The sequence below is a fragment of the Stenotrophomonas sp. Steno-Z10-HUANG genome (assembly GCF_056393075.1).
In genome coordinates this window covers 280619-335798 of the sequence record NZ_JBWJPA010000002.1, presented here as the reverse complement: position 1 = coordinate 335798, position 55180 = coordinate 280619, and the positions used below count along the sequence as shown (strand labels likewise).

The 55180-nt window shown below is 70.3% G+C and carries 52 protein-coding genes and 2 tRNA genes (1 of these 54 only partly in view); 32 read left to right on the top strand and 22 right to left on the bottom strand.

The window, feature by feature from the left end:
- Positions 1 to 494: 494 nt before the first annotated feature.
- Together xseA and queG are read right to left on the bottom strand one after the other, a co-directional pair.
- Positions 495 to 1832: an exodeoxyribonuclease VII large subunit gene (gene xseA / locus AC06E6_RS04545; protein WP_478060425.1), complete on the bottom strand. Its 1338-nt coding sequence runs from the start codon at positions 1830 to 1832 to the stop codon at positions 495 to 497.
- A gap of 81 nt (positions 1833 to 1913) precedes the next feature.
- Complete coding sequence (gene queG, locus AC06E6_RS04540) at positions 1914 to 2996, bottom strand: tRNA epoxyqueuosine(34) reductase QueG (protein ID WP_478060423.1); 1083 nt, start codon at positions 2994 to 2996, stop codon at positions 1914 to 1916.
- A gap of 23 nt (positions 2997 to 3019) precedes the next feature.
- Between queG and AC06E6_RS04535 the strand changes: the two genes are divergently transcribed.
- The 6 genes from AC06E6_RS04535 (at position 3020) to AC06E6_RS04510 (ending at position 10633) form a co-directional block, all read left to right on the top strand.
- Complete coding sequence (locus tag AC06E6_RS04535; RefSeq protein ID WP_226050314.1) at positions 3020 to 4492, top strand: NAD(P)H-hydrate dehydratase; 1473 nt, start codon at positions 3020 to 3022, stop codon at positions 4490 to 4492.
- Between the two features lie 8 nt (positions 4493 to 4500).
- A complete protein-coding gene (gene tsaE / locus AC06E6_RS04530; RefSeq protein WP_104940177.1) occupies positions 4501 to 4980 on the top strand; it encodes a tRNA (adenosine(37)-N6)-threonylcarbamoyltransferase complex ATPase subunit type 1 TsaE in 480 nt (159 codons plus the stop codon).
- 80 nt (positions 4981 to 5060) lie between these two features.
- Entirely contained in the window at positions 5061 to 6605 is a 1545-nt protein-coding gene (locus AC06E6_RS04525) for an N-acetylmuramoyl-L-alanine amidase (protein WP_226050315.1), read from the top strand.
- 223 nt (positions 6606 to 6828) lie between these two features.
- Positions 6829 to 8679: a DNA mismatch repair endonuclease MutL gene (gene mutL / locus AC06E6_RS04520; RefSeq protein ID WP_161614758.1), complete on the top strand. Its 1851-nt coding sequence runs from the start codon at positions 6829 to 6831 to the stop codon at positions 8677 to 8679.
- A 2-nt stretch (positions 8680 to 8681) separates the two neighbouring features.
- On the top strand, positions 8682 to 9623 hold the full coding sequence (locus tag AC06E6_RS04515; RefSeq protein WP_478060422.1) for a DUF1684 domain-containing protein: 942 nt from the start codon (positions 8682 to 8684) through the stop codon (positions 9621 to 9623).
- Positions 9620 to 10633, top strand: coding sequence for a TraB/GumN family protein (locus AC06E6_RS04510; RefSeq protein WP_478060421.1), 1014 nt, complete (start codon positions 9620 to 9622; stop codon positions 10631 to 10633). The genes AC06E6_RS04515 and AC06E6_RS04510 overlap by 4 nt, the downstream gene beginning before the upstream one ends.
- Before the next feature lie 78 nt (positions 10634 to 10711).
- Here AC06E6_RS04510 and phaR read toward each other — a convergent pair whose 3' ends face one another.
- The 3 genes from phaR to gluQRS all read right to left on the bottom strand — a co-directional run bounded on the left by phaR (position 10712) and on the right by gluQRS (position 13096).
- A complete protein-coding gene (gene phaR, locus AC06E6_RS04505; protein ID WP_054664996.1) occupies positions 10712 to 11233 on the bottom strand; it encodes a polyhydroxyalkanoate synthesis repressor PhaR in 522 nt (173 codons plus the stop codon).
- Between the two features lie 175 nt (positions 11234 to 11408).
- Positions 11409 to 12152 (bottom strand): beta-ketoacyl-ACP reductase, encoded by a 744-nt coding sequence (phbB, locus tag AC06E6_RS04500; RefSeq protein ID WP_104938602.1) that lies wholly within the window; start codon positions 12150 to 12152, stop codon positions 11409 to 11411.
- A 59-nt stretch (positions 12153 to 12211) separates the two neighbouring features.
- Complete coding sequence (gene gluQRS / locus AC06E6_RS04495; protein WP_478060420.1) at positions 12212 to 13096, bottom strand: tRNA glutamyl-Q(34) synthetase GluQRS; 885 nt, start codon at positions 13094 to 13096, stop codon at positions 12212 to 12214.
- A gap of 94 nt (positions 13097 to 13190) precedes the next feature.
- Here gluQRS and htpX point away from each other — a divergent pair, with 94 nt between their 5' ends.
- Entirely contained in the window at positions 13191 to 14054 is an 864-nt protein-coding gene (htpX, locus tag AC06E6_RS04490) for a protease HtpX (protein WP_104938604.1), read from the top strand.
- 582 nt (positions 14055 to 14636) lie between these two features.
- Here the strand turns inward: htpX and AC06E6_RS04485 are convergent.
- Together AC06E6_RS04485 and AC06E6_RS04480 are read right to left on the bottom strand one after the other, a co-directional pair.
- Complete coding sequence (locus AC06E6_RS04485) at positions 14637 to 14915, bottom strand: hypothetical protein (protein ID WP_478060418.1); 279 nt, start codon at positions 14913 to 14915, stop codon at positions 14637 to 14639.
- Between the two features lie 138 nt (positions 14916 to 15053).
- Entirely contained in the window at positions 15054 to 15881 is an 828-nt protein-coding gene (locus AC06E6_RS04480; protein WP_478060417.1) for an inositol monophosphatase family protein, read from the bottom strand.
- A 119-nt stretch (positions 15882 to 16000) separates the two neighbouring features.
- Between AC06E6_RS04480 and AC06E6_RS04475 the strand changes: the two genes are divergently transcribed.
- From AC06E6_RS04475 to AC06E6_RS04465, 3 genes are all read left to right on the top strand, one after another.
- Positions 16001 to 16756: an RNA methyltransferase gene (locus AC06E6_RS04475; protein ID WP_161614763.1), complete on the top strand. Its 756-nt coding sequence runs from the start codon at positions 16001 to 16003 to the stop codon at positions 16754 to 16756.
- 122 nt (positions 16757 to 16878) lie between these two features.
- A complete protein-coding gene (locus AC06E6_RS04470) occupies positions 16879 to 17736 on the top strand; it encodes a phosphate/phosphite/phosphonate ABC transporter substrate-binding protein (protein WP_478060415.1) in 858 nt (285 codons plus the stop codon).
- Complete coding sequence (locus AC06E6_RS04465; RefSeq protein ID WP_104938607.1) at positions 17733 to 19877, top strand: putative bifunctional diguanylate cyclase/phosphodiesterase; 2145 nt, start codon at positions 17733 to 17735, stop codon at positions 19875 to 19877. Before AC06E6_RS04470 ends, AC06E6_RS04465 begins: the two co-directional genes overlap by 4 nt.
- Before the next feature lie 660 nt (positions 19878 to 20537).
- On the opposite strand, the gene epmB is transcribed toward AC06E6_RS04465, so the two are convergent.
- Positions 20538 to 21575 (bottom strand): EF-P beta-lysylation protein EpmB, encoded by a 1038-nt coding sequence (gene epmB, locus AC06E6_RS04460; protein ID WP_478060414.1) that lies wholly within the window; start codon positions 21573 to 21575, stop codon positions 20538 to 20540.
- Positions 21576 to 21676: 101 nt separating this feature from the next.
- Here epmB and efp point away from each other — a divergent pair, with 101 nt between their 5' ends.
- Genes efp through AC06E6_RS04435 form a run of 5 tightly spaced genes read left to right on the top strand, consistent with a single transcriptional unit; the run spans position 21677 to position 25702 of the window.
- The gene (efp, locus tag AC06E6_RS04455; RefSeq protein WP_054665025.1) at positions 21677 to 22243 is read left to right on the top strand and encodes an elongation factor P; all 567 of its coding nucleotides are present in this window, start codon (positions 21677 to 21679) and stop codon (positions 22241 to 22243) included.
- Positions 22244 to 22247: 4 nt separating this feature from the next.
- Positions 22248 to 22886, top strand: coding sequence for a TMEM175 family protein (locus AC06E6_RS04450; protein ID WP_478060413.1), 639 nt, complete (start codon positions 22248 to 22250; stop codon positions 22884 to 22886).
- 39 nt (positions 22887 to 22925) lie between these two features.
- Positions 22926 to 24269, top strand: a complete 1344-nt coding sequence (locus tag AC06E6_RS04445; protein WP_313233047.1) for a TRZ/ATZ family hydrolase — start codon at positions 22926 to 22928, stop codon at positions 24267 to 24269.
- A gap of 27 nt (positions 24270 to 24296) precedes the next feature.
- Positions 24297 to 25019: a bifunctional 2-polyprenyl-6-hydroxyphenol methylase/3-demethylubiquinol 3-O-methyltransferase UbiG gene (gene ubiG, locus AC06E6_RS04440; protein ID WP_104938610.1), complete on the top strand. Its 723-nt coding sequence runs from the start codon at positions 24297 to 24299 to the stop codon at positions 25017 to 25019.
- Entirely contained in the window at positions 25016 to 25702 is a 687-nt protein-coding gene (locus AC06E6_RS04435) for a phosphoglycolate phosphatase (protein ID WP_240212796.1), read from the top strand. The genes ubiG and AC06E6_RS04435 overlap by 4 nt, the downstream gene beginning before the upstream one ends.
- A gap of 19 nt (positions 25703 to 25721) precedes the next feature.
- On the opposite strand, the gene AC06E6_RS04430 is transcribed toward AC06E6_RS04435, so the two are convergent.
- A complete protein-coding gene (locus AC06E6_RS04430; RefSeq protein ID WP_240212635.1) occupies positions 25722 to 26174 on the bottom strand; it encodes a DUF6265 family protein in 453 nt (150 codons plus the stop codon).
- Positions 26175 to 26262: 88 nt separating this feature from the next.
- Between AC06E6_RS04430 and AC06E6_RS04425 the strand changes: the two genes are divergently transcribed.
- Both AC06E6_RS04425 and AC06E6_RS04420 read left to right on the top strand, forming a co-directional pair.
- Entirely contained in the window at positions 26263 to 27162 is a 900-nt protein-coding gene (locus AC06E6_RS04425; protein ID WP_478060412.1) for a helix-turn-helix domain-containing protein, read from the top strand.
- A 70-nt stretch (positions 27163 to 27232) separates the two neighbouring features.
- Entirely contained in the window at positions 27233 to 27922 is a 690-nt protein-coding gene (locus AC06E6_RS04420; protein WP_240212637.1) for an isoprenoid biosynthesis enzyme family protein, read from the top strand.
- Between the two features lie 83 nt (positions 27923 to 28005).
- On the opposite strand, the gene AC06E6_RS04415 is transcribed toward AC06E6_RS04420, so the two are convergent.
- The 4 genes from AC06E6_RS04415 to yidD form a co-directional block, all read right to left on the bottom strand.
- Positions 28006 to 28554, bottom strand: a complete 549-nt coding sequence (locus tag AC06E6_RS04415; RefSeq protein WP_161614775.1) for a DUF805 domain-containing protein — start codon at positions 28552 to 28554, stop codon at positions 28006 to 28008.
- 264 nt (positions 28555 to 28818) lie between these two features.
- On the bottom strand, positions 28819 to 29670 hold the full coding sequence (locus AC06E6_RS04410) for a M23 family metallopeptidase (protein ID WP_240212638.1): 852 nt from the start codon (positions 29668 to 29670) through the stop codon (positions 28819 to 28821).
- The gene (locus AC06E6_RS04405; RefSeq protein ID WP_240212639.1) at positions 29670 to 31016 is read right to left on the bottom strand and encodes a dihydroorotase; all 1347 of its coding nucleotides are present in this window, start codon (positions 31014 to 31016) and stop codon (positions 29670 to 29672) included. Before AC06E6_RS04405 ends, AC06E6_RS04410 begins: the two co-directional genes overlap by 1 nt.
- A gap of 1 nt (position 31017) precedes the next feature.
- A complete protein-coding gene (yidD, locus tag AC06E6_RS04400) occupies positions 31018 to 31290 on the bottom strand; it encodes a membrane protein insertion efficiency factor YidD (RefSeq protein WP_202626443.1) in 273 nt (90 codons plus the stop codon).
- A gap of 260 nt (positions 31291 to 31550) precedes the next feature.
- Between yidD and dksA the strand changes: the two genes are divergently transcribed.
- Positions 31551 to 32702 carry an RNA polymerase-binding protein DksA gene (gene dksA / locus AC06E6_RS04395; RefSeq protein WP_240212640.1) on the top strand — a complete coding sequence of 384 codons (1152 nt, stop codon included), beginning with the start codon at positions 31551 to 31553 and terminating at the stop codon, positions 32700 to 32702.
- Positions 32703 to 32850: 148 nt separating this feature from the next.
- Here dksA and AC06E6_RS04390 read toward each other — a convergent pair whose 3' ends face one another.
- The 3 genes from AC06E6_RS04390 to cysS all read right to left on the bottom strand — a co-directional run bounded on the left by AC06E6_RS04390 (position 32851) and on the right by cysS (position 36021).
- Positions 32851 to 34095: an MFS transporter gene (locus AC06E6_RS04390; RefSeq protein WP_478060411.1), complete on the bottom strand. Its 1245-nt coding sequence runs from the start codon at positions 34093 to 34095 to the stop codon at positions 32851 to 32853.
- Complete coding sequence (locus tag AC06E6_RS04385) at positions 34092 to 34532, bottom strand: SufE family protein (RefSeq protein ID WP_240212641.1); 441 nt, start codon at positions 34530 to 34532, stop codon at positions 34092 to 34094. The genes AC06E6_RS04390 and AC06E6_RS04385 overlap by 4 nt, the downstream gene beginning before the upstream one ends.
- Positions 34533 to 34653: 121 nt before the next feature.
- Positions 34654 to 36021 (bottom strand): cysteine--tRNA ligase, encoded by a 1368-nt coding sequence (cysS, locus tag AC06E6_RS04380; RefSeq protein ID WP_240212642.1) that lies wholly within the window; start codon positions 36019 to 36021, stop codon positions 34654 to 34656.
- Positions 36022 to 36191: 170 nt separating this feature from the next.
- On the opposite strand from cysS, the gene AC06E6_RS04375 reads away from it, so the two are divergent.
- The 12 genes from AC06E6_RS04375 to AC06E6_RS04320 all read left to right on the top strand — a co-directional run bounded on the left by AC06E6_RS04375 (position 36192) and on the right by AC06E6_RS04320 (position 48521).
- Positions 36192 to 36749: a hypothetical protein gene (locus AC06E6_RS04375; protein WP_240212643.1), complete on the top strand. Its 558-nt coding sequence runs from the start codon at positions 36192 to 36194 to the stop codon at positions 36747 to 36749.
- 307 nt (positions 36750 to 37056) lie between these two features.
- Positions 37057 to 38064, top strand: coding sequence for an N-acetylornithine carbamoyltransferase (locus tag AC06E6_RS04370; protein ID WP_161614782.1), 1008 nt, complete (start codon positions 37057 to 37059; stop codon positions 38062 to 38064).
- Positions 38065 to 38134: 70 nt separating this feature from the next.
- Entirely contained in the window at positions 38135 to 39343 is a 1209-nt protein-coding gene (locus AC06E6_RS04365; protein WP_161614783.1) for an argininosuccinate synthase, read from the top strand.
- 10 nt (positions 39344 to 39353) lie between these two features.
- A complete protein-coding gene (locus tag AC06E6_RS04360) occupies positions 39354 to 39773 on the top strand; it encodes a GNAT family N-acetyltransferase (protein WP_240212644.1) in 420 nt (139 codons plus the stop codon).
- 42 nt (positions 39774 to 39815) lie between these two features.
- Entirely contained in the window at positions 39816 to 40913 is a 1098-nt protein-coding gene (locus tag AC06E6_RS04355; protein ID WP_240212645.1) for an acetylornithine deacetylase, read from the top strand.
- Positions 40914 to 40953: 40 nt separating this feature from the next.
- Entirely contained in the window at positions 40954 to 42270 is a 1317-nt protein-coding gene (locus AC06E6_RS04350; RefSeq protein WP_240212646.1) for an acetylglutamate kinase, read from the top strand.
- 4 nt (positions 42271 to 42274) lie between these two features.
- A complete protein-coding gene (locus AC06E6_RS04345) occupies positions 42275 to 42886 on the top strand; it encodes a GNAT family N-acetyltransferase (RefSeq protein ID WP_478060410.1) in 612 nt (203 codons plus the stop codon).
- Complete coding sequence (gene argC / locus AC06E6_RS04340; protein ID WP_161614786.1) at positions 42883 to 43836, top strand: N-acetyl-gamma-glutamyl-phosphate reductase; 954 nt, start codon at positions 42883 to 42885, stop codon at positions 43834 to 43836. Before AC06E6_RS04345 ends, argC begins: the two co-directional genes overlap by 4 nt.
- 31 nt (positions 43837 to 43867) lie before the next feature.
- Positions 43868 to 45166: an argininosuccinate lyase gene (argH, locus tag AC06E6_RS04335; protein WP_240212648.1), complete on the top strand. Its 1299-nt coding sequence runs from the start codon at positions 43868 to 43870 to the stop codon at positions 45164 to 45166.
- 620 nt (positions 45167 to 45786) lie between these two features.
- Complete coding sequence (locus AC06E6_RS04330) at positions 45787 to 46056, top strand: YciI family protein (protein WP_240212649.1); 270 nt, start codon at positions 45787 to 45789, stop codon at positions 46054 to 46056.
- Between the two features lie 4 nt (positions 46057 to 46060).
- Entirely contained in the window at positions 46061 to 47212 is a 1152-nt protein-coding gene (proB, locus tag AC06E6_RS04325) for a glutamate 5-kinase (RefSeq protein WP_240212650.1), read from the top strand.
- 61 nt (positions 47213 to 47273) lie between these two features.
- Positions 47274 to 48521, top strand: coding sequence for a glutamate-5-semialdehyde dehydrogenase (locus AC06E6_RS04320; protein ID WP_478060409.1), 1248 nt, complete (start codon positions 47274 to 47276; stop codon positions 48519 to 48521).
- A gap of 90 nt (positions 48522 to 48611) precedes the next feature.
- Here AC06E6_RS04320 and AC06E6_RS04315 read toward each other — a convergent pair whose 3' ends face one another.
- The 6 genes from AC06E6_RS04315 to AC06E6_RS04290 form a co-directional block, all read right to left on the bottom strand.
- Complete coding sequence (locus tag AC06E6_RS04315; protein ID WP_478060408.1) at positions 48612 to 49826, bottom strand: CynX/NimT family MFS transporter; 1215 nt, start codon at positions 49824 to 49826, stop codon at positions 48612 to 48614.
- 154 nt (positions 49827 to 49980) lie between these two features.
- Positions 49981 to 50057 (bottom strand) — tRNA-Pro (locus tag AC06E6_RS04310).
- A gap of 163 nt (positions 50058 to 50220) precedes the next feature.
- Positions 50221 to 50297 (bottom strand) — tRNA-Pro (locus tag AC06E6_RS04305).
- A gap of 60 nt (positions 50298 to 50357) precedes the next feature.
- A complete protein-coding gene (gene cydX / locus AC06E6_RS04300; RefSeq protein ID WP_104938631.1) occupies positions 50358 to 50468 on the bottom strand; it encodes a cytochrome bd-I oxidase subunit CydX in 111 nt (36 codons plus the stop codon).
- 25 nt (positions 50469 to 50493) lie between these two features.
- The gene (cydB, locus tag AC06E6_RS04295) at positions 50494 to 51645 is read right to left on the bottom strand and encodes a cytochrome d ubiquinol oxidase subunit II (protein WP_478060406.1); all 1152 of its coding nucleotides are present in this window, start codon (positions 51643 to 51645) and stop codon (positions 50494 to 50496) included.
- Positions 51646 to 51660: 15 nt separating this feature from the next.
- Positions 51661 to 53229 carry a cytochrome ubiquinol oxidase subunit I gene (locus AC06E6_RS04290; protein ID WP_161614792.1) on the bottom strand — a complete coding sequence of 523 codons (1569 nt, stop codon included), beginning with the start codon at positions 53227 to 53229 and terminating at the stop codon, positions 51661 to 51663.
- 195 nt (positions 53230 to 53424) lie between these two features.
- On the opposite strand from AC06E6_RS04290, the gene cydD reads away from it, so the two are divergent.
- Both cydD and cydC read left to right on the top strand, forming a co-directional pair.
- Entirely contained in the window at positions 53425 to 55131 is a 1707-nt protein-coding gene (gene cydD / locus AC06E6_RS04285; RefSeq protein ID WP_478060404.1) for a thiol reductant ABC exporter subunit CydD, read from the top strand.
- A protein-coding gene (gene cydC / locus AC06E6_RS04280; protein ID WP_478060402.1) for a thiol reductant ABC exporter subunit CydC crosses the window boundary here: on the top strand, positions 55128 to 55180 show its 5' end (the start). It continues 1636 nt past the right edge of the window; the window shows 53 of its 1689 coding nt (coding positions 1-53); the start codon lies at positions 55128 to 55130; the stop codon falls past the right edge of the window. Before cydD ends, cydC begins: the two co-directional genes overlap by 4 nt.

Sequence of the window (55180 nt, the reverse complement as noted above, 5' to 3'; positions counted from 1 at the left end):
CGGGGCGAGCCGCGCATCTACGGGGTCTGCTCGGCGGCAACGACCCGCACGTCCACCATGCCGTCGCCGACGCTCATGCGGGCATCTGCATGGTTGCGTCGGCTGTCTGCTCGTCGATGCCGGGCTTGCCCGGCACCGGGCTTCATCGGCAAGGCCCATGCGGGGCGAGCCCCGCATCTACCGGATCTGCTCGGTGGCAACGACCCGCACGTCAAGCACGCCGTCGCCGACGCTCATGCGGGCATCTGCATGAGCGTCGGCTGCCTGCTCGTCGATGCCGGGCTTGCCCGGCAGCGGGCTTCATCGGCAAGGCCCATGCGGGGCGAGCCCCGCATCTACGGGTCTGCTCGGCGGCAACGACCCGCACGTCCACCACGCCGTCGCCGACGCTCATGCGGGCATCTGCATGGTTGCGTCGGCTGCGTGTTCGTCGATGCCGGGCTTGCCCGGCACCGGGCTTCATCGGCAAGGCCCATGGGGGGCGAGCCCCGCATCTACGGGGTCTGCTCCGTGGCAACAACCCGTACGTCCACCACGCCGTCGCCCACGCGCGCGCGCAGTGCGTCGCCTTCACGCAGCTGTGTAGTGGAGCGGACCAGCGCGCCGTCGTCGGCGCGGGTGAGGATCGCGTAACCGCGCGCCACGGTGGCCAGTGGGCTCACCGCTTCCAGCGACCGGGCGATGCCGCGCAGGTGCAGGGCATCGCGCTGCAGGTGCCGGGCCATGGCCGCCTGCGCGCGCGGAGCGAGCGCGTCCAGGCGCCGCCGCAACAGCGCCAGGCGCTGCGCCGGCTGCACCGCGCGCAGTGCCGAATGGCCATGCGCCAGCCGCGCGCGGCGCTGTTCCAGCTGCCGTTGCCACGCCGCGCGCAGCCGCGCATGCATCGCCTCCTGGCGCTGGCGCAGCAGCGCCAGCCGCGCCTGCGGGCCCTGTGCCTGCAGCCGCAGCGCGGCGCGGTCGGCGCGCTGCATCGCCTGGCCCAGCGCGTGCGCCTGCAGCTGTGCCAGCCGCCGCTGCAGGTTGCGCAGGCGCGCATCCAGGTCGCGGCGGTCCGGCACCAGCAGCTCGGCGGCCACCGACGGCGTCGGCGCGCGCAGGTCGGCGGCGAAATCGGACAGGCTGAAATCGGTCTCGTGGCCGACCGCGGAGACCACCGGCGTGGTGCTGGCGGCGATGGCCCGTGCCAGTTGTTCGTCGTTGAACGCCCACAGGTCTTCCAGCGAACCGCCACCGCGGGTCAGCAGGATCGCGTCGTAGCGGCCGCTGGCGTCGGCACGGCGCAGCAGCGCGGTGATCTGCGCGGCCGCGGCTTCGCCCTGCACCAGGGACGGCAACAGTTCCACCTCGAGCAGCGGGAAGCGTCGCGCCAGCACGCTGAGCACGTCGCGCACCGCCGCGCCGCTGGGCGAGGTGATCACCGCCAGGCGGCGTACATGCGCCGGCAGCGGCCGCTTGCGCGCCGGGTCGAACAGGCCTTCGGCCTGCAGCCGCGCCCGCAGCGCTTCGAACGCCCGGCGCAGCGCGCCTTCGCCGGCTTCCTCCATGTGGTCCAGCACCAGCTGGTACTCGCCGCGCGCCTCGTACAGGGTCAGGCGGCCGCGCGCCAGCACGCGCAGGCCCTCGCGCGGGACGAACTTCAGCCACTGGCTCTTGGGCCTGAACATCGCCGCGCGCACCTGCGCGCGCGCGTCCTTCAGGGTGAAGTACAGGTGCCCGGATGCGGGGCGGCTGACATTGCCGAGTTCGCCTTCCACCCACACCAGCGGGAACGCGCCCTCGAGCAGGTCGCGGGCGAGCGTGTTGAGCTGGCTGGGGCTGAGGACGTTGTCCATGGCAGGCGCGGGGGAACGGGACGCTATTGTTCCCGCGCGCGGGCGCTAAAGCCAATGTCGCCGAGGCCGGTGCCTGCGCGGCTAGCCGGGATACTGCCGCGGATCGTGGCGCCGCAGCGCCCAGGCGACATGTTCGCGCACCAGTTCGGACGGATGGTCCAGGCGGCTGAGCAGCGCCTGCCGCGCGGCAGGCGAGGGCGCCGCGTTGCCCAGCGCGACGGCGATGTTGCGCAGCCAGCGTTCGTGGCCGCTGCGGCGGATCGGGCTGCCCTCGGTGCGGCGCAGGAATTCGTCCTCGTCCCACGCGAACAGCTCCGGCAGGGTGGCCGTGTCCAGGGCGTTGCGCGCGCGGAAGTCCGGCTCGTCGGTGCGCCGCGCGAACTTGTTCCAGGGGCATATCAGCTGGCAGTCGTCGCAGCCGTAGATGCGGTTGCCCATCAGTGGGCGCATTTCCAGCGGGATGGCGCCCTCGTGCTCGATGGTCAGGTAGGAAATGCAGCGGCGCGCGTCGAGCCGGTGCGGGGCGATGATCGCCGCGGTCGGGCAGATGTCGATGCAGCGGGTGCAGCTGCCGCAGTGCGCGCTGGCCGGGGCGTCCACCGGCAACGGCAGGTCGATGTAGATCTCGCCGAGGAAGAACCACGAGCCGCCGTCCTTGTCGATCAGGCAGGTGTGCTTGCCGATCCAGCCCAGCCCGGCGTTGCGCGCCAGCGCGCGTTCGAGCACCGGCGCCGAATCGACGAACACGCGGTACCCGAAGGGGCCGATCTCGGTGGCGATGCGCCCGGCCAGCTTCTGCAGGCGGTTGCGCATGAGCTTGTGGTAATCGCGGCCCAGCGCGTAACGCGCCACGTAGGCGCGCTCGGCGTCGTCCAGGGTGGCCCAGGCCGCGGCATCGTCCTTGTGGCCATAGTCCAGCCCCACCGAGATCACCCGCACCGTGCCCGGCAACAGCTCCTGCGGCCGCGCGCGCATCGCGCCGTGCCGCGCCATCCATTCCATGGTCCCGTACAGGCCCTGGCCCAGCCAGTCGGCCAGGTACGCCTCGTCCTCGCCCAGGTCGACGCCACTGATGCCGCAGCGCTGGAAGCCGGCCTCGCGCGCAAGCTGGCGGATGCGCAGCGACAGCTGCGCCATGTCGGCGGTGGCAACGGTTCCAGGCATGGCGCAAGTATAGAATCGCGGGCATGAGCCAGCCCGATGGACTGTTCGATACCGCCGCCGCGCGCCGCATCGACGCGCAGGCCACCGCCGCGCTCGGTGGCGACGGCTACCTGTTGATGCAGCGCGCCGGCCAGGCCGCCTGGCAGTGCGCGCTGCAGTACTGGCCGCAGGCGCGGCGCATCGTGGTGGTGTGCGGCCCGGGCAACAACGGCGGCGACGGCTATGTGCTGGCGCGGCTGGCGCGCCAGTCCGGGAGCGCGGTGTGCGTGCTGCACCTGCCCGGGCACGCGCCACGCACCCCGCTGGCGCAGCGTGCCTGTACCGACTACCTGGCCGTTGGCGGCCGGGTGGAGCTTGCCGCCGATTGCCTGCGCGATGCCGACCTGGTGGTCGACGCGCTGTTCGGCATCGGCCTGGACCGCGCGCCCGATGCGGAGGCCGCGCGGCTGATCGCCGCGGTCAACGCCGCCGCCGCGCCGGTGCTGGCGCTGGACGTGCCCAGCGGCGTCGACGCCGACAGCGGTGCGGTGCCGGGCGCGGCGATCCATGCCGCGCGCGTGCTGCAGTTCATCGTGCCGCACCGTGGCCTGTACACCGGCGCCGCGCTGGAGCACGCCGGGCAGCGGCTGCTGGATGCGCTGGATGTTCCCGCGCAGGCGTTTGACGGCGTGGCGCCGGCCGCATCGCGCTGGAGTGCGGCGCGGCTGCCGGCGCAGTTGCCGCCGCGGCGCCTCAACACCCACAAGGGCGAGTCCGGCCACGTCCTGTGCGTCGGTGGCAACCATGGCAGCGGTGGCGCGCTGATGCTGTGCGCCGAGGCCGCGCTGCGCAGCGGTGCGGGGCTGGCCAGCGCGGCCACCCGCGCGGCGCACGTGGCGCCGCTGCTGGCACGTTGCCCCGAAGCGATGGTGCATGCGGTGGAGGACGCATTCGACCTGGCGCCGCTGCTGGCGCGTGCCGGTGTCGTCGCACTCGGGCCAGGGCTTGGCCAGGACGAGTGGGGGCGCCGGCTGTGGCTGGCGGCGGTGGACGGCGGCAGGCCGCTGGTGGTGGATGCCGACGCGCTGAACCTGCTGGCGCAGCAGCCGCGAGCGCTGCCCACAGCGGTGCTCACGCCGCACCCGGGAGAGGCGGCGCGCCTGCTTGGGGTCGACGACGCCGCCATCCAGCGCGACCGTTTCGCCGCGGCGCAGGCGCTGGCGGAACGGTTTTCGGCGGTGGTCGTGCTCAAGGGCGCGGGCACCGTGGTCGCCGCGCCGGGGCAGCGGCCGCGGGTGATCGCGGCGGGCAATCCGGGCATGGCGGTGGGCGGCATGGGCGACCTGCTGACCGGGGTGATCGCCGCGCTGCTGGCGCAGGGCCTGTCGCCATTGGACGCAGCCAGCACCGGCGCGCTGCTGCATGGCCTGGCCGGCGACGCGGCGGCCGCGGACGGCCAGCGCGGACTCCTGCCGCGTGACCTGCTGCCGCACCTGCGCGCCCGTGCCAATCCATAATGACGGCCATGATCGAACTGTTTCTTCCCGATGCCGCGGCCACCGACCAGCTGGGCGCGGCCCTGGCGGCGACCCGGCCGACGCCGGCGGTGGTCCACCTGCACGGCGACCTGGGTGCCGGCAAATCGACCCTGGCGCGCGCGCTGCTGCGGGCGCTCGGCGTGCAGGGGGCGATCCGCAGCCCCACCTATACCCTGGTCGAACGTTACCCGCTGCCGGCCGGCGAGGCCTGGCACCTGGACCTGTACCGGATCGGCGATGCCGGCGAACTGGATTTCCTGGGCCTGGACGAGGCCGAGGCCGACCTGTGGCTGGTCGAATGGCCGGAGCGGGGCGGCGCGGCACTGCCGCCCTTGGACCTGCGGGTGGCGCTGGACATGCACGGTGCGGGCCGCCGGGCGCGGCTGCAGGCCTGCTCCCCGGCCGGCCAGGCATGGCTGTCGCGCCTGGGGCAATCGGGCCACTTGCAGGGGTTTCCTGCCGCCTGATGGAAGGAAAGTGTGGCAGGTTGCGGATTATTAAGGGAAAAGGTGTTGCAATTACGCAATTCCGGTGATTGAATCCGCCCATGCTCAAGGGAAGCCGCCTGATCGCCCTGTCTGCCTGTGTCGCCGGACTCTGCCTGGCTGGCGCTTCGGCGTGGGCGGGTGAGATCCGCAGCGTCGCCGTGCAGGCCGGGAGCACCGGTACCCGTGCCGAGATCCAGCTGGCCGGCGGTGGCAGCTACAAGACCCTGTCGCTGGCCGGGCCGAACCGCCTGGTGGTGGATTTCCCGGATTCGACCGCCGTCCGCGGGCTCAAGTTGCCCGCCGCCGCCGGTGTCGTCACCGCCGTGCGCACCGGGATCCCGGCGCCGGGCACGTTCCGGGTGGTGTTCGACCTGGCCGAGTCGGTGGTGGCGTTCAAGCCGCAGCTGCAGGGGCAGGGCGCCGAGTCGCGGCTGCTGATCGAATGGCCCGGCGAGACCAGCGGCGCCAGTACCCGGCCGGTGGCGGCGAATGCGTCCGCGACCCCGCTGCCGGCGCAGCCCGGCAGCGCCGAGGCGCGCCGCGAGGCCGCCCGTGCCACGGCGGCACTGACCGCGGCGGTGGTGCAGCAGGCGTCCGCCGCGCCTGCCCCGCCGGCTACCGTCGCCAACACCCCTGTGCCCACCACGACGGCGGTGGCCGCCACGAACGCGCCTTCGCCGGCCGCCATTCTCAACGGACAGGCGAGCGTGCCGGCCGTGGTCGCCTCGGCGACTGCACCGACCCCGGCACCCGCGCCTGTACCGGTACCGGCCGACGAACAGCCGGCCCCGCGTCCGGTCATGCCCAGCGATGCTTCGCGCATCCGCATGCAGCCGGGCATGCGCACGCTGGTGGTCGCCATCGATCCCGGCCATGGCGGCCAGGACCCGGGGGCGATCGGTCCGACCGGCAAGCGCGAGAAGGACGTCACCCTGGCGGTGGCGCGCGAGCTGGCGCGGCAGGTCAATGCCACGCCCGGCCTGCGCGCCTACCTGACCCGCGACACCGACGTGTTCATCCCGCTGCCGCAGCGTGCCCAGCGTGCGCGCGCGGCCAAGGCCGACATTTTCATTTCGATCCATGCCGACGCGGCGGAGAACCGCGCCGCCACCGGCTCGTCGGTGTACGTGCTTTCCACCAAGGGCGCGTCCTCGCAGCGCGCGCGCTGGCTGGCGGACAAGGAAAACGCGGCCGACCTGATCGGCGGCGTCAGCCTGCAGCGGACCGAGGGCACCCTGGCCAACGTGCTGCTGGATCTGGCCCAGAGCGGCAACATGAAGGCCTCCGAAGATGCCGCCAGCCACGTGCTGGGTGGGCTGAAGCGGATCGGCAACAACCACAAGCCCAACCTGGAGCGGGCGAACTTCGCGGTGCTGCGCACCTCGGACATGCCGGCGATGCTGGTGGAAACCGCCTTCATCTCCAACCCGGACGAGGAGCGCCGCCTTACCGACCCGGCCTACCAGCGCCGCGTCGCCGGTGCCGTGCTCGACGGCGTGCACACCTATTTCAGCCGGCAGCCGCCGCCGGGCACGCTGTTCGCCGCGCGTGCGCAGGCCGAGATGGAAGCCGCCGCGGGCACCGTGGCCGGCGGCAGCAAGTAAACACGGCGCGCGCCAGCGCCGTGCATCCCGTCCGGCGGCTGCAGTCATTCGGATCGCATCCGTCATCGACCCGCACCTCCCGTGCCCCGGGCGCAGTGCCGCCACTGGCGGGGTGAGGGGCGACTGGCTGCTACACCCGGCGGCGGGGCGGCTATCATCTAGCGATGCGAGATAGCGATTTCATTCCCCTGCTGCGCCCCGCTGGTTTCCCGGAACGCGCGGCATGAGCACCATCCGTCCGCTCCCCGAGATACTGATCAACCAGATCGCCGCCGGCGAAGTGGTCGAGCGCCCCGCGTCGGTGGTCAAGGAACTGGTCGAGAACGCACTCGATGCCGGCGCCACCCGTGTCGACATCGACCTCGAGGAAGGCGGCGTGCGCCTGATCCGCATCCGCGACAATGGCGGCGGCATCGCCGCGGCGCAGTTGCCGCTGGCGGTGTCGCGCCATGCCACCAGCAAGATCGCCTCGCTCGACGACCTGGAGTCTGTCGCCACGCTGGGCTTCCGCGGCGAGGCGCTGCCGTCGATCGCCTCGGTCAGCCGCTTCACCCTGGCGTCGCGCCAGCCGCAGGACGAACACGGCGCCGCGCTGCAGATCGAGGGCGGCAAGATCGGTGAAGTGACGCCGCGTGCGCATGCGCCGGGCACCACCGTGGAAGTGCGCGAGCTGTTCTACAACGTGCCGGCGCGGCGCAAGTTCCTGCGCGCCGAGCGCACCGAACTGGGCCATATCGAGGAATGGCTGCGTTCACTGGCGCTGGCGCGTCCGGACGTGGAACTGCGGGTGTCGCACAACGGCAAGCCGTCGCGCCGCTACAAGCCCGGCGACCTGTACTCCGATGCGCGCCTGGGCGAAACCCTGGGCGAGGACTTCGCGCGGCAATCGCTGCGCGTGGACCACAGCGCGGCCGGCCTGCGTCTGCACGGGTGGATCGCGCAGCCGCAGTACTCGCGCGCCAGCGCCGACCAGCAGTACCTGTACGTCAATGGCCGCTCGGTACGCGACCGCAGTGTCGCGCATGCGGTGAAGATGGCTTACGGCGACGTGCTCTACCACGGCCGCCAGCCGGCCTACGTGCTGTTCCTGGAACTGGACCCGGCGCGGGTGGACGTCAACGTGCATCCGGCCAAGCACGAAGTGCGTTTCCGCGATGCGCGGCTGATCCATGATTTCGTCTACCGCACGCTCAAGGATGCGCTGGCCGAAACCCGCGCGGGCCTGGAGCCGGCGGCCGGGCTGGCGGCTGCACCGGCCCTGCCGCCGCAGGCGGCGGGCGGGCAGGCCGCCGGCTACCTGCTGTCGCGGCCGTCGGGCGGCGCCGGTGGTGGTGGTGGCTGGGCACCGCGGCAGTCGCCGTTGGGACTGCAGGTGGCCGAGGCGCCGTCGGCGTATGCCGCGCTGTATGCAACGCCGGCCGATGCCACGCCGCCGGGTACGCCTGCCGGCGGCACTTCGGGGCTGCCGGCGACCGCCGCCGACAGCGGCGTGCCGCCGTTGGGCTACGCCATCGCGCAGCTGCATGGCATCTACATCCTGGCCGAGAACGCCGACGGCCTGATCGTGGTGGACATGCATGCCGCGCACGAGCGCATCGGCTACGAGCGCCTGAAGACCGCGCACGATGGCATCGGCCTGCATGCGCAGCCGCTGCTGGTGCCGATCACCCTGGCGGTGGGCGAACGCGACGCCGACACCGCCGAGCGCGAGGCGGCGACGCTGGCCGAACTCGGCTTCGAGGTGACCCGCTCCGGCCCCGGTTCGCTGCACGTGCGCAGCATTCCGGCACTGCTGGCCAACGCCGAACCGGAAGGGTTGCTGCGCGACGTGCTCACCGACCTGCGCGAACACGGCCAGAGCCGGCGCGTGGCCAGCGCGCGCGATGAACTGCTTTCGACCATGGCCTGCCACGGCGCGGTGCGCGCCAACCGGCGGCTGACGGTTCCGGAAATGAATGCCCTGCTGCGCGACATGGAAGCCACCGAGCGCTCCGGGCAATGCAACCACGGCCGCCCGACCTGGGCGCGCTTTTCGCTGGCGGAGATCGACCGCTGGTTCCTGCGGGGGCGTTGACGATGAAACGATGGGCGGGCATGGCGCTGCTGCTGGTGGCGATGGCCGGTTGCGGTGGCGGCGACCGGCCGGCACCGGCTCCCGACGCGCCGCGCTTCGATCCGGCGTTCCTGATGAACAACGACATCTGGCGCGAACAGCGCCAGGCCGAACTGCTGCAGCCCGATGGCTGGACCAGCCTGGTCGGCCTGCACTGGCTGGAACTGAAGGCCCACTACATCGGCAGCGGCAGCACCAGCGGCATCCGCCTGGCGATGGGGCCGCCGCGGCTGGGCATGGTGACGCACGAGGCGGGGCGCTACTGGTTCACGCCCGAGCGCGGCGTCGCGGTACAGGTCGATGGCAAGCCGTTGAAAGGCCGCATCCCGTTCCATGCCGATGACGCGCCCAGCCCCACCACGATCACCTTCGACGGTGGCAAGGGCACGCTGAGCCTGATCCATCGCGGGCCGCGCCACGCGTTGCGGGTGCGGCACGCCGACGCCCCGGCCCGCACCGGTTTCGGCCACCTGGAGTACTGGCCGGCCGATGCGTCCTGGCGCATCACCGCGCGCTTCGTGCCGCACGCCGCCGGCACGACCCTGCCGGTGGTCGACATCACCGGCCTGACCACCGAACAGCCCAATGCCGGCGCCATCGAGTTCGAGCGCGATGGCCGCACCTGGCGGCTGCAGGCGCTGGGCGAGCCGGGCGGGGCGCTGTTCGTGATCTTCGCCGACCGCACCAGCGGCCACGGCAGCTATGCCGCCGGCCGCTACATCGACCTGGACGCGCCCGACGGCGACAGCCAGGTGGTGATCGATTTCAACCGCGCCTACAACCCGCCGTGCGCGTTCACCCCGTTCGCCACCTGCCCGTTGCCGCCGCCGGAGAACCGGCTGGACCTGCCGGTCGAGGCCGGCGAGAAAACCTACGTCAAACCCGCACAGGAACACGCGACATGAAATGGATGGCCCGCGCCGCGGCGCTGCTGCTGGGATCGGTGATGCTGCTGGGCGCGCCGGCGCCGGCGCCGTCGCTGGCGCGGCAGGCGCCGGCGGCCGCCACCCCGGCCAAGGCACCGCCGGTGCCGCTGTTGTGGAAGGCGAGCGGCCCCAGAGGCGCCGAACTCTACCTGCTGGGGTCGTTCCACCTGCTCAGGGCCGACGATTACCCGCTGTCGGCGGACGTGGACGCGGCCTTCGACGCATCGAGCCAGCTGCTGTTCGAACTGGCGCCGGAAGAAATGAACTCGCCGGCGCTGGCCACGCAGATGGCGCAGGCCGCACTGCGCCGCGATGGCCGCCTGCTCAAGGACGAACTGGATGCCGATACCTGGCGGCGGCTGCAGGACTACGCCGCCGCCAACGGGCTGCCGATCGATCGCCTGGCCGGGCTCAAGCCCTGGTTCGTCGGGCTGACCATCAGCCTGGGGCAGATGGCACGGCAGGGGCTGGATGCGCAGGCGGGGCTGGACCGGCACCTGATGGCGCGCGCGGCCACCGCCGGCAAGCCGGCGCAGGGGCTGGAAAGCGCGGCGGCGCAGATCGCCATGCTCGACGGCATGAGTGGCGAGGAGCAGCGGCAGCTGCTGCGCGAGGCGCTGGAGCAGGTGGACAAGGGCGACGAACAGAGCCGGCGCCTGCACGACGCCTGGCGGCGTGGCGATGACGTGACCCTGTGGCGCGACATGGCTGCGCAGATGAAACGCGACTATCCGGCGCTGTACCGGCGCATCAACACCGAGCGCAACGATGCCTGGCTGGCGCCGCTGCAGGAGCGCCTGCAGGCCGGGCCGGGCGCGACCCTGGTGGTGGTCGGCGCGCTGCACCTGCTCGGCAGCGACGGCGTGGTCGAGAAGCTGCGCGCGCGCGGCTACAGGGTCGAGCGGATCTGTTCGGCCTGCACACCGTCCACGCATCCGGCGCGGCGTGCTCCGGCGGCAACGGCGCCAGCGGCCCGCAGCCGCAACTGAGGCGCGCGCTGCCAGGCCGGGGGTGCGGCCGCGGCCACCCAAATGCGAAGGCCGACGCTTGCGTCGGCCTTCGTGCTTTCAGCGGTTGCCGCGGGTCTTGCCGGCCGGCGGTGGCGCGGGCGGCGGCTCGGGGGTCTTGCCGCCGGCAGCCGGCGGGCGGCCGAAGCCGGCGCCCATGCTGCGCTGGAATTCCTGCCACAGCTCCAGATTGCGCTCGGTGAGCTGGTTCATCATCGCCCACGGCGTCTGCCCGAGCAGGTTGCCCATCTGCTGGCGGAACTGCTGCTGCTGGTCTAGGAACACCTGCATGCTGCGCTCCAGGTAGTTGCCCATGAAGCCCTGCAGCGAATCGCCGTAGAAACGGATCAACTGGCTCAGCAGCTGGGTGGACAGCATCGGCTCGCCGTCCTGCTCCTTGTCGGCAATGATCTGCAGCAGCACCGAGCGGGTCAGGTCCTCGCCGCTCTTGGCGTCGCGTACCTCGAAGTCCTCCCCGTCCAGGATCAGCTGGCGGACGTCCTCGATGGTGATGTAGCTGGAGATCTCGGTGTCGTAGAGCCGCCGGTTGGGATACTTCTTGATGATGCGGGTCGCAGCCATTAAGCAGTCACTCTTCCTTCACGGTAGGGGCGCAGCATGGCGCAGTGCAACAGGCCTTGCAACCGCCAAAAGTACAGGGGGGCATGCCCCGGGGAAGGGGGCGCGGCGGCGTGCAGCATCGCTGCGATGCTGCGCAGCATGGGCCGCCGGCCGGGCCGTGGCGGGCGCGGCGGGCTCACCAGCCCATGTGGTGGCCGCCGTTGATGTCCAGGTTGGAGCCGGTGATCCAGGCGGCTTCCTCGGCCACCAGGAAGGCCACCGCGTAGGCGATCTCCTCGGGCTTGCCGAGGCGCCCGGTGGGGATGTCGGCAATGATCTTGGCGCGCACTTCCTCCGGCACCGCCATCACCATGTCGGTGGCGACATAGCCCGGGGAAATGGTGTTGACGGTGATGCCGAAGCCGGCATTCTCGCGTGCCAGGGAGATGGTGAAACCGTGCATGCCGGCCTTGGCCGCGGCGTAGTTGGCCTGGCCGTACTGGCCCTTGAGGCCGTTGATCGAGCTGATCTGGATCACCCGGCCCCAGCCGCGCCGGCGCATGCCTTCGATGACCGGGCGGGTCACGTTGAACACCGAGTTGAGGTTGGTGTTGATCACCTCGTGCCACTGCTCCGCGCTCATGCGGTGGAAGGTGGTGTCGCGGGTGATGCCGGCATTGTTGACCAGGATTTCCACCGGTCCCATGCCGGCCTCGACCGCCTGCACCAGTTCGCGGCCGCCGTCGGGGCTGGAGACGTCGCCGCGGAACAGGGCGATGTCGTAGCCGCGGGCGCGCATCCGCTCCTGCCACAGCGCGGCCTTGTCGGCGTTGCGGAAATTGGTGGCGACACGATGGCCCTGGTCGGCCAGGCGCTGGCAGATCGCGGTGCCGATACCGCCGGTGCCGCCGGTGACCAGTGCAATACGGGATGTCGTCATGGGGTGCGCTCCAGGCGCAGGCGCTGGGGAACCTTCGATTCTATGTGAACCGGGCGCGCTCACGGCAACGGCGGCGAGGCGGGGATGGGATCGCGGCGCAGCCGGCCCGGCTGGAACGCGGCCACCGCGCACTGCAGTAGTGCCGGCAGTGCGTCGATGCCCGCCAGTTCGGCGGGCTCCTGGCCGAGCGCGGCCCACAGCCAGCGCAGCGTCGGCACCGGGTCGGCGGCCTCCACCGGCCGCGCGGCCAGCGACTTGGACAGCTTGGCGCCGTGCGCGTCGAGCAGCAGCGGCAGGTGCAGGTAGCGCGGCGTGGGCAGGCCCAGCGCCCGCTGCAGCAGGATCTGGCGCGGCGTGGAGTCGAGCAGGTCGGCGCCGCGCACCACGTCGGTGATGCCCTGCGCGGCGTCGTCCACCACCACCGCCAGCTGGTAGGCCCAGCAACCGTCCGCACGCAGCAGCACGACATCGCCGACCGTGCGATCCACCCATTGTTCGAAGCGCCCCTGGAGCGCGTCATCGAAGCCGACGAGGCTGTCGTCGGCCACCCGCAGGCGGATCGCCGGGTGCGGCCGCTGGCGGCCGGCGACACAGTGGCGATGCACGCCCTGCTGGCCGGCCAGGTCGCTGCGGCTGCAGTGGCAGGGGAAGGCTTTGCCATCGGCCAGCAGGCGTTCGAGGGCGGCGCGGTAAAGGCCGTGGCGGTGGCTCTGGTACTGCACCGGTTCGTCCGGCTGCAGGCCGAACGCGGCCAGCGTTGCCAGCTGCGATGCGGCGGCACCGGCCACCTCGCGTGGCGTGTCCACGTCCTCGATGCGCACCAGCCAGCGGCCGCCGGCCTGCCGCGCCAGCAGCCAGCTGCCGAAGGCGGCCAGCAGCGACCCCAGGTGCAGGGGCCCGGTGGGCGAGGGGGCGAAGCGGCCGCGGTAGGGGGAGGTGTACATCGAAGCTGAATCGTCGGTCAGAATCGCGCTTGAATTCAACCTGTCCGCACCGCAGATTTAGCGCGTTCATCCAACCCCAACCGGATCCTTCCGCATGTTTACCCGTATTGGCCTGTTCCTGTTGACCAACCTTGCCGTGCTGGTCCTCGCAGGCATCGTGATGTCGGTGCTGCGCGTCAACCCGGCGCAGATGAGTGGCCTGCTGGTCATGGCCGCGATCTTCGGCTTCGGCGGCTCCATCATCTCCCTGCTGCTGTCCAAGTTCATGGCCAAGCGCGGCACCGGCGCGGTGGTGATCACCGAGCCGCGCAACGCGACCGAGCGCTGGCTGCTGGACACCGTGGCGCGCCAGGCCAAGGCGGCCGGCATCGGCATGCCGGAAGTGGCGGTGTACGACGGCCCCGAGATCAACGCCTTCGCTACCGGCGCCAACCGCAACAACGCGCTGGTGGCGGTGTCCACCGGCCTGCTGCACAACATGAGCGAGGACGAGGCCGAAGCGGTGCTGGGGCATGAGATCGCGCACGTCGCCAACGGCGACATGATCACCATGGCGCTGCTGCAGGGCGTGCTCAACACCTTCGTGATCGTGCTGGCACGCGTGGTCGGCGGCATCATCGACAGCGCGCTGTCGGGCAACCGCGACGGCGGCCGTGGTTTCGCCTACTACATCATCGTGTTCGTGCTGGAGATGGTGTTCGGCCTGTTCGCGACGATGATCGCGATGTGGTTCTCGCGCCGCCGCGAGTTCCGCGCCGACGCCGGTGGCGCCAGCCTGGCCGGCCGCCAGAAGATGATCGCCGCGCTGGAGCGGTTGAAGCTCAACCACGGCCAGAGCACGCTGCCGACCCAGATCGCGGCGTTCGGCATCGCCGGGTCGACGGCGAAGAAGCTGTTCCTGAGTCATCCGCCGCTGGAGGAGCGCATCGCCGCGCTGCGTTCTTCGACGGTGGCGTAACCGGTTCGACAACCCGCGGTAGCCCAAAGACGCCCGGCAAGTGCCGGGCGTCTTTCGTTGGAGCAGCGTTTCCGCTCTCGCTCTCGCTCTCGCTCTCGCTTGTGCCTTGGCTTCTGCGCTTTTGACTGTGTATCCCCTTCCGCAGCGACGGAGCCGACGGGAAAAACCCGAAGGGCGGCGCACAGGGATGTGCGTCGTTTTTCTACGCGACAGGGATGTCGCGTAGAAAAATCCCGGCGGCGGAGTGGACCCGGAGTGCCGCAGGCACGGAGGGCGCGGAGGCAGGGGCGTGCTTTCTCTTGGTTACTTCTCTTTGCACGAGCAAAGAGAAGTAACTCGCTCCTGCGAAGCAGGGGCGAAAGCTCTGCTTTCATGCTTCCGCTTTCATGATTGGCCTCTGACTTGGCCCTTTGACTATCGCGTTGGTACAGACATCTAGGGAAAGCCAGAGCAAGGGCGGAAACAGGGTCAAAGGCTTTCGCTCCCCTACGGGGCGCGAGCCACCTTGACCAGCCATTCGGCTGTTGAAGAGCTCTTCTTTGCTCGTGCAAAGAAACGTGGCCCAAAGAAAGCACGCCCTGCCTACGCGCCCAGCCCGCTGCGCGGGCTGGGTCCACTGCGCCGGCGGGATTTTTCGACGAGACATCCATGTCTCGTCGAAAAACGACGCGCGTCCATGCGCGTCGCCCTTCGGGTTTTTCCCGTCGGCTCCGTCGCTGCGGAAGGGGACCCGGAAGTCAAAAGCAAAAGCACCAGCACCGGCACCAGCACCAGCAACAGCACCAGCAACAGCAACAGCACCAGCACCAGCACCAGCACCAGCAACAGCAACAGCAACAGCAACAGCAACAGCAACAGCAACAGCCAAGGCCTTCATCTGGTGACATTGAATGGGGGCGCCGCTGCGGGCCGCCGGTTCGTGGCTGCCGCAGCGGACGGCATGCCAGAAACAGAAACGGCGCCCTCGCAGGCGCCGTCCGGGATCGCGGGAAAAGCGGATCAGAACTTCGGATCGAACTCGGCGGCGTGGCCGGTGTTGACGATCACCTTCTGCAGCGCCTCGCACACTTTCAGGTTGCCGGCCACCACCTGCTGGGTTTCCGGGCCCTTGTCGTCCATGCGCGCCAAGGAGGCGCCGCGGTAATTGCAGACCTTGCCGCCGGCCTCGCGCACCAGCAGCACGCCGGCGGCGATGTCCCATGCCTTCACCCCGGCCTCGAAGTAGGCGTCGGCGCGGCCGCAGGCCACGTAGGCCAGGTCCAGCGCCGCCGAACCGGTACGGCGGATGTCCTCGGCCTGCACCAGCAGGGTATCCACGGTCTTGAGCTGGCTGCCGGCACGGGTGCGCTCGCGCGGGGCGAAGCCGGTGTGGATCATGGTGCCGTCGAGGTCCTTGCGCTCGGCCACGCGGATGCGGCGGTCGTTGAGCACCGCGCCGGCGCCCTTGGAGGCGGTGAACAGTTCGTTGCGCAGCGGGTCGAAGATCACCGCATCGGTGGGTTCGCCGTTTTCGACCAGGGCGATCGACACGCAGTAGTGGGGGAAGCCGCGCAGGTAGTTGCTGGTGCCGTCCAGCGGGTCGATGACCCACATCTGCCGGCCGTTGCCCTGCAGGCCGCCTTCCTCGCCGTAGATGCCGTAGTCCGGGTAGGTGCGCTTGAGTTCCTTGACGATTACCTTCTCGGCGTCGCCATCGACTTCGCTGGCGTAGTCCATCCGGCCCTTCTGCACCACGTTCAGCGCTTCGAGCTTGTTGATGTTGCGCAACAGGACGTTGCCGGCGAGGCGTGCGGCCTTGACCATGACGGTGACGGCGGGTTTCTGCATGGCGAAGGGCTCCCGTGAAGGCGAATGGGTCGGACTGGCGGAGGAAAAGAGCGGTCCCGGCGCACGGGCCGGCCGCGCAGTTTACCATCTGCGGCTGTCCCGCTCCTGACTTTTTCGCCATGTCCGCTTCCGCCCGTATCCGTTTCGTCCTCGTCGGCACCCAGCATCCCGGCAACATCGGCGCGGCGGCGCGGGCGATGAAGACCATGGGGCTGTCGCGGCTGGTGCTGGTGGCCCCGGAGCAGCCGCTGGACGAGGTCGCTTTCCGCCGCTCGGCCGGCGCCGAGGACGTACTGGGCGATGCCCCGGTGTTCGCCACCCTGGCCGACGCGGTGGCCGATTGCCGGCTGGTGCTGGGCTGCACCGCGCGCGCGCGCCGGGTGCAGTTGGAGGAGTTGCTGCCGGAGGTGGCCGGCCAGCGCGCCGTGGCGCGGGCGGCCGAACCGGCGGAGGTGGCGTTCGTGTTCGGGCGCGAGCGTACCGGCCTGAGCAACGACGAACTGCAGCTGTGCCACGCCGCCGTGCACATCCCCTCCGATCCGGAGTTCAGCTCCTTGAACCTGGCCGCGGCGGTCCAGGTACTGGCCTACGAGGTGCGCATGGCGCAGCTGGAAGGGCAGGCCGCCCCGCCGCCGGAGCCGGGGTACGGCGAGGCACCGGCCAGCCACGCCCAGCTGGAGGGGTTGTTCGGGCAGCTCGGCGATACCCTGGACCAGATCGATTTCCACAAGGGCCGTGCCCCGGAATCGGCCATGCGCAAGCTGCGCCGCCTGTTCATGAAGGCCGACCTGTCCGAGCAGGAGGTCCGGCTGCTGCGCGGCATATTGTCCGACGCCCAGCGCATGGCGCGGCTGGCCAACGCGCGCCAGAACTGAGACATCCGTCATTCGGGTTTTTTTCGGATAGTCTGTGCGCACACTCTTGGGGGAGCGCCGGTTTGCGTGTTTCAAGATGGCTCTGGGGAGCCGCGCTGGTGTTGTCCGTGGCGGTTCCCGCCATGGCGTCGGCAGCGGAGCGTTCGGTGCTGGTGCTGGGGCGTCTGAGCGATGATCCGAAGTCGCATTACGAACAGCTCAAGCCCCTGCTGGACTACGTGATTCCAAGGATGCGCGACGTGGGGATCGTCGAGGGCCGCATCCTGATGGCCAAGGACATGCAGCAGATGGCCAGTTACCTGCGGCGGGGGCGGGTGGACTGGGTGACGGAGACTTCCGGGACCGCCATGGCGCTGCGCCAGCGCAGCGGCGCCGAGCCGCTGCTGCTGACCGAGCGCGGCGGCGTGGCCGCCTACCATAGTGTGTTCTTCGTCCGCCGCGACAGCCCGATCAACACCCTGGACGAACTGAAGGGGCGCTCGCTGGCGATGCAGAGCGCGTGGTCCACCAGTTCCTACCTGGTGCCGGTGATGGAGCTGCTGGCCCACGGGGTGCGCCCGGAAATCCTGCTGACCCCGCAGGACACGCCCACCGCCGACACCGTGGGCTACGTGTTCGCGCGGTCGGAGCTCAACATCTCCACCTTCGTGCACAAGCGCGTGGTCGATGCCGGGGTGGTCAGCAATATCGACTGGCTCGACGAGCGCCGGGTGCCGGCGGTGTTCCGGCGCGACATGCGCGTGCTGTACGAGACCCAGGACGTGCCGCGCGCGGTGGAAATGGTGCGGCCGGGCATGGATCCGGCGGTGCGCAAGCGATTGCAGGAAGTGCTGCTGGAGGCCAGCAGTGACCCGGCGGCCGGCCCGGCGCTGCGCAAGTTCTTCGGTACCTCGGCGTTCCACCGCCTGGACCCGGCCAGCCAGCGCGCGCTCGACCGCTTGCGCGCCGGCCTGGCGCGGGTGCGCATGGAGGTCGAATGAAGCGGCCGCGTTTCGGGCTGCAGGCCCGCTTCCTGTGCGTGGCCGCCGCTGCGGTGCTGGTGGTGATCGCGATCGTCGCGGTGCTGCTGGCGCGGCAGGCGGCGGCCCAGCGCGAGCTGCTGCAGGCCAGCAGCAGCGTGGTCAGCCAGGTGTTCGACGACAGCGTGCGCGAGCAGGGGACGTCGCTGGCGACCTCGCTGGCCGACGCACTGGTCAACCCGCTGTACTTCTCAGACCTGGACGCGATCGGCGCGCTGGTGCGCAGTACCGCCAGCCAGAAGTCGGTCAGCTACGTGCTGGTGCATGACGCAGAGGGCCGGCTGATCCACGACGGCTCGGTCGAGGTCGCCGGCTACGGCCGGCAGATGCAGGACCCGCTGGCGCAGGGCGCGATCAACGCCCAGCAGCTGCGGATGCAGGAGTCGCCGATGGTGCTGGAGGTGGACCTGCCGCTGCGCATCGGCGAACAGCGCATCGGCGGGCTGCGGCTGGGCATGGACCTGGCGCCGGTACGGGCGCAGGAGGCCGAGGCCAAGGCCGCGCTGGAGCAGCGCATGGGGCTGGCCAACCGCCGCCAGCTGGCCTGGGTGGTGCTGATGATGGTGGCGCTGGTCGGGCTGGCGTGCCTGGTGGCGCTGTACGTGCAGCGCACCCTGGTGCAGCCGGTGCGCTGGCTCGGCGCGACCGCGCGCCGGATCGAGGCGGGCGACTACCAGATCGAGCAGCAGGACACCCGCCGCGGCGACGAGATCGGCGAACTGCTGCGCACCTTCGGGCGGATGGGCCAGAGCATCGCCCGCCACGACCGCGAAGTGCGGCAGATGGCCTATACCGACTCGCTCACCGGCCTGACCAACCGCTTGGCGTTCCGCGAGGCGCTGGACCATCGGCTGCTCGGCGCGCGGGCCTCGGGCCAGGGGCTGGCGCTGCTGTTCATCGACATCGACGAGTTCAAGCGGGTCAACGACACCCTCGGCCACGAGGCCGGCGACGAGGCGCTGCTGCAGTTCGCCCAGCGCATCGCCGCGGCGGTGCAGCAGGATGGTGGCGACGATGCGCTGCTGGCGCGCTTCGGCGGCGACGAGTTCGTGATCCTGATCGGCAACGAGGCCGGCCGGGTGGAGAACATGGCCACGTCCCTGGCCAAGCGGTTGGTGGCCGACCTGGGCTCGCCGCTGCAGGTGCAGGGGCGGGAGATATTCCTGGGCAGTTCCATCGGCATCACCCTGTTCCCGGAGGACGCCACCGACGCCACCGGGCTGCTCAAGAACGGCGACATCGCCATGTACCAGGCCAAGCTGGCCGGCAAGAGCTGCTTCCGCTACTACAGCCGCGCGCTGGACCATGCGGTCGAGCGGCGCCTGCATCTGGAGCAGGAGCTGCGCGGCGCCTGGGAGCGGGGCGAACTGCACCTGGTCTACCAGCCGATCTTCCGCACCGCCGACCGCATGCTGATCGGCGTGGAGGCGCTGCTGCGCTGGCAGCACCCGGTGCTGGGCGCGATCCCGCCGTCGATGTTCATCGACATCGCCGAGCAGAGCGGGCTGATCCAGACGCTGGGGCCCAAGGTGCTGCATGCCGCGTGCCTGCGGGCGCGGCAGTGGCCGTGCAACGGCGCCGGCGAGGAGTTGTTCGTCTCGGTCAACGTATCGCCGCGGCAACTGCGCAGCGGCGACCTGGCCGCGGCGGTGGAGCAGTGCCTGCATGTCTCCGGGCTGGCCGCCTCGCGCCTGCACCTGGAGCTGACCGAAACCGCGGTGATCGGCGACGAGATGCTGGCCGCCTCGCTGCTGGAGAAGCTGCACCGCACCGGGGTCAAGGTGTGGCTGGACGACTTCGGTACCGGCTTCTCCGGGCTGAGCCACCTGCGCCAGGTGCCGGTGGACGGGGTCAAGATCGACAAGAGCTTCGTCGCCGACCTGCAGCGCGACCCGGACGACCTGGCCCTGACCAGCGCGATCATCGCCATGGCTCACGCGCTGGGCATCACCGTGGTCGCCGAAGGCATCGAGCACCAGGCCCAGTTCGAGCTGCTCAACGAGCGCGGATGCGACCTGGTACAGGGCTACTGGTTGGCGCGTCCGCTGGACTCGGACGACCTGGTGCGGCTGCTGGACGCCGCGCCGAGCCCGGCGGCCTGATACATCGGCCGTCGCGCCACACGTAGGTGTGGGGCTTGCCCCACACCGGGGCATACCGAGAAAGCCCCGGGCGGGGCGAGCCCCGCCCCTACAAGGTAGGTGGCGGCTTCGTGTGTACTGCCGGCGACCCACCCACGTAGGTGTGGGGCTTGCCCCACACGCGGACGTACCGATAAAGCCCGGGCGGGGGCGAGCCCCGCCCCCACGACGTAGGTGGCGGCCTCGTGCATATTGCCGGCGATCCACCCACGTAGGTGTGGGGCTTGCCCCACACGGAGACGTACCGATAAAGCCCCAGGCGGGGCGAGCCCCGCCCCCAACGACGTAGGTGGCGGCTTCATGCGTATTGCCGACGATCCACCCACGTAGGTGTGGGGCTTGCCCCACACGGGGACGTACCGGTAAAGCCCCGGGCGGGGCGAGCCTCGCCCCCACGACGTAGGTGGCGGCTTCATGCATATTGCCGGCGACCCACCCACGTAGGTGTGGGGCTTGCCCCACACGGGGACGTACCGGTAAGGCCCGTGGACGGGGCGAGCCCCGCCGCCACGACGTAGGTGGCGGCCTCGTGCGTATTGCCGGCGATCCACCCACGTAGGTGTGGGGCTTGCCCCACACGGGGACGTACCGACAAAGCCCCGGCGGGGGCGAGCCCCGCCGTTACCCGGCGTGTAGCGGCCGTTTGCCGCTGTCGCCGGCGATCTCGCGCACCAGTTTCGGCACCAGGTAGCCGGACAGGCGCGCCCGCAGCGCGGCGTGCAGCTCCAGCGCGCGGGCGTCGTCGACCTCGAAATGGGCCACGCCCTGCACCCGGTCCAGCTGGTGCAGGTAATAGGGCAGCACGCCGGCGGCGAAGCTGCGCTCGCTCAGCGCGGCCAGTGCATCCAGGTCGTCGTTGACCCCGCGCAGCAGCACCGCCTGGTTGAGCAGCTGCGCGCCGGCGCCGCGCAGGCGGGCGAGCGCGGCATCGACGCCGGCGTCGAATTCGTTGGCGTGGTTGGCATGGATCACGAAAGCCAGCGGCCAGGGCAGGCCGGCCAGCCACTGCACCAGTTCATCGTCCACCCGTTCGGGCAGCACCACCGGCAGCCGGCTGTGGATGCGCAGGCGGCGGATGTGGGGGATCGCCGCCAGCGCCGTGGTCAGCTCCGCCAGCTTGGCGGTGGCCAGCGACAGCGGGTCGCCGCCGGACAGGATCACTTCGTCGATCGTCGGGTCGGCGGCAATGGCCGCAAGCGCCGCTTCCCAGCCGCCGCGGGCGGCATTTTCGCCCGCATAGTCGAAATGGCGGCGGAAACAATAGCGGCAGTTGATCGCGCAGCTGCCGGTGGCCACCAGCAGGGCGCGCCCGCGGTATTTCTGGATGACCCCGGTGGCCTTCCTGGCCGCGCCATCGCCGACCGCGTCGAAGCTGAACCCGGGGACCACCCGCATCTCGGCGTCGACTGGCAGCACCTGGCGCAGCAGCGGGTCGGCCGCGTCGCCGCGGCGCATGCGCGCGGCGAAGCCGCGCGGCACCCGCAGCGGGAACTGCGCCAGCGCCTGCGCCGACACGCCCAGGTCGGCGGGGTCCAGCCCGAGCCCGGCCAGCAGTTCGGCCGGGTCGCGGATCGCCTGCCGCCAGTGCGCCTGCCAGCGGCCGGCCGGCAGGGGGGCGGGGGATTCCTGTGGAGCGGGGGCGAGGGCTGCGGTTATCATGGGCGACCAGAAAAACAGATGCCCGCCTTCGATGGCGGGCGTTCCATTCTAATCCGGCCGCCAGGCGCGCGCCGGTTTTGCCACTTATCAGGAGTTCCAGCATGGCCAGCTACGGCATGAACGACGTGAAGAACGGGATGAAAATCCTGGTCAACAACCAACCGGCTGTCATCATCGACACCGAGTACGTCAAGCCGGGCAAGGGCCAGGCGTTCACCCGCGTGAAGTACCGCCTGATCAAGGACGGCCGTACCCAGGAAATCACCATGAAGTCGACCGACTCGCTGGATGCGGCCGACGTCGTCGACACCGACATGAACTACATGTACAGCGACGGCGAGTACTGGCATTTCATGGACCCGGAAACCTTCGAGCAGGTGCAGGCGACCAAGGCCGGCATGGGCGGCGCCGAGAAGTGGCTCAAGGGCGAGGAATCCTGCGTGGTGACCCTGTGGAACGGCGAGCCGATCGCGGTGCAGCCGCCGAACTTCGTCGAACTGAAGATCACCGAGACCGACCCGGGCGTGCGCGGCGATACCTCCGGCGGCGGCGGCAAGCCGGCCACCCTGGAGACCGGTGCGGTGGTGCGCGTGCCGCTGTTCGTCGGCCAGGACGAGGTGATCCGCGTCGATACCCGCTCCGGCGAATACTCCGCGCGCGTCAAGTAAGCCCATGCGCGAACCCGCCGGCGTCGAGCAGGCTGTCGAGAAACCGGTCCGCGAGGACCGGTTTCCGCATGAGCGGGTGGTGAACTTCTGCGATGCGGTGTTCGCCATCGTCATCACCCTGCTGGCGATCGAACTGCGCCTGCCGGGCAGCGAACTGATCGAACGGGTGGGCGCCGACCAGGCCTGGGGCGAGACCTTCAGCGTGCTGCTGGCCTATGTCATCAGCTTCTTCGTGACCGGGCTGTTCTGGGTCGGGCACATGCTCATCTGGAAACACGTGCGACGGGTCAATGCCAGGCTGGTGTGGCTGGCCCTGCTGCAGCTGTTCTTCGTCGTGCTGATGCCGTTCGCGACCCGCCAGGTGTCCGAACATTTCGTGGTCTACGCGCTGGTGCTCACCGGCATTTCGCTGTTTTCCTGGCTGCTGCGGCGCACGGTGGTGGCACAGGAGGACCTGCATGCCCGGCTCGGCCCGGCGCAGGCCCGCCTGCTGCTGGTGCGCGGGCTGATCCCGCTGCTGGTGTTTTCCTGCGCCATCCCGCTGGGCGTGTTCGTCCCGGGGAAATGGGCGGCGCTGGTGTTCGCGCTGATTTTCCCGCTGTCCATGCTCGCCCGCCGGCGCATCCTCGCCCGTGGCGATTGAGCGCGCGCCGCAGGCCCGGTCCCGGAAGGAAGCTTTGCAATGACAATCCATGAAACCGCGGCGCCCCGCTGCGACCTCCTGATCGAAGCCGGCTACGTGGTACCGGTCGAGCCGCATGCGGTGGTGCTGGAAGACCATGCGGTGGCGGTGAGCGGTGGCCGGATCGTGGCGGTGCTGCCGCGCGCCGAGGCACGCGCGCGCTTCCAGCCCGCCGAGGTGGTGTCGCGGCCGCAGGCGGCGCTGATCCCGGGGCTGGTCAACGCCCACACCCACAACCCGATGACCCTGCTGCGCGGGATCGCCGACGACCTGCCGCTGATGACCTGGCTGCGCGAGCACATCTGGCCGGTGGAGGCCGCGGTGATCGGCCCGGAGTTCGTCGCCGACGGCACCACCTTGGCCATCGCCGAGATGCTGCGCGGCGGCACCACCTGCGCCAACGAGAACTACTTCTTCGCCGACGTGCAGGCCGCCGTGTACAAGAAGCACGGCTTCCGCGCGCTGGTTGGCGCGGTGATCATCGATTTCCCCAGCGCCTGGGCGAAGAGCGACGACGAATACTTCGCCCGCGCCGGCGAACTGCACGACCAGTGGCGCGGTGATCCACTGATCGGCACCGCGTTCGCGCCACACGCGCCGTACACGGTCAACGACGCCAACTTCGAGCGGGTGCGGATGCTGTCCGACCAGCTCGACATCCCGGTGCACCTGCATACCCACGAGACCGCGCAGGAAATCAGCGATTCGCTGAAACTGCACGGCCAGCGTCCGCTGGCACGGCTGGACCGGCTGGGGCTGGTCAACGACCGCCTGATCGCGGTGCACATGACCCAGCTCACCGACGCCGAGATCCACCTGTGCGCCGAACGCGGCGTGCACGTGGTGCATTGCCCGGAATCGAACCTGAAGCTGGCCTCGGGCTTCTGCCCGGCCTGCGCGCTGGTGCGCGCGGGGGTGAACCTGGCCATCGGCACCGACGGCTGCGCCAGCAACAACGACCTGGACATGTTCAGCGAGAACCGCACCGCGGCGATCCTGGCCAAGGCCGTGGCCAACGACGCCACCGCGCTGGACGCGGCCACCACGCTGCGCGCGGCCACCCTGGGCGGCGCGCGCGCGCTGGGGTTCGGTGACAGGATCGGCTCGATCGAGGTCGGCAAGCAGGCCGACCTGGCGTGCGTGGACCTGTCGGCGCTGGAGACCCAGCCGCTGCACCACGTGCTGTCGCAGCTGGTCTATGCCGCCGGCCGCCACCAGGTCAGCGACGTGTGGATCGCCGGCCAGCCCAAGCTGGTGCAGCGCGAACTGGTCGGCATGGACGTGGCGGCGATCACCGCCAATGCCCGCCAGTGGCGCGACCGCATCCGTTCCAGCCGCGCCTGAGCGCGGCGGCTCCACGAGGATTCCGACATGACCGCAGCACCGACGTCCAACAATTTCGATCAGGCCGAGCTGGACAAGTTCGCCGCGCTGGCCAACCGCTGGTGGGACGCCGACGGCCCGCAGAAGCCGCTGCACGCGCTCAACCCGGTGCGGCTGCGGTACGTGGCCGAGCGCGCCACGCTGCGCGGCGCGCGGGTGCTCGACATCGGCTGCGGCGGCGGCCTGCTCAGCGAAGCGCTGGCGAAGGAGGGCGCGCAGGTCACTGCCATCGACCTGGCGCCGGAGCTGGTGAAGGTCGCGCGCCTGCACGGACTGGAATCCGGGGTGCAGGTCGATTACCGGGTGCAGGCGGCCGAGGATCTGGCCGCCGAGCAGGCCGGAGCGTTCGACGTGGTGACCTGCATGGAGATGCTCGAGCATGTGCCGGACCCGGGCGCGATCATCGCCGCCTGCCAGCGCCTGCTGCGTCCCGGCGGCAAGCTGTTCCTGTCCACGATCAACCGCACCCCGGCCGCGTTCGCGGTGGCGGTGGTCGGCGCCGAGTACATCGCCCGGCTGCTGCCGCGCGGCACCCACCACTACCAGGAATTCATCAAGCCGGCCGAGCTGGGCGCCTGGCTGCGTCAGTCCGGGCTGCAGCTGCAGGACGTCAGCGGCATGGCCTACGAGCCGTGGCGCAACCGCGCGCGCCTGAGCCGGCGCACCGACATCAACTACCTGGCCTTCGCGGTCAAGCCCGAGCAGGCCTGACCGTGCCCGCGTTCCCGCCGGTGGTGCTGTTCGACCTGGACGGCACGCTGCTCGACACCGCGCCGGATTTCGTGGTCACCGCCAATGCCATGCGCCAGGCGCGCGGCATGCAGGCGCTGGCCGCCGAGCGCCTGCGCCCGGTGGTGTCCAAGGGCTCGCGGGCGATGCTGGCGGTGGCCTTCCCGCAGATGGCCGAAAGCGAACGACAGGCGCTGGTGCCCGAGTTCCTGGACGTCTACCAGTCGCTGATCGGCCGCCACGCGCGGCTGTTCGACGGCGTCGCCAGCATGTTGCATGCGCTGGAGCAGGCGGGCAGCCGCTGGGGCATCGTCACCAACAAGCCCGAATACCTGGCGCGGCTGATCCTGCCGCAGCTGGGCTGGGAACAGCGCTGCGCGGTACTCATCGGTGGCGACACCCTGGCCGAACGCAAGCCGCACCCGCTGCCGCTGCAGGTGGCGGCGCAGCGGATCGGGTGGGCGCCGCAGCACTGCGTCTACGTCGGCGACGACGCGCGCGACATCCAGGCCGCATCCGCGGCCGCGATGCCCTCGGTCGCCGCGCTGTGGGGCTACCGCCCGGACGGCGACGACCCGGCGCTGTGGCAGGCCGACGTGATGGCGCCGACCCCGGCCGCGCTGCTGGAGCCGGCCGCCTGGCCGTGGCCGCGCGGCCTGCGCTGAAGCCGCGGCGCCTGGCGCCTCAACCGCCGCAGCGGCGGTACGCGAACGGGATTTCCAGGCTCTTGCCGTCTGGCCCCGGTCCGGAGATGGAGGCCTGCAACCCGGTGCCGTCGCGCCGGTACTCGATGCGCTGGGGGAAGTCGTGTCCGGGGTTCGCGAACACCACCCAGCCCTCGCCGTGGCCGGCGATGGCGAACACCGTGGGCGCCACGCCATTGGGCTGGACATGGAAACCCGCATCGCTGCCGGCAGGCACCAGGCGCATGAATTCGAACGATTCGGTGGCGCCGCCGCGCAGCGTGCGCGACATGCCCAGCAGTGCACCGCCGGCTTCCGGCAGCCAGGCCTCCTCGATCTTCCGTTCCGCGCTGCCGCCGCACCATTGGCCCGCGAGCCAGTCGAACTCGCCGGCCACGGCGGTCCCGCCCGCCAATGCCATGCCCACCCCCAGCACGATTGCCGCCTTTGCCATGTTCCCGCCTCCTCGATGGATGGCCGCAGGCTAGCCGGGCCGCGGCGGCCACGCTTGTAAAAACGCGCAGCACCGGGTTCGATGGCGCATGGACTACCGCGAGTACCCGCCGCCGCCCGACCTGCAGCGCCACGTGCGCTGCCTGTGGGTGTTGCGCGACGACGCCCCGGACGGCGAGGTGCAGGTGATCTACCCGGACGGCTGCTGCGAACTGCTGGCCGAACTGGGCGTGCCGCTGCGTTTCCACGGCGCGGACGGGCAGGTCCGCGCCGACCAGCCGTTCTGTTTTGCCGCCCAGCAGCGCGGCCCGGTGCGGCTGCAGGCGGCCGGTGCGGTGTTCTGCATCGGCGTGCGGCTGACGCCGGCGAGCAGTGCGCTGGTGGCCGGCGCGCGCCTGCCCGGGTTGCGTGACCAGGCCCCCGACCTGTTCACCCTCGATCCCGCGTTCGCCGCGCGCTTCGCCGGGGCCGCGCGCGGCTACGTCGCCGCGCGGTCGCCGCAACCGTTGTGGCGGCTGCTGCGGGAACGGGCGGCCGGGTTCGTGCCCGATGCGCTCATCGTGCGCGCCGTTGCCCTGCTCGACGCGGCCGACGGCGACCTGCGCATCGCCGAGCTGGCGCAGCGGCTGGGAGTCGGCCTGCGGACCCTGCAGCCGCGGTTTCTCGCCGCGGTCGGCATGACGCCGAAGGAATACGCGCGCGTGCGCCGGCTGCAGGCCCTGCTGCGCACGCTGGATGCCGCGGACGCGGACATTGCCGCGGCGGCCGCGCGCCACGGTTACAGCGACCAGGCGCACGCCACCCGCGAGCTGGTCGGCTGGACCGGGGCCACACCGGCCCGGTTGATGCGTGCCCTGCGCGGCAACCGGGAAGGCGACGACGCGCTGCGGCTGGCGGCGGCCTTCGTGCGTGGCACCAGCGCCACGCCCGCGGTGCCGGCGCGTGGCGCGCGTTCGCCGGGAACACGCTGGCGGCCGGCCACGGCCTGATGCGCAGCCTGCCGTGCGGCGCCCGCGCAAAGCCGCAGACGGCGCCCGGACAGGTTCTTACAATAGGCGCATGACTGGATCTGATTCGCTGGACGGTTTCCTGGACAAGTGGCGCGAGCGCTGGCCCGAATGGTCGCTGGTCGACCGTTTCGTCGCACCGGAGCTGCATCGCCGCACGCTGGCGTGGTTCGCGCTGCTGCAGGAATTCGACGACATGCTCAACATCGCCGGCGATCCGTTGCCGGCCAATGCCAAGCTCGGCTGGTGGGGCGAGGAACTGCGCAGTTGGGCCGGGCAGCGCTCGCGGCATCCGCTGGGGCGGGTGCTGGAACCGGTGCGGGCGCCCTGGGCACAACTGGCCGAGGCCTTGCCGGACCTGGTCGAGGCCCGTGAATGCATGGCCGACCCGGCGCAGGCGCGGGGTGCGCTGCAGCGCTTCGCCGCTGCGGTGGCGGCGGTGGAGGCGGCGGTGTTCGATGCGCCGCTGCAGCCCGCCGCCGGCGATGCGGTGCTGACCCAACTGCTGGCGCAGCGGGTGCAGGACCTGGGCGCGGCCGCGGTGCCCGCTGCCGCGGGCGGCGAAGCCGCCTGGCAGCAGGCGTTGCTGGCGCGCTGGCCGGCGCGGGTCGCCGGGCCGCGACCGCGCCGGCTGTATGCCGCGCTGGCGCGCGGGCGCCTGCAGGCCCGCATCCGTGGCGGCGCCTACCAGCCGCGCCCGGCGGCGCTGCTGTGGCGTGGCTGGTGGGCGGCGCGCGGCTGACCCGCCGGGGCGTCCGGGGGCGATGCCCGTCGATTGCACGGCGCCTGCGCACGGGCCGACAACCCTCGCCGGAAGCGGCGCTCTCAGGCCGGCGGCGCCGCAAGTGGCGCCGGTGCCCGGGTCGGATAGGTGAGCAGGTAGAGCAGCACCAGAATGCCGGCCACCGGCGCCAGGCTGATCAGCTGCCACCAGGGATTGAAGCCAGCGTCGCGCAGGCGCCGCGTGCAGGCCGCCAGCCACGGCAACAGCACCAGCAGCGCAGCCAGCTGCAGCGGCAGCGGGCCGACAGCCTCGGCAAGTAATCGGGCGAAGGCCAGCAGCATGGCCACGGCCAGTGCGAACCACCAGAAATCCGCGCGGGGCGTGGTGCCGTTGAACTCCAGCCCACGCAGGACGCCTTCGCGCATCGCCTGCAGTGCCGGCTGGCTGGGCGCGGGCTCGCCCAGCAGCAGGCTCGCCGGCGCTACTTCGAACACCGCGGCCAGGGCCCGCAGCGATTCGGTGGAGATCTTCGCGCCCGATTCCAGGCGCTGGATGGTGCGCAGGTTCAGGCCACTCAGCGCGGCCAGTTGTTCCTGCGACCACTGGCGGGCGATGCGCAGTTCGCGAAGTCGGGGGCCGTTGGCGTGCATGCAGATTCCTCGGGGCAGTGGGCTCGGGTTGTCGCCATCATCCTGCCAGGCGCCCAGCCGTGGTGAGGACACGGCCCCGACATGGACCCGACACGGCCCCGACGGCGCGGCCGCACGGGGCCCGGAACCGCCGACAGGGCGGCCCCGGGCCCGGACCCGGGAGTAACGCGGTGGCTGTTCGCCACGCCTGGGCACCGCTTCGGGTGACGGGAATGGCGGGGTACGAGAAACCGGGCGCCCCGCGTGCGTGCCGGGCGCGGACGGCTACTTGCCGCGCTCGAGCACCAGCAGCGGGTCGATGCGGGTGTCGAACCAGTTCATTCCCCAATGCAGGTGCGGCCCCGTCGCGCGCCCGGTGGTGCCGACCGCGGCGATCACCTGGCCCTGCGCGATGCGCTCGCCGACCTTCACGTCGATGCGCGACAGGTGCAGGAAGTTGGAGCTGATGCCGAACCCGTGGTCCAGCACCAGGGTGCCGCCGGTCAGGTACAGGTCCGGGTCGGCGAAGGTGACGATGCCCGCGGCCGGTGCCTTCACCGGAGTGCCGGTCGGCGCGGCGATATCCATCCCCGAGTGCCCGGCGCCGGGCTGGCCGTTGTAGATGCGGGCGTTGCCGAAGCGGCCGCTGATGCGCCCCTGCAGCGGCCACTGGAAGGTCTGGGTGAAATCGGTGCGGTCGTCGTCGCGCTGGCGCGCCTCGGTGACCCGGGCCTGTTCGCGGGCAATGCGCTCGGCGATGGCCGGCGGCGGGTTCACCGTCTTCGGCGGCACGCCGTTGACCCGTTCCAGCGGCCAGTCGCGCGGCGTCACCGCGATCGCCGCGGTCTCGCTGCCGCCGTCCGGGCGGCGCACCTGCACCTGCAGCGGACCCTTCTCGTCGCGGCCGATGCCGAACACCACGCTGCCGTAGCCACTGACCCGCAGGTCGCGGCCGGCGTAGCGTACCGTGCTGCCGGCCGGCACCTTGCCGATCACCAGCGCGCCCTGCGAGGCGCTGGCCGGGAACACCACGCGGTTGTCGACCAGGTCGGCGATGCCGTCCTGGGCCAGCGCGGACGGGGCAGGGGACAGCGGCGCGGCGAGCAGCAGCGCGCCCCACAGGAGCGAGCGACGCATCAGCGGGCGTAGGTCATGCGCTGGCCGGCGGGCTGGCCCACCAGCCTGCGACCATCCCACACCCGTTGGCCATTGACCCAGGTGGAGGCGATGCGCGAACGGAAAGTGGTGCCTTCGAATGGCGACCAGCCGCACTTGGACAGCACGTCCTCGCGCCTGACCGTGAACGGTACGTCCTCCACCAGCACCAGGTCGGCGAAATAGCCCTCGCGCAGGAAGCCGCGTTCTTCCACGTCGAACAACTGCGCCGGCGCATGGGCGAATTTCTGCACCACCTGCTCGCGGGTCAGCTTGCCTTCGTGCACCCGCTCCAGCGCGGCGACCAGCGCGTACTGCACCAGCGGCAGGCCCGACGGCGCCTGCGCGTAGGGCTTCTGCTTCTCTTCCCAGGTGTGCGGGGCGTGGTCGGTGGCCAGCACGTCGAGTACATCGTCGGCCAGCGCGGCGATGATCGCCTCGCGGTCGGCCACGTCCTTGATCGCCGGGTTGCACTTGATCAGGTTGCCCTTGGTCGCATAGTCCGGGCGGGCGAAGTGCAGGAAGTGCACGCAGGTTTCGGCGGTGATCTGCTTGCGGCTGCCGTCGGCGCGGATCAGCGGGCCTTTCTCGAACAACGCCAGCTCATCGGCGGTGGAGATGTGCAGCACGTGCAGGCGGGTGCCGTGCCTGCGTGCCAGCGACATCGCCAGCCGGGTCGACTTGATGCAGGCTTCGCGCGAGCGGATGTCCGGGTGCATCTCCGCGGTCAGCGCATCGCCGTACTTATCCTGGAACGCCTTCAGGTTGGCGTCGATCATCGGCGTGTCTTCGCAGTGCGTGATGATCGGGGTCGGGCACTCGCGGAAGATCGCGTCCAGCGTGTCCGGGTCGTCGACCAGCATGTTGCCGGTGGACGCACCCATGAACACCTTCACCCCGGGGGCCTTCTTCGGGTCGAGCGCGCGGATCGCTTCGAGGTTGTCGTTGCTGGCGCCGTGGTAGAAGCCGTAGTTGGCCCAGGCGCGGCCGCGCGCGAGCTCGTACTTGGCTTCCAGGATGGTCGAATCCAGCGTCGGCGGGTTGGTGTTGGGCATGTCCATGAAGCTGGTCAGGCCACCGGCCACCGCCGCCGCCGATTCACTGGCGATGTCGCCCTTGTGGGTCAGGCCCGGTTCGCGGAAATGCACCTGGTCATCGATCATGCCCGGCAGCAGCCAGCGGCCGCCGGCATCGACCACTTCCTCGCCGGCGCGTGGCGCCAGCCCGCTGCCGATCCGGGCGATGCGGCCGTCCTCGATGCGCAGGTCGCCGTCGAAGGTGCGGCCTTCGTTGACCATGCGGGCATTGGTGATGAGCGTGGAGGACATGTCAGTGTTTTCCTGTGCAGCGGCAAGAGGGGGGATGGGCCTTGTCCGGGACCGGGTCGAAGCCGCCCGGGTGCAGCGGATGGCAGCGGCCCAGCCGGCGCAGCGTAAGCCAGCAGCCCCGCAGCGGGCCGTGCAGGCGGATCGCGTCCATCGAATATTCGGAGCAGCTGGGGACAAAGCGGCAGCGCGGCCCCAGCAGGGGGCTGATGAAGCGCTTGTAGAAGCGCAGCAGGGCAATGAGGAGTCGGCCGATCACCCCGCGATGATAAGCCAGCTGGCATTGCCCAAGGATTTGTCGCACGATGCCGGACAGGTGGCAGGCAGGCTCCAGCACCTGGCGCCCACCGGGTACGCCGCTCGTGCCCGGTCACGTTCCGAACCGTGCGGGAGGGTCCGGCGATGCCGCCGGTGGCGCTCCCGGGCGGCTCGGGCATCCGTTCATGTCGGGGCGGTCGGCGCGGTTGCCGCTGCTGGTCGGGTAGGCTATAAAGGCCCGCTTTCCCGGGCCCCGGGGGAAACAAGGAAGAGCGTTTCGTGGCTGCTAAAAAACCTGCAAAAAAGGCCGTCAAGGTCGCCAAGAAAACCGCCAAACCTGCAGTCAAGAAGGCGGCGTCCAAGCCGGTAGTCAAGAAACCGGCCGCCAAGACCGCCAAGCCGGCTGCGAAGAAGGCGCCTGCCAAGAAGGTGGTGGCCAAGAAGGCCCCGGCCAAGCAGGCAGCGCCCGCCAAGAAGGTCGCGGTCAAAAAGGCCGTGGTCAAGAAAGCCCCCGCCAAGAAGGTGGCCGCCAGCAAGAAGGTGGCCGCCAGCAAGGCCCCGGCGAAGAAGGTGGCTGCCAGCAAGGCTCCGGCCAGGAAGGCGGCAGCCCCGTTGGCCAAGGCCCCCCAGCCCGCCAAGCCGGTGCCCGGCAAGACCCCCGCCAAGACCGCGGCCAAGGCCTCCAAGTCCCCGCTCAGCAAACCCATCGTGAAGTCCGTACCGAAGCCGGCTGCCAAGCCGGTGCCGGCCAAGCCTGTCCCGGCCGCAGTCGCCAAGACGGTACCCGCCCCGGCCCCCGCGCCGGTGGCCAAGGCACCGGCTCCGGCAGCCAAGGCCCCGCAATCCAAGAATCCCGTGCCTGTTTCGAAATCCCCCGCAAAGACCGCCGTCAAATCCGCCGCACCCGCCGCCGTCCGTCCGGTCGGCAAGGTCGCCGTTGCCGTCACCGCACGCTCGGCCGCCCCGGCCCCGCGCAGCAAGCACAAAGTGGTCGAGTACAAGACCGACGAGGCGACCGGCCGCCCGATCCTGCCGGCAGGCTACAAGCCCTCGGCGGACGAGGAATACATGAGCCCGCTGCAGCAGGAGTACTTCCGCCAGCGCCTGCAGGACTGGCGCGCCGACCTGGTGGAGGAATCCAAGCAGACCATCGAGAACCTGCGCGAGGAAGTACGCGACATCGGCGACGAGGCCGAACGGGCCACCCGCGAGACCGAGAATTCGCTGGAACTGCGTACCCGCGACCGCTACCGCAAGCTGATCGGCAAGATCGACAGCACGCTCAAGCGGCTGGAGTCGGGCGACTACGGTTACTGCGTGGACACCGGCGAGGAAATCGGCCTGGAGCGCTTGGAAGCACGTCTCACCGCCGAGCGCACCATCGATGCCCAGGAGCGCTGGGAGCACATGCAGAAGCAGCAGGGCGACTGATTCCCGGTCCCCCCGCCGTCAACCAAAAGCCCCGCCGCGTGCGGGGCTTTTTGTTTGCCCTGTCCGCGCGCGCCGCAGGTGGGCGGTTGCCGGCGCGTACACCGCAGCGGCGCGCGGCAGTCGCGCGTGCTCACGTCGCCGCCCCGGGCTATTGCAGGTCGCGCAGGTTCAACCGCCGCAGCGTCGGGTTCTTCCAGGCGGTGAGGCCCGCAACGCCCAACACCGCGCAGCCACCCACCACCACCGCCGGCACCAGTCCCAGCAGCCGCGCCATGGTGCCGGCGTAGAACGCGCCCAGTTCATTGGACGAACTGATGAAGATGCCGTTGATCGACGATACCCGCCCGCGCATCTCATCCGGCGTGGCCAGCTGCAGGATGGTCGAGCGTACCACCACCGACACGCCGTCGAACGCACCGTAGAACAGCAGGATCGCCGCCGACAGCCAGAAGCTGCGCGACAGGCCGAAGCCGATCACGCACAGGCCGAAGCCGGCCACCGCGTACAGCAGCACGCGGCCGGCGTTGCGGTGCAGCGGATGCCGGGCCAGCCACAGGCCCACGCAGACCGAGCCCAGCGCCGGCGCCGCGCGCAGGATGCCGAGCCCTTCCGGCCCGTAGTGCAGGATTTCCTGGATGAAGGCCGGCAGCATCGCCACCACGCCGCCCAGCAGCACCGAGAACATGTCCAGCGCCATCGCGCCGAGCATCACCGGGGTGGACAGCACGAAGCGTGCGCCTTCGGCGATGCTGGCGAAGATCGGCGCGCGGGTGGCCGGCGGCGGCGCTTCCTGCGCCCGCAGCAGGGACAATGCGGCCACGGCCAGCACTGCCATTGCCGCGGCCACGGCGTAGGCCAGCCCTTTGCCGCCCCAGCCGACCAGCACGCCGCCCAGCGCCGGGCCGAGCACCATGCCGGCCTGGAACACCACGCTGCCGAAGCCGGCGCCACGCGCGTACTGATCGCGCGCCAGGACGCGCGCGAACAGCGCGTTGTAGACCGGCGACAGGAAGGCGCGGACCATGCCGGTCAGGGCGATGGCCAGGTAGATCGGCCACGTGCCCTGGAATGGCACTGCGCCCAGCGCGACCGCGCAGAGGATGGCCGCGGTGGCCACCAGCCCGAGACTGGCCACCATGCCCAGGCGGCGCCGTGGCAGATGGTCCACCAGGTAGCCGGCGAACGGCGCCACGCAGAAATAGGGCAGCACTTCGGCCAGCCCGACCAGGCCCAGCGAGAACGGGTTGCGGGTGATCTCGTAGATATGCCAGCCCACCGTGACCGCGACGATCTGGTAGGACAGCATCGCGGTGATGCGATAGGCCAGCAGGTGCACGAAGCCGGCCTGGCGCAGCAGCGCGCCCAGGCCGGCATCGGAACTGCCGGTGGTCACTGCGCTTGCGACCGCGCGGTGTCGCGGATGAAGGAGAGCATCGCCGCCAGCCCGTTGCTGCGGGTCGGCGACAGGTGCCGGGCCAGGCCGATGGCGGCCACGTAGTCCGGCTCGGTGGCCAGGATCTCGGCCGCCGGGCGGCCGGAGTAGACGCGCAGCGCCAGATAGATCAACCCGGAAACGATGGCCGAGTCGCTGACCGCGTGGAACACCAGCCGGTCGGCGTTGCCTTCGGGCACGATCCACACCATCGACTGGCAGCCGTGCAGCCGGTGTTCCTCGGTCTTCCACGCCTCCGGGAAGGGGGGCAGCTTGCGGCCGAGGTCGATCAGGTACTGGTAGCGCTCGGACCAGTCAGCGAAGAAGGAGAATTCGTCGGCGATCGCGGCCTGGGCTTCGGCGGCGGTGGCTTCGAGCGGGAAGGGGGAGTCGGTCATCAGGGTTCCTGCCATGGGCCCTTTCCACGGCGGGAGGAAGGGGAGGACGAGGGGGAAGAAGGACGCGGGCCAGGGCAGGGGGCGGTGCGCGCCTGTCCCGGCCACGGCTCACGGCAATGGCTCAGCCACGTTTCCAGCGCACGCCCTGCGGCGTGTCCTCCAGGACGATGTTCTCGGCGGCCAGCTGGTCGCGGATGGCATCGGCGCGGGCGAAATCGCGCGCCTGCTTGGCGGCGATGCGTGCGTCGATCAGGGCCTGGATGCGGGCATCGTCGCCGGCGTCCGCGCCACGCCCGAACCATGCCGCTGGCGCCTGCTGCAGCAGCCCCAGCGCCAGCCCGGCGCCGAGCAGTTCGCCCTTCAGGCGCGCCTTCTCGACCACGCCTTCCGCCTTGCGTGCCTCGCTGGCGATGCGCGCCACCTCGGCCAGTGCCAGCGGCGTGTTGAGATCGTCGTCCAGCGCCGCCTCGACTGCGGCCGGAATCACGGCGGTGGCGTCGACATCGGCCAGGTCGCGCAGGGTGCCGTACAGCCGGTCCAGGGTGCGCACGGACTGCTCGATCAGCGCGTCGGACCAGTCCAGCGGCTGCCGGTAGTGAGCCGACAGCAGCGCATAGCGCAGCGCCTCGGGCGGATGCTGGCGCACCAGGTCGTGCACCCGCTCGATGTTGCCCAGCGACTTGCTCATCTTGGCGCCGCCGAAGTTGAGCATGCCGTTGTGCAGCCAGAAGCGGGCGAAGGTGCGGCCGCCGTGGGCGCATTCGCTCTGCGCGATCTCGTTTTCGTGGTGCGGGAACTGCAGGTCCACGCCGCCGGCGTGGATGTCGATGGTGTCGCCCAGGTGGGCGGCGGCCATCGCCGAACATTCGATGTGCCAGCCCGGGCGGCCGCGGCCCCATGGCGATTCCCAGCCGGGCAGGTCGTCGCTGGACGGCTTCCACAGCACGAAGTCGCCGGCGTCGCGCTTGTACGGGGCCACTTCGACGCGGGCGCCGGCCAGCATTTCGTCCGGGTCGCGCCGCGACAGTCTGCCGTAGCCGTCGAAGGTGGCGACCGCGAACAGCACGTGGCCCTCGGCGGCATAGGCGTGCCCGGCTTCGATCAGCCGCTCGATCATGGCGATGATCTGCGGGATGTGGGCGGTGGCTTCCGGCTCGATGTCCGGCGGCGCCACGCCCAGGGCGGCCATGTCCTCGCGGTAGGCGGCGGCGAAGCGGTCGGTGATGGCCGCGATCTGCACGCCCTGGTCGCGCGCCGCGGCGTTGATCTTGTCGTCGACGTCGGTGATGTTGCGGGCGTAGCGCAGGCCGCCGAAACGGCGCCGCAGCAGGGCCGCGAGCACCCCGAACACCACCGGGCCGCGGGCGTTGCCGATGTGCACGTAGTTGTAGACGGTCGGGCCGCACACGTACATGGTCGGGGCGGCCGGGTCCAGCGGGGCGAACCGCTCCAGCTGCCGGGTCAGGGTGTTGTACAGGTGCAGGGCCATGGGCGTGCCGTGGGAGCGAAAACAGAGCCGGCAATTCTAGCGGGCCGGGGCCGGGCGGGCACGCCCGGGCTGGGCAGCGGCGCGATGGACGGGTAATGTTCAGCCTCCATCCCCTGCCGCGCCTACACTATATCGGTGGTCATCCCTCATCCATCCCCGTTGACGTGTCGATGAAGCGCGCTCCCGTGTCGCTGTCCATGGCCTGCCTGCTGGCCGCGTCCGCCATGCCGGCCGCGGCCCAGAACACCGACCTGCGCAATCGCGTGGTGATAGTCGAAAACGTGCGCTACGACTATGCGCAGGTATTGAACGTCGAGCCGGTGTTCCAGACCCTGCGTGCGACCCGCACCGAGGAACACTGCGAGCCGGTGTCCACGCTGACGCTGGCGCCGGTGGAGGTCAAGGGCGAGGAGCAGAAGGGCGGGTTCCGTCGTTTCTGGGATTCGGTCAAGGGCATTTTCAGCCACCAGGACGGCGAGGACGAGGCCGAGAGGGAGGTGCGTGCCGTGGGCGCCGGCAACAATGGCGCGCTGCTCACCCCCGAGTGCCGGATCATCGAGGTCGGCCGCGAGTTCCGCCGGCCCATCGCCTATGACGTGGATTACGTCTACAAGGGCGTCAAGTTCCGCTCGCGCCTGCCCGAGGATCCGGGCAACCGCCTGAAGCTGCGGGTGTCGATCACCCCCGAGCTGGGCGAGGGCCTGGAGCAGGGGCCGGCGAATCCCTGATTGTTGCATCGCGGCACTTGCGTGGTGCCGGAACGCGTGCGACCATGCGCGACGATGAAGGCGAACAGCTTCCAGCACGAAACCAGCACCGCCCGGATGGCCTCCGGCATGACCTCGCGTGCCCGCCGACCGGAACCCCACATATTCGCTGGGTAAACCGGAGCCTTGTGCTGTCTGTTCGGAAAACCCAGCCCCCGGCTGGGTTTTTTCGTTTCTGCTCCACGAAAGTTTCAACTGCAATGAGCCGCGCGTCCGCGCATCCTGCCGCCGGCAACGGTGGTCCCCCGCACCAGCAAAGGATGGATCGATGTCTGTGAAGCACTTCTTGAACACCCAGGACTGGAGCCGCGCCGAACTCGACGCGCTGCTGACCCAGGCGGCCCTGTTCAAGCGCAACAAGCTGGGCGACGACCTGAAGGGCAGGTCCATCGCGCTGGTGTTCTTCAATCCGTCCATGCGTACCCGCACCAGCTTCGAGCTGGGCGCGTTCCAGCTCGGCGGCCATGCCATCGTGCTGCAGCCGGGCAAGGACGCGTGGCCGATCGAGTTCGACCTGGGCACGGTGATGGATGGCGACACCGAAGAGCACATCGCCGAAGTGGCGAAGGTGCTGGGGCGCTACGTCGACCTCATCGGCGTGCGCGCCTTCCCGAAGTTCGTGGACTGGCAGTACGACCGCCAGGACATCGTGCTCAAGGCGTTCGCGAAGTACTCGCCGGTGCCGGTCATCAACATGGAGACCATCACCCATCCCTGCCAGGAACTGGCGCATGCGCTGGCGCTGCAGGAGCACTTCGGCACCAGTGACCTGCGCGGCAAGAAGTACGTGCTGACCTGGACCTACCATCCCAAGCCGCTGAACACCGCGGTAGCGAACTCGGCGTTGACCATTGCCACCCGCCTGGGCATGGACGTGACCCTGCTGTGCCCCAACGAGCAATACATCCTCGACGAGCGTTACATGGGCTGGGCCGCGCAGAACGTGGCCGAGAGCGGCGGCTCGCTGCGCGTCAGCCATGACATCGAAAGCGCCTACCGCGGTGCCGACGTGGTCTATGCCAAGAGCTGGGGCGCACTGCCGTACTTCGGCAACTGGGCGCCGGAAAAGCCCATCCGCGACCAGTACAAGCACTTCATCGTCGACGAGGCCAAGATGGCGCTCACCAACAACGGCGTGTTCAGCCATTGCCTGCCGCTGCGCCGCAACGTCAAGGCCACCGACGCGGTGATGGATTCGCCGCAGTGCATCGCCATCGACGAGGCCGAGAACCGCCTGCATGTGCAGAAGGCGATCATGGCCGCGCTGGTCCGCTGATCCGTCCCGCCGCTTTCCCTTCCCCCGATTCAACAACGGCGGCCCACGCGCCGCCCCACGAGATCCGCACATGACTACTCCCAACGAATCCCGCGACATCGTCCTGGCCTTCTCCGGCGGCCTGGACACCAGCTTCTGCGTGCCCTACCTGAAGGAGCGCGGCTGGAACGTGCACACCGTGTTCGCCGACACCGGCGGCGTGGACGCCGAAGAGCGCGAGACGATCGAGAAGCGCGCCGCCGAACTGGGCGTGGCCAGCCACGTCACCGTCGATGGTGGCCCGGCGATCTGGGCAGGCTTCGTCAAGCCGTTCGTGTGGGCCGGCGAGGGCTACCAGGGCCAGTACCCGCTGCTGGTGTCCGACCGTTACCTGATCGTCGATGCCGCCCTCGCGCGCGCCGCCGAGCTGGGCACCAACGCCATCGCCCACGGCTGCACCGGCATGGGCAACGACCAGGTGCGCTTCGACCTGGCGGTCAAGGCGCAGGGCGATTACCGCATCCTCGCCCCGATCCGCGAGATCCAGAAGGAGCACACCCAAACCCGTGCCTACGAGCAGGCCTACCTGGAAGAGCGTGGCTTCGGCGTGCGTGCCAAGCAGAAGGCCTACACCATCAACGAGAATCTGCTGGGCGTGACCATGTCCGGCGGCGAGATCGACAAGTGGGAGGCGCCGGGCGAGGGCGCGCGCGGCTGGTGCGCGCCGCGCAGCGCGTGGCCGATCGAGCCGCTGACCGTGACCCTGAAGTTCGTCCATGGCGAAGCGGTGGAACTGGACGGCAAGGCGCTGCCGGGCGAGCAGATCCTGGCCAGGCTCAACAAGCTGTTCGCCCCGTACGGCGTCGGTCGCGGCGTGTACACCGGCGACACCGTGATCGGGCTGAAGGGTCGGATCGTGTTCGAGGCGCCGGGCCTGACCGCGCTGCTGGCCGCGCACCGCGCGCTGGAAGACGCGGTGCTGACCAAGCAGCAGAACCGCTTCAAGCCGGACGTGGCGCGCAAGTGGGTGGAGCTGGTCTACGAAGGCTTCTACCACGACCCGCTGAAGACCGACCTGGAGGCGTTCCTGCGGTCCTCGCAGGGCAAGGTCAACGGCGAAGTGGTGCTGGAGACCCGTGGCGCCCGCGTCGATGCGGTGGCGGTGCGCTCGCCGCACATCCTCAACGCCAAGGGCGCGACGTACGCGCAGTCGGCCGACTGGGGCGTGGAGGAGGCCGAGGGTTTCATCAAGCTGTTCGGCATGAGCTCCACGCTGTACGCACAGGTCAACCACGGCTGAGCGCGACGGCATGGGTGGGCTGCGCATCAGCACCGACAAGGGGGAACTCGACGTTCCCCTGATCCACCGCTTCCTCTCGACCGGGGCCTACTGGAGCCCCGGCGTTGCGAGGGAAACGGTGGAGCGTGCGATCGCCGGCTCGCTGTGCTTCGGCGGCTACCTTGATGGTGCCGGGCAGGTGGCGTTCGCGTGGGTCATCACCGACGCGGCCACGTTCGCCTACCTGGCCGACGTGTTCGTCCTGCCGGCGCATCGCGGGCGCGGGCATGCCGTGCAGCTGATGGACGCGGTCGTGGCCCATCCGCAGCTGCAGGGACTGCGCCGCTTCATGCTGGCCACGCTCGACGCGCATGGCCTGTACGCGCGCTACGGCTTCGTCGCGCCGGCCCGGCCCGAACGGCTGATGGAAATCGTCAGCGCCGCCACCTGACCGGTGGGCATACCACCGGCTCCCACCTCTACTTCCATTCCGATGACCGACCTGCTCGACAACACCCTGGCGCACCTGGAAAAGCTGGTGTCCTTCGACACCCGCAACCCGCCGCGCGCGATCACCACCGGCGGCATTTTCGATTACCTGCGCGCGAACCTGCCCGGGTTCCAGGTGGAGGTGACCGACCACGGCGCGGGCGCGGTCAGCCTGTACGCGGTGCGTGGCACGCCCAGATACCTGTTCAACGTGCACCTGGACACGGTGCCGGATTCGCCACACTGGAGTGCCGATCCGCACGTGATGCGGCGCCTGGACGACCGCGTGGTCGGCCTCGGCGTATGCGACATCAAGGGCGCCGCGGCCGCGCTGGTGGCGGCCGCCAACCTCAGCGACGGCGATGCGGCCTTCCTGTTCTCCTCGGACGAGGAAGCCAACGACCCGCGCTGCATCGCGGCCTTCCTGGCCCGTGGCATCCCGTATGAGGCGGTGCTGGTGGCCGAGCCGACCCTGGGCGAGGCGGTGCTGGCGCACCGTGGCATCAGTTCGGTGCTGATGAAGTTCAGCGGCCGCGCCGGCCATGCCTCCGGCCAGCAGGACGCCGCGGCCAGCGCGCTGCACCAGGCCATGCGCTGGGGCGGCCGCGCGCTGGACCATGTGCAGTCGCTGGCGCATGCCCGCTTCGGCGGGCTGACCGGGCTGCGCTTCAACATCGGCCGCGTCGAAGGCGGCATCAAGGCCAACATGATCGCGCCCGAGGCCGAGCTGCGCTTCGGCTTCCGCCCGCTGCCGTCGATGGATATCGACCAGCTGCTGGCCACCTTCGCCGCTTTCGCCGAGCCGGCGGCCGCGCACTTCGAGGAGACCTTCCGCGGTCCGAGCCTGCCGTCCGGCGACATCGCCCGCGCCGAGGAACGCCGCCTGGCCGCGCGCGACATCGCCGAGGAGCTGGGCCTGCCGATCGGCAACGCGGTCGATTTCTGGACCGAGGCCTCGCTGTTCTCGGCCGCCGGCTACACCACGATGGTCTACGGCCCCGGCGACATCGCCCAGGCCCACACCGCCGACGAGTTCGTGACGCTGGAGCAGCTGCAGCGCTACGCCGGTTCGGTCCTCGCCATTCTGCAGCGCGGCGCCTGATCGCCGCGTTCCACCCCCCAAGACAGACGAACTGCCCACCATGCAACCCCACCGCCAGACCCGCCAGACCATCGTGCGCCTGCTCTCGAGCATGGCCAGCGCGAAGGAGATCAGCCAGTACCTCAAGCGCTTCTCGCAGCTGGACGCCAAGCGCTTCGCCGTGGTCAAGGTCGGCGGCGCGGTGCTGCGCGACGACCTGGAGGCGCTGACGTCCTCGCTGTCGTTCCTGCAGGAAGTCGGGCTGACCCCGATCGTGCTGCACGGCGCCGGCCCGCAGCTCGATGCCGAGCTGGCGGCCGCCGGCATCGAGAAGCACACCGTCAACGGCCTGCGCGTGACCACCCCCGAAGCGCTGGCGATCGTGCGCAAGGTGTTCCAGCAGTCCAACCTGCAGCTGGTCGAGGCACTGCAGCAGAACGGCGCCCGCGCCACCTCCATCACCGGCGGCGTGTTCGAGGCCGAGTACCTGGACCGCGATACCTATGGGCTGGTCGGCGAGGTGAAGCGGGTCAACCTGGCGCCGATCGAGGCCAGCCTGCGCGCCGGCTCGATCCCGGTCATCACCTCGCTGGGCGAGACCCCGAGCGGGCAGATCCTCAACGTCAACGCCGACTTCGCCGCCAACGAACTGGTGCAGGAGCTGCAGCCGTACAAGATCATCTTCCTCACCGGCACCGGCGGCCTGCTCGATGCCGAGGGCAGGCTGATCGATTCGATCAACCTGTCCACCGAGTACGAGCACCTGATCCAGCAGCCGTGGCTGCACGGTGGCATGAAGGTCAAGATCGAGCAGATCAAGGACCTGCTGGACAGGCTGCCGGAGGAATCCTCGGTCTCGATCACGCGCCCGGCCGACCTGGCCAAGGAACTTTTCACCCACAAAGGCTCCGGCACCCTGGTCCGGCGCGGCGAGAAGGTGCTCAAGGCCACGTCCTGGGAGCAGCTGGACACCGCGCGGCTGAAGGCGCTGATCGAGTCCAGCTTCGGCCGCAGGCTGGTACCCGACTATTTCGAGAAGACCCGGCTGCTGCGCGCCTATGTCAGCGAGAACTACCGTACCGCGGTGATCCTCACCGACGAGGCCGAGGGCGTGTACCTGGACAAGTTCGCCGTGCTCGATGACGCGCAGGGCGAAGGCCTGGGTCGCGCGGTATGGAACGTGATGCTGGAGGAAACCCCGCAGCTGTTCTGGCGCTCGCGCAACGGCAACCCGGTCAACCACTTCTACTACGCCGAGTCCGACGGCTGCTACAAGCTCGACCACTGGAAGGTGTTCTGGTTCGGCGCCAGCGACTTCGACCGCATCCGCGGCTTCGTCGAGCACTGCGGCCGGCGCAAGGCCAGCCTGCAGGGATGACGCCATGACCGGGGCCACGGCCAACGCCTGCTGGAACAGCGTGCCGGAGCTGCGCGGCGCGCATGTCGCGCTGGAACCGCTGCGCATTGAACACGTGCCCGCGCTGCGGCAGGCGCTGGGCGGGGGTGAGCTGTCGCGCCTGTGGTACGCCAACGTGCCGGCGCCGGAGGCGGTGGAGCACTACGTCGCGGCGGCGCTGGACGCGCAGGCACGGGGCGAGGCGCTGCCGTTCGCGGTCCGCGACAGCCGCGGCGAAGTGGTCGGCTGCACCCGTTGTTACGCGCTGGACGCCGGGGTGCCGCGGCTGAACATCGGCTACACCTGGTACCACCCCCGGGTGCAGCGCACCGGCGTGAACACCGAAGCCAAGCTGCTGTTGCTGCGGCATGCCTTCGAGGCGCTGGGCTGCATCGGCGTCGGCTTCGAGACCAGCTGGTTCAACCATGCCTCGCGTACCGCCATTGCCCGGCTCGGCGCGAGGCAGGACGGCGTGCTGCGCAACCACCAGCGCCACGCCGACGGCACGCCGCGCGACACCGTGGTGTTCTCCATCCTCGACAGCGAATGGCCGGCGGTACGCCGCCATCTGCGGTCCCTACTGGATTCGCATTCATGACCGACAGCAAATTCTCGCTGGGCATCGTCGGTGCCCGCGGCCATACCGGCGCCGAGCTGATCCGGCTGATCGCCGCGCACCCGCGGATCGAACTGGCCTTCGTTTCCTCGCGCGAGCTGGACGGCCAGCGCGTGGCCGACCACAACGACGGCTACCGCGGCGAACTGCGCTACGAGAGCCTCGACCCGCAGGCGGTGGCCGCCAAGGGCGCCGATGCGGTGATCCTGGCCCTGCCCAATGGCAAGGCCGGGCCCTTCGTGGCCGCGCTGGATGCCGCCCGGCCGGAGACGGTGATCGTGGATCTCTCGGCCGACTACCGCTTCGACAATGCCTGGTATTACGGCCTGCCGGAGCTGACCCGCGATACGTACGCCGGGCAGAAGCGCATCAGCAACCCGGGCTGCTACGCCACCGCCATGCAGCTGGCGATCACGCCGCTGCTGTCGCAGCTGGCCGGGCCGCCGGCCTGTTTCGGTGTGTCGGGGTATTCCGGTGCCGGTACCACGCCCTCGGACAAGAACAACACCGAGCTGCTGCGCGACAACCTGATGCCGTACGCGCTGACCAACCACGTGCACGAGCGCGAGGTCTCCACCCGGCTCGGCGTGCCGGTGGAGTTCATGCCGCACGTCGCCCCGCACTTCCGCGGCATCACCATGACCGTCAACCTGTGGCTGCAGCAGCCGCTCACGCGCGAACAGGTGATGGCGCTTTACCGGCAGCGTTATGCCGGCGAGCCGCTGGTGGAGGTGGTGGACGACGCGCCATGGGTCAGCCGCATCGCCGGCCGCCATGGCGTGCAGATCGGCGGCTTCACCCTGGCCCCGGGCAACAAGCGCGTGGTGGTGGTGGCGACCCTGGACAACCTGCTCAAGGGCGCGGCGACGCAGGCGCTGCAGAACCTCAACCTGGCGTTGGGCCTGCCCGAGCTGGCCGCGATCCCGCATTGACCCATCCCACGCCCATTCCGAGAGATTTCCGATGACCAACCTGTTGTGGCAGAAACCCGGCGTCGCGGTGGACGCGAAGATCCAGGCCTTCCTTGCCGGCGACGACGTGATCCTGGACCGCGAGTTCTTCCTGCACGACATCCAGGCAAGCACCGCGCATGCCGAAGGCCTGCAGCACATCGGCATCCTGTCGGCCGACGAGCTGGCCGCGCTCAAGCGCGAACTGGCCACGCTGGCCGAGGATTTCCGCAGCGGTGCGTTCGTGCTGGATGAGCAGTACGAGGATTGCCACTCGGCGATCGAGGCGCGCCTGACTGAGCGCCTGGGCGATGCCGGGCGCAAGATCCACACCGGCCGCAGCCGCAACGACCAGATCCTGGTCGCCACCCGGCTGTGGCTCAAGGAAAAGCTGGCACGGGTGGCGGAGATCAGCCGCGAGGTGGCGAAAGTGGCGCTGGACCGCGCCGTCGCCGAACAGCAGCAGCCGCTGCCCGGTTACACCCACATCCAGCGCGCCGTGGTGTCCTCGGCCGGCATGTGGTGGGCGGGCTGGGCCGAGGCCTTCATCGACAACGCGGTGCGCGCCGCCGATACGCGCCGGTTGCTCGACTGCAATCCGCTGGGCACGGCGGCCGGTTACGGCGTCAACCTGCCGCTGGACCGCGAGCACACCACGCGTGCCCTTGGGTTCGCGCGCATGCAGGTCAGCCCGATCTACGCGCAGCTGTCGCGCGGCAAGTTCGAGCTGGCCGCGCTGGAGGCGCTGGGCGGGGCGACCCTGGACCTGCGCCGCATCGCCTGGGACCTGTCGCTGTTCACCACCGGCGAGTTCGCCTTCGTGGCGCTGCCGGCGCAGTACACCACCGGCAGTTCGATCATGCCCAACAAGCGCAACCCGGACGTGATCGAGCTGATGCGCGCCACCCACGCCAGCGTCGCCGCCGCGCGTACCGAGATCGAGCAGCTGCTGTCGCTGCCGTCGGGCTACCACCGCGACCTGCAGGCGTCCAAGGGCGCGATTTTCCATGGCTTCGGCCGCGGGCTGTCGGCGCTGGAGCTGCTGCCGGCACTGTTGTCCAACCTGGACTGGCGCGACGACAACATCCGCGCCGCCATCGATTCGGGCATGTATGCCACCGACGTGGCGGTCGAGGCGGCACTGGCCGGCGTACCGTTCCGTGACGCCTACAAGGCCGCGGCCGCGGCGGCGGACACGGCCGGGCAGGGGCGCACGCCCGAAGGCAGCCTTGCCGCGCGGGTGTCGCCGGGCGCGGCCGCCGACCTGCGGCTGGACGAACTGCAGGCGCGCTGGGCGGCATTGCAACCGTAGGTGCCGGGCTCGCCCGGCACGGGGCCTGGCCGGAGGTCCGCATGCGGGGCAAGCCCCGCATCTACAGGTGCCGCGCAGGTGCCGGGCTCGCCCGGCACGGGGTTTGGCCGGGAGGTCCGCATGCGGGGCAAGCCCCGCATCTACAGGTGCCGCGTAGGTGCCGGGCTTGCCCGGCACGGGGCATCGCCGGGAAGGCCGCATGCGGGGCAAGCCCCGCATCTACGTTGCCGCGCAGGTGCCGGGCTTGCCTGGCACGCGGTTTTGCCGGGAAGGCTGCATGCGGGGCAAGCCCCGCATCTACAGGTGCCGCGCAGGTGCCGGGCTCGCCCGGCACGGGGTTTGGCCGGGAGAGCCGCATGCGGGGCAAGCCCCGCATCTACAGGTGCCGCGCAGGTGCTGGGCTTGCCCGGCACGGGGCATCGCCGGGAAGGCTGCATGCGGGGCAAGCCCCGCATCTACGTTGCCGCGTAGGTGCCGGGCTCGCCCGGCACGGGGTTTGGCCGGAAAGGCCGCATGCGGGGCAGACCCGCATCCACATGCGATTGCCGGTTGGTTGGAAACGAAAGCATCCCCCACATCTGCCGCGCGGCAGTGCAACATCCGCGACGGGACTTCGTGTCATGGAGAACAACGTGAAGCTGTACCTGGTGATGGCCCTGCGCAAGCCGACGTTCGACGCGGGCGTGATCGAACCGCACAGGGCGTTCCTCGATGCGCTGCGCGCGCAGGGGCGGCTGCACCTGACCGGCGGCTTCGGCGACGGCAGTGGCGGCGCCTACGTGTTGTGCAACGTCGACGACCTGGCGCAGGCACGTGCCATCGTCGCCACCGATCCGCTGGTCCTGCAGGACTGCTCGGACCTGACCGTCCATGAATGGAACACGCGTTGAGCCCATGAACGACACCGCGCCTTCGCCGTTCGCCGAGCAGCCGCTGCCGCCGTGGCGGCGCGCGGTGCTCAAGGTCGGCAGCAGTCTGCTGGCCGCCGATGGCGGCGGCCTGACCCCGCGCTTCGCGCTGGGGCTGGCGCAGTTCGTCTCGGCCAACCTGGTGGCCGGCCGCGAGGTGGTCATCGTCTCCTCGGGCGCGGTCGCCGCCGGCCGCGCGATCGTGCCGAAGGTGGCCGAGGCCGGCGCGACCATGGCCGCGCGGCAGGCGCTTGCCGCGCTCGGCCAGGCGCAGCTGATCGCGCTGTGGCAACGCTTCTTCGAGCGCCCGGTGGCGCAGGTGCTGCTCACCCACGACGACCTGCGCAACCGCCGCCGCTACCTCAACGCGCGCGCCACCCTCAACGAGCTGCTGGCGCTGGGCGCGTTGCCGGTGGTCAACGAGAACGACACCGTTTCGGTGGACGAGCTGAAGCTGGGCGACAACGACAACCTGGCGGCCATCGTCGCCGCGCTGGTCGATGCCGACGCGCTGTTCATCGCCACCGATATCGACGGGCTGTACACCGCCGATCCGCGCCGCGACCCGCAGGCGCAGCCAATCGACGAGGTCGTCGAACTGAACGCCGCGGTGATGGCGATGGCCGGCGGCAGCGGCAGCGCGGTCGGCACCGGCGGCATGTTGACCAAGCTGCAGGCCGCGGCCAAGGCCGGCGCCGCCGGCATCGATACCCTCCTGTTCAACGGCCGCAGTGGCGAGGTGGTACGCGGCCTCGCGCAGGGCCGGCTGCGCGGCACCCGGCTGCACGCGGGGCGCTCGCGTATCGCCGCGCGCAAGTACTGGCTGCGGCATGCGCCGGTCGAGCCGGGGGCGATCCTGGTCGACGCGGGTGCGGCGCGTGCGCTGCGCGAGAACGGCGCCTCGCTGCTGCCCGGCGGCGTGGTCGATGCGCTGGGCGAGTTCCGCCGCGGCGACATGATCGAAGTACGGGTGGACGGCGAGGGCGGTGCGTCCTGCGTGGCGCGTGGCATCAGCCAGTACTCGGCACTGGACCTGCGCCGCATCGGCCGCCGCCACACCCGCGAGATCGAGGCCATCCTCGGCTACACCTATGGCGACAACGTGATCCACCGCGACGACCTGGTGCTGCTGCCATGACCGCGCCGGCCTACGCCCGCGGCAGCCGGCACCGGTCCGCATCCTCCCGGGAGCAGTACGCATGACCGACATCAAGACCCTCGCCGAGCAGTGCCGCGACGCCTCGCAGGTGCTGGCGCGCCTTTCCAGCGATGCACGGCGCGCACTGCTGGCGTCGATGGCCGATGCGCTCGATGCCGATGCCGGCGCCATCCTCGCCGCCAATGCGCGCGACCTGCAGGCCGCGCGCGACAAGGGCGTGGGCACGGCGATGCTCGACCGGCTCGCCCTGGACCGGCAGCGCCTGGCCGGCGTGGCCAACGCCCTGCGCGAGGTTGCCGCGCTGCCGGATCCGGTCGGCCAGGTGACCCGCGACGACACGCGGCCCAACGGCATCCGCGTGCAGAGGGTGCGCGTGCCGCTGGGGGTGATCGCGATGATCTACGAGGCGCGCCCGAACGTGACCGCCGACGCCGCGGCGCTGTGCATCAAGGCCGGCAACGGCGTGATCCTGCGCGGCGGCTCGGAGGCGATCCATTCCAATACCGCGATCGCCGCCGCGCTCAAGCGTGCGCTGCGCGGGGCCGGGGTACCCGATGCCGCGCTGACCCTGGTGGAGGACCTGCGCCGCGAGACCATGTTGGAACTGCTGCAGCTCAACGACATCGTCGACCTGGCGATCCCGCGCGGTGGCGAGGGCCTGATCCGCTTCGTCGCCGAACATGCGCGGGTACCGGTGATCAAGCACTACAAGGGCGTGTGCCACCTGTACGTGGACGACAGCGCCGACCTGCAACTGGCGCTGGGCCTGCTGGTCGACGGCAAGGTATCGCGTCCGGCGGCGTGCAATTCGCTGGAGACCCTGCTGGTGCATGCCGACATCGCGCCGCGCTTCCTGCCGCTGGCGGCCGACGCGCTGCGCGCACGCGGGGTCGAACTGCGCGGCGATGCCGCCACCCGCGCGCTGGTCGCCGGCGTGGCGCCGGCGGACGAGGCCGACTACGCGGCCGAGTACCTGGACCTGATCCTGGCGATACGGGTGGTCGATTCGCTGGATGCGGCGATCGCCCATGTCCGCCGGCATACTTCCGACCACACCGAAGTCATCGCCACCGGCGACCCGGCCCACGCCGACGCCTTCGTGCACGCCCTGCGCTCGGCGGTGGTGATGGTCAACGCTTCGTCGCGCTTCTCCGACGGCGGCGAACTGGGGCTGGGCGCGGAAATCGGCATCTCCACCACACGCCTGCACGCCTACGGCCCGATGGGCCTGGAGGCACTTACCGTGGAGCGTTTCGTGGTGCGTGGCGACGGCCAGGTCAGGGGATGAAAGCCAGGAACCCGTGAGGCGCAGCCAGGAACGAGGCAGGGTCCGTCCCTGCTTCTGCGTCCTCTCGTTCCCTGTTCCCCCAACCGGTTCCTAGCTCCAATGGTCCTCGAGCTGCTGTGGCTTGCACGCGAACCATGCCGCGACCAGCAGCACCAGTGAACACAGCATCAGGAAGGCGAACGACCCGGCCCAGCCGCCGCTGAGGCCATGCAGCCAGCCGAACAGCAGTGGCCCGAGGCAGGCCAGGCTGTAGCCCACGCCCTGCATGAAGCCCGACAACGCGGCCGAGCCGGCGGGGGTGCGCGTGCGCAGGTTGATCAGGGTCAGCCCCAGTGGGAACGTCGACGGGCCCAGCCCGGCGATCACCACCCACAGCCACGGCGCCTGCATTGGCGCCCACAGCAGGCCGGCGAAGGCGACGGCATTGAGGCCGACCACCAGCATCGCGATCGGGAACGGATTGCGCATGCGCACCGCCAGCGCCGGCACCAGCAGCGACGGCAGCAGGCCGATGGCCGAATACAGCGCGACCATGACCCCGCCAAAGGCCTCGCTCGCGCCGGCCTCGACCATCACCTTGGGCAGCCAGGTGAACAGCGAATAGGTACCCAGCGACGTCATGCCGAACATCAGCGCCATGCCCCAGCCCAGCGGGGTCTTCCACACCCGTCCCGGCGCGTGCGCCACGGCGGCGTCCGCGCTGTGCCGGGGCCGCGGCGTGCGCCGCGCCAGCAACACCCAGGGCAACAGCGCGGCCAGCGACAGCAGCGACCACATGCCCAGCGAGACGCGCCAGTCGAAACGGTCGGCCACCGGCACCGCGAGCAGTGCGGGGACCATCGTGCCGGCCTGCAGCACGGTGATGTAGAGCGTGCTCAAGGTGCCGACGCGGTCGGCGAAGTAACGCTTGACCAGCGGCGGCACCACCACGTTGCCGATGCCCATGCCGGCCAGTGCCACCGCCGAGCCGGCCAGCAACATGCCGACGCCGCCGGCGCTGGCGCGCAGCAGCAGGCCGGCGGTGGCCAGCAGCATGGTCAGTACCGCGGTGCGTTCCAGTCCGATCCGGCGGATCAGGCGCGGCGTGCCCAGGGCGAACGCGGCGAACGCGGCCGTGGGCATCATGCCGAGCACCCCGGTCATGGTGCTGCCGAAATCGAACAGGTGGCCCAGGCGGTCCAGCAGTGGCGTCAGCGAAGTGACCGCGCTGCGCAGGTTGGCCGCCACCAGGATGATGGCGGCGAAGGCGAGCAGGCGGCCCTTCAGCAGCGAAGGCCGTGGTGCCGTGGACGCGGGATTGGACATTGCGTGGCTCCGGCGCGGACAGGACGCGACCGCGCGGTCCGCGGAATGACGAAAGGAACCGCCGGGAGTGATTCCCGGCGTCGCCGCGCGATGGCGCGGCGGGTTCGCAAGGGCGAAAAGACGAAAGCCGGCACAAGGCCGGCTTCTGTCGAACTGGTCGGGGAGACAGGATTCGAACCTGCGACCTCTACGTCCCGAACGTAGCGCTCTACCAGACTGAGCTACACCCCGAAGGAGCCGCCTATGATAGCGGCGAGGCAGGGTGCGTGCAACTGTTTTCATTGCCGCCGCGGGGCTGTCGCCAGGCGTCCGGCACCGTGCCCGGCGGCGGTGCTTGGCCCACGAAAAAGCCCGGCCGACGTTGCCGTCGGCCGGGCTTGCGTGTTTCGACCTTTGGTCGGGGAGACAGGATTCGAACCTGCGACCTCTACGTCCCGAACGTAGCGCTCTACCAGACTGAGCTACACCCCGCGAAGGAGGCGGAAAGATACTCCCCGGCACGCATTCTTGCAATACCGCGGGCGTGTTTTGCTATCGCTTTTCTTCGATCCTGCGCTGTTCGCGGGCTTCGAACCACATGCCGTTGAGGATGGCGGCGGTGGAGGCCAGGCCGACGCCGAGAATCCAGGCGAAATACCACATGGGGGAACTCCTTGGTGTGTCGTTGTCAGTAGGCGTTGGGGTTGTCGCCCATTTCCTGCAGCGTGGTCTTGCCCTTGAGCACGCGGTACACCCAGATGGTGTAGGCGATGACGATGGGCAGCAGCAGCACCGTGGCCAGCAGCATGATCCACAGGGTCAGGTGGCTGGACGAGGCATCCCAGGCAACCAGGCTGGAGTCGGGCTGGCTGGAGGACGGCAACAGGAACGGGAAGGCCGCGAAGCCCACGGTGAGGATGATGCCGGCGATCGACGTCCCCGAGGCGATGAACGCAAGTCCACCGCGGCGCCTGCGCAGCAACACCGCCGCGGCGAGCGCGCCGAGCAGGCCGGCCGCCGGCGCCAGCAGCGTGGCCGGCATGCTGGAATAATTGTGCAGCCAGCCACCGGCGGCGGTGATCTCCACGCTCTTGAGCAGCGGGTTGCTGGCGCCGTCGGTGACCAGCGGCGAGGTGATCGCATAGCCGGGCAGGCCCAGCGCCACCCACGCGCCGCCGGCGGCGAACAGCGCGAAGCTGACCAACGCGGCGATGCTGCCCAGGCGCGCGGAGCGTTCGGCCACCGGACCGTCGGTCTTGAGCACCAGCATCGACGCGCCGTGGGCGACCAGCATGGCCACGCTGAGCAGGCCGGCCAGCAGGGCGAACGGGGTCAGCAGGCCGAAGAAGCTGCCGGTGTAGAACACGCGCTGGCTGTCGTCGAAGTGGAACGGCACGCCGAGCAGCACGTTGCCCACGGCCACGCCCATGATCAGCGCCGGCACGAAGCCGCCGATGAACAGCGCGCGATCCCAGTTGTCGCGCCATGCCTGGCTCTGCAGCTTGCCGCGGTACTTGAAGCCGACGGGGCGCAGGATCAGCGCGAACAGGATCACGAACATCGCCAGGTAGAAGCCGGAGAAGCTGACCGCGTACAGCGGCGGCCACGCGGCGAAGATCGCGCCGCCGCCCAGGATCAGCCACACCTGGTTGCCTTCCCATACCGGGCCGACCGTGTTGATCACCAGCCGGCGTTCCTCGTCGGTCCTGGCCACGAACGGCAGCAGCGTGCCCACGCCCAGGTCGAAACCGTCCATCACCGCGAAACCGACCAGCAGCACGCCCAGCAGCAGCCACCAGATCACGCGCAGCGTGGTGTAGTCCAGAAGAATGAAATCCATGAGTGTGCTCCTGCCTCAGGCCTGGCCGGCGGCATGGTGGGAAACGGACGGCTGCGGCGCGGGCAGGGCGTCGCCCGGGCCCTTGCGGATGGCCTTCAGCATCAGCTTGATCTCGATGATCATCAGTACCGTGTACAGGGCCACGAACCCGGCCAGGGTCAGCACGATCTGGTGCAGGGCCAGGCCCGAGGCGGCGTAGAAGGTGGGCAGCACGCCTTCCACCGCCCACGGCTGCCGCCCGTACTCGGCGATGAACCAGCCGCATTCGATCGCGATCCACGGCGCCGGCAACGTCCACAGTGCGATCTTCAGGAAGGTGCGCTTGTCCTGGAAGTTGTGGCGGCAGGAGTAGTAGAACGCCACCGCGAAGAAGGCGATCAGGTAGAAGCCCAGGCCGGCCATCACCCGGAACGTCCAGAACAGCGGCAGGACCCGCGGCACGGTATCCATGGCCGCCTGCGAGATTTCCTGCGGCGTGGCGTTGAGGATGTCGTCGCGGTAGCGCTTGAGCAGCAGGCCATGGCCCAGGTCCTGCCAGTGCCGGTCGAACATTTCCCGCGCCTCGCGGTCGTTCTTGTTGGCGCGGATGCGTTCCAGCGCGCCGTAGGCCAGCTGGCCGCCGCGGATGCGGTGTTCGGCGCGCTCGACCAGCTCCAGGATGCCGGGGATCGGCTGGTCCAGCGAGCGGGTGGCGATTAGCCCCATCAGGTAGGGAATCTTGATCGCGTAGTCGTTCTGGTGGGTCTGCTGGTTGGGAATGCCGAAGGCGGTGAAGTCGGCCGGGGCGCGCTCGGTCTCCCACATCGCCTCGATGGCGGCCAGCTTCATCTTCTGGTGCTCGTTGGCGGCATAGCCGCTCTCGTCGCCGAGCACCACCACCGACAGCGAGGACAGCAGGCCGAACGCGGCGGCCACCGCGAACGAGCGGCGGGCGACGTCATGGTGGCGGTTGCGCAGCAGGTAGAAGGCGCTGATCGACATGACGAACACCGCGCCGGTGACGTAGCCGGCCGACACCGTGTGCACGAACTTGGCCTGCGCCACCGGGTTGAACAGCACCGCCATGAAGTCCACGACTTCCATGCGCATGGTTTCGGGGTTGAACACCGCCCCGACCGGGTTCTGCATCCAGCCGTTGGCGATCAGGATCCACAGCGCCGACAGGTTGGTGCCCAGTGCCATCAGCCAGGTCACGGTCAGGTGCTGGACCCTGCTCAGGCGACCCCAGCCGAAGAAGAACAGGCCGATGAAGGTGGCTTCCAGGAAGAACGCCATCAACCCTTCGATGGCCAGCGGCGCACCGAAGATGTCGCCCACGTAATGGCTGTAGTAGGACCAGTTCATGCCGAACTGGAACTCCATCACGATGCCGGTACCCACGCCCATGGCGAAGTTGATGCCGAACAGCACGCCCCAGAACAACGTCATCCGGCGCCAGACGTCCTTGCCGGTCATGACATAGACGCTTTCCATGATCGCGATCAGGAACGAAAGCCCCAGCGTGAGCGGGACGAAGAGGAAGTGGTACATCGCGGTGAGCGCGAACTGCAGCCGCGACAGTTCTACGACGGTCGTATCGATCATGGCCTGGCTACCTTGCGGATTGCGTGCATCATGGGGGAGTGAAGGGGGAGTGGTCGTGAATTTTCAATAATGAATGGTGATCCCGCCCTTGACCTGGATCAATGCGACATGGCGTCGCAGCGGTGAACGTGCCGCGCGCGCGGATGCGATCATGCACGTTCCGGCGAATCGATTCCCTCCTGCAGGTTGCCCGTCTTGAGTGAAGTTTCCCCCCCGGCCGACGCCGCCCGCCAACGGCGCCGCCGGCACCAGCAATGGCTGACCGCGCTGGCCGGCGCGGCGCGCGGGCAGCAGCGGGTCGCGGCGCTGGCCGCCTGCCTGTCCGGCGCCCTGCTGGTGGCGCAGGCCGGGGCGATCGCCTGGCTGATCCAGGCCGTGCTGGTCGAACACCGTCCGCTGGCATCGCTTGCGCAGGTGTTCGCCGCGCTGGCGCTGGTCCTGCTGCTGCGCAGCGCGCTGGGCGGGCTGGCGCAGAAAGCGGCCGGCGAAGTGGCCGACGCCGCGCGGCTGGCGTTGCGCGAGCAGGTCTACCGGCGCCTGCTCGGCCGCGGGCCGCTGTGGCTGCGGCGCCAGCGCAGCGGCGAGCTGGGCGAGCTGCTGCTCGCCCATGGCGATGCCATCGAGGGCTACTACGCCGGGTTCCAGCCGGTCCGGGCCGAAGTGATGGTGGTGCCGCTGCTGATCGTGGCGGCCGTGGCCTGGGTCGACTGGACGGTGGCGCTGATCCTGCTGTGCACCGGGCCGTTGGTGCCGGTGTTCATGATGCTGGTGGGGCTGGGCGCGGAAGCCGCCGGCCGCGAGCAGTTGCAGGAGCTGGCGCGCATGGGCGGGCACTTCGCCGACCGCATCAAGGGGCTTGGCCTGTTGCGCCTGTATGGGCGCGGCGAGGACGAGCTGGCCGGCATCGCCACCGCGGCCGAGGGCGTGCGCGTGCGCACGATGAAGGTGCTGCGCATCGCTTTCCTGTCCTCCACCGTGCTCGAGTTCTTCGCCTCGGTGAGCGTGGCGATGGTGGCGCTGTACCTGGGGCTGAGCTACCTAGGGATGCTGTCGCTGCATGCCACGGTGCCGACGCTGGGCGCGGGCGTGTTTTGCCTGCTGCTGGCGCCGGAGTTCTATGCGCCGCTGCGGCGGTTGGCCGCGCATTACCATGACCGCGCCAACGCGCTGGCGGCCGCTACCGAGGTCGAGCGCCTGCTCGACGGCGGCGACCCGACGGCGGCGGATGCCACCGCGCCCGCGCCGCCCGCGCGGGTGCCGGAACCGGCCCAGGCGCGGGCGGCGCTGCTGGTGGCGTCGTCGCTGGTGCTGCGTCCCATCGGCGCGGGTCACGACGTGGTGGCGGATTTCTCGCTGGACATCGATGGCGGGCAGCGCCTGGCCCTGGTCGGGCCCAGCGGCAGCGGCAAGAGCACCGTGCTGGAGGCGCTGGCGGGCTGGCTGCCGCCGCGGGGGGGGCGCATCGTGCTGCGTGACGGCGCGCGCGTGGGTTACGCCGGGCAGCGCCCGTACTTGTTCCACGGTTCCATCGCCGACAACCTGCGCCTGGCCGACCCGGGCGCCAGCGACGCGCGGCTGCGCGCGGTGGCCGAGGCCGCGCAGGTGATGCGCTTCGCCGCACAGTTGCCGCAGGGGCTGGATACGGTGATCGGCGAGCGCGGTTTCGGCCTGTCCGGCGGCGAGGCCCGCCGCATCGGGCTGGCGCGGCTGCTGCTGCGTGATCCCGACCTGCTGCTGCTGGACGAGCCCACCGCTTTCCTGGATCCACGGACCGAGGCCGACCTGCTGCAGTCGCTGGCCTGCTTCACCCGTGGCCGCGCGGTGCTGATGGCCACCCACAGCGCAGCGGCGATGCAATGGGCCGATCGGGTGGTGCGGCTGGATGAGGCGGTGCGCGCATGAGCGGCGGCGATTCCCTGCGCGCGGTGTTCGCCCGGCATCGCGGCCGCCT

Excerpts from the sequence above, each read along its gene's own strand:
- xseA (WP_478060425.1), bottom strand. The coding sequence starts at position 1,832 with ATGGACAACGTCCTCAGCCCCAGCCAGCTCAACACGCTCGCCCGCGAC.
- queG (WP_478060423.1), bottom strand. The coding sequence starts at position 2,996 with ATGCCTGGAACCGTTGCCACCGCCGACATGGCGCAGCTGTCGCTGCGC.
- AC06E6_RS04535 (WP_226050314.1), top strand. The coding sequence starts at position 3,020 with ATGAGCCAGCCCGATGGACTGTTCGATACCGCCGCCGCGCGCCGCATC.
- tsaE (WP_104940177.1), top strand. The coding sequence starts at position 4,501 with ATGATCGAACTGTTTCTTCCCGATGCCGCGGCCACCGACCAGCTGGGC.
- AC06E6_RS04525 (WP_226050315.1), top strand. The coding sequence starts at position 5,061 with ATGCTCAAGGGAAGCCGCCTGATCGCCCTGTCTGCCTGTGTCGCCGGA.
- mutL (WP_161614758.1), top strand. The coding sequence starts at position 6,829 with ATGAGCACCATCCGTCCGCTCCCCGAGATACTGATCAACCAGATCGCC.
- AC06E6_RS04515 (WP_478060422.1), top strand. The coding sequence starts at position 8,682 with ATGAAACGATGGGCGGGCATGGCGCTGCTGCTGGTGGCGATGGCCGGT.
- AC06E6_RS04510 (WP_478060421.1), top strand. The coding sequence starts at position 9,620 with ATGAAATGGATGGCCCGCGCCGCGGCGCTGCTGCTGGGATCGGTGATG.
- phaR (WP_054664996.1), bottom strand. The coding sequence starts at position 11,233 with ATGGCTGCGACCCGCATCATCAAGAAGTATCCCAACCGGCGGCTCTAC.
- phbB (WP_104938602.1), bottom strand. The coding sequence starts at position 12,152 with ATGACGACATCCCGTATTGCACTGGTCACCGGCGGCACCGGCGGTATC.
- gluQRS (WP_478060420.1), bottom strand. The coding sequence starts at position 13,096 with ATGTACACCTCCCCCTACCGCGGCCGCTTCGCCCCCTCGCCCACCGGG.
- htpX (WP_104938604.1), top strand. The coding sequence starts at position 13,191 with ATGTTTACCCGTATTGGCCTGTTCCTGTTGACCAACCTTGCCGTGCTG.
- AC06E6_RS04480 (WP_478060417.1), bottom strand. The coding sequence starts at position 15,881 with ATGCAGAAACCCGCCGTCACCGTCATGGTCAAGGCCGCACGCCTCGCC.
- AC06E6_RS04475 (WP_161614763.1), top strand. The coding sequence starts at position 16,001 with ATGTCCGCTTCCGCCCGTATCCGTTTCGTCCTCGTCGGCACCCAGCAT.
- AC06E6_RS04470 (WP_478060415.1), top strand. The coding sequence starts at position 16,879 with ATGGCGTCGGCAGCGGAGCGTTCGGTGCTGGTGCTGGGGCGTCTGAGC.
- AC06E6_RS04465 (WP_104938607.1), top strand. The coding sequence starts at position 17,733 with ATGAAGCGGCCGCGTTTCGGGCTGCAGGCCCGCTTCCTGTGCGTGGCC.
- epmB (WP_478060414.1), bottom strand. The coding sequence starts at position 21,575 with ATGATAACCGCAGCCCTCGCCCCCGCTCCACAGGAATCCCCCGCCCCC.
- efp (WP_054665025.1), top strand. The coding sequence starts at position 21,677 with ATGGCCAGCTACGGCATGAACGACGTGAAGAACGGGATGAAAATCCTG.
- AC06E6_RS04450 (WP_478060413.1), top strand. The coding sequence starts at position 22,248 with ATGCGCGAACCCGCCGGCGTCGAGCAGGCTGTCGAGAAACCGGTCCGC.
- AC06E6_RS04445 (WP_313233047.1), top strand. The coding sequence starts at position 22,926 with ATGACAATCCATGAAACCGCGGCGCCCCGCTGCGACCTCCTGATCGAA.
- ubiG (WP_104938610.1), top strand. The coding sequence starts at position 24,297 with ATGACCGCAGCACCGACGTCCAACAATTTCGATCAGGCCGAGCTGGAC.
- AC06E6_RS04430 (WP_240212635.1), bottom strand. The coding sequence starts at position 26,174 with ATGGCAAAGGCGGCAATCGTGCTGGGGGTGGGCATGGCATTGGCGGGC.
- AC06E6_RS04425 (WP_478060412.1), top strand. The coding sequence starts at position 26,263 with ATGGACTACCGCGAGTACCCGCCGCCGCCCGACCTGCAGCGCCACGTG.
- AC06E6_RS04420 (WP_240212637.1), top strand. The coding sequence starts at position 27,233 with ATGACTGGATCTGATTCGCTGGACGGTTTCCTGGACAAGTGGCGCGAG.
- AC06E6_RS04415 (WP_161614775.1), bottom strand. The coding sequence starts at position 28,554 with ATGCACGCCAACGGCCCCCGACTTCGCGAACTGCGCATCGCCCGCCAG.
- AC06E6_RS04410 (WP_240212638.1), bottom strand. The coding sequence starts at position 29,670 with ATGCGTCGCTCGCTCCTGTGGGGCGCGCTGCTGCTCGCCGCGCCGCTG.
- AC06E6_RS04405 (WP_240212639.1), bottom strand. The coding sequence starts at position 31,016 with ATGTCCTCCACGCTCATCACCAATGCCCGCATGGTCAACGAAGGCCGC.
- AC06E6_RS04385 (WP_240212641.1), bottom strand. The coding sequence starts at position 34,532 with ATGACCGACTCCCCCTTCCCGCTCGAAGCCACCGCCGCCGAAGCCCAG.
- cysS (WP_240212642.1), bottom strand. The coding sequence starts at position 36,021 with ATGGCCCTGCACCTGTACAACACCCTGACCCGGCAGCTGGAGCGGTTC.
- AC06E6_RS04375 (WP_240212643.1), top strand. The coding sequence starts at position 36,192 with ATGAAGCGCGCTCCCGTGTCGCTGTCCATGGCCTGCCTGCTGGCCGCG.
- AC06E6_RS04370 (WP_161614782.1), top strand. The coding sequence starts at position 37,057 with ATGTCTGTGAAGCACTTCTTGAACACCCAGGACTGGAGCCGCGCCGAA.
- AC06E6_RS04365 (WP_161614783.1), top strand. The coding sequence starts at position 38,135 with ATGACTACTCCCAACGAATCCCGCGACATCGTCCTGGCCTTCTCCGGC.
- AC06E6_RS04360 (WP_240212644.1), top strand. The coding sequence starts at position 39,354 with ATGGGTGGGCTGCGCATCAGCACCGACAAGGGGGAACTCGACGTTCCC.
- AC06E6_RS04355 (WP_240212645.1), top strand. The coding sequence starts at position 39,816 with ATGACCGACCTGCTCGACAACACCCTGGCGCACCTGGAAAAGCTGGTG.
- AC06E6_RS04350 (WP_240212646.1), top strand. The coding sequence starts at position 40,954 with ATGCAACCCCACCGCCAGACCCGCCAGACCATCGTGCGCCTGCTCTCG.
- AC06E6_RS04345 (WP_478060410.1), top strand. The coding sequence starts at position 42,275 with ATGACCGGGGCCACGGCCAACGCCTGCTGGAACAGCGTGCCGGAGCTG.
- argC (WP_161614786.1), top strand. The coding sequence starts at position 42,883 with ATGACCGACAGCAAATTCTCGCTGGGCATCGTCGGTGCCCGCGGCCAT.
- argH (WP_240212648.1), top strand. The coding sequence starts at position 43,868 with ATGACCAACCTGTTGTGGCAGAAACCCGGCGTCGCGGTGGACGCGAAG.
- AC06E6_RS04330 (WP_240212649.1), top strand. The coding sequence starts at position 45,787 with ATGGAGAACAACGTGAAGCTGTACCTGGTGATGGCCCTGCGCAAGCCG.
- proB (WP_240212650.1), top strand. The coding sequence starts at position 46,061 with ATGAACGACACCGCGCCTTCGCCGTTCGCCGAGCAGCCGCTGCCGCCG.
- AC06E6_RS04320 (WP_478060409.1), top strand. The coding sequence starts at position 47,274 with ATGACCGACATCAAGACCCTCGCCGAGCAGTGCCGCGACGCCTCGCAG.
- AC06E6_RS04315 (WP_478060408.1), bottom strand. The coding sequence starts at position 49,826 with ATGTCCAATCCCGCGTCCACGGCACCACGGCCTTCGCTGCTGAAGGGC.
- cydX (WP_104938631.1), bottom strand. The coding sequence starts at position 50,468 with ATGTGGTATTTCGCCTGGATTCTCGGCGTCGGCCTGGCCTCCACCGCC.
- cydB (WP_478060406.1), bottom strand. The coding sequence starts at position 51,645 with ATGGATTTCATTCTTCTGGACTACACCACGCTGCGCGTGATCTGGTGG.
- AC06E6_RS04290 (WP_161614792.1), bottom strand. The coding sequence starts at position 53,229 with ATGATCGATACGACCGTCGTAGAACTGTCGCGGCTGCAGTTCGCGCTC.